The organism is Bacillus sp. EKM208B (assembly GCF_011800725.1).
Lineage (GTDB): Bacteria > Bacillota > Bacilli > Bacillales > Bacillaceae > Bacillus > Bacillus velezensis.
This window is the reverse complement of sequence record NZ_JAANHO010000011.1, coordinates 57,672-115,342: the sequence shown is the minus strand read 5'-3', so window position 1 is coordinate 115,342 and position 57,671 is coordinate 57,672. Positions and strand designations below refer to the sequence as shown.

General features: G+C 43.9%; 58 protein-coding genes (1 of these 58 only partly in view). 38 read left to right on the top strand and 20 right to left on the bottom strand.

The features are described 5' to 3' along the window. Positions 1-125: 125 nt before the first annotated feature. The 4 genes from G9F75_RS17410 to G9F75_RS17395 all read left to right on the top strand — a co-directional run bounded on the left by G9F75_RS17410 (position 126) and on the right by G9F75_RS17395 (position 2,766). Positions 126-560, top strand: a complete 435-nt coding sequence (locus G9F75_RS17410) for a dUTP diphosphatase (protein ID WP_003154017.1) — start codon at positions 126-128, stop codon at positions 558-560. A gap of 309 nt (positions 561-869) precedes the next feature. Next, complete coding sequence (locus tag G9F75_RS17405; RefSeq protein WP_167409262.1) at positions 870-1,694, top strand: poly-gamma-glutamate hydrolase family protein; 825 nt, start codon at positions 870-872, stop codon at positions 1,692-1,694. Positions 1,695-1,799: 105 nt separating this feature from the next. Next, a complete protein-coding gene (locus G9F75_RS17400; RefSeq protein ID WP_014418013.1) occupies positions 1,800-1,949 on the top strand; it encodes a hypothetical protein in 150 nt (49 codons plus the stop codon). After that, the gene (locus G9F75_RS17395) at positions 1,936-2,766 is read left to right on the top strand and encodes a prohibitin family protein (protein ID WP_022553287.1); all 831 of its coding nucleotides are present in this window, start codon (positions 1,936-1,938) and stop codon (positions 2,764-2,766) included. The genes G9F75_RS17400 and G9F75_RS17395 overlap by 14 nt, the downstream gene beginning before the upstream one ends. Positions 2,767-2,793: 27 nt before the next feature. On the opposite strand, the gene G9F75_RS17390 is transcribed toward G9F75_RS17395, so the two are convergent. Then, complete coding sequence (locus G9F75_RS17390; protein WP_017417873.1) at positions 2,794-3,243, bottom strand: YndM family protein; 450 nt, start codon at positions 3,241-3,243, stop codon at positions 2,794-2,796. A gap of 153 nt (positions 3,244-3,396) precedes the next feature. Here G9F75_RS17390 and G9F75_RS17385 point away from each other — a divergent pair, with 153 nt between their 5' ends. Then, positions 3,397-3,825, top strand: a complete 429-nt coding sequence (locus G9F75_RS17385; protein WP_167409261.1) for a hypothetical protein — start codon at positions 3,397-3,399, stop codon at positions 3,823-3,825. 339 nt (positions 3,826-4,164) lie between these two features. On the opposite strand, the gene lexA is transcribed toward G9F75_RS17385, so the two are convergent. Beyond that, entirely contained in the window at positions 4,165-4,785 is a 621-nt protein-coding gene (gene lexA / locus G9F75_RS17380) for a transcriptional repressor LexA (RefSeq protein WP_007611720.1), read from the bottom strand. A 155-nt stretch (positions 4,786-4,940) separates the two neighbouring features. Between lexA and yneA the strand changes: the two genes are divergently transcribed. The 6 genes from yneA (at position 4,941) to G9F75_RS17350 (ending at position 9,292) form a co-directional block, all read left to right on the top strand. Continuing rightward, complete coding sequence (yneA, locus tag G9F75_RS17375) at positions 4,941-5,252, top strand: cell division suppressor protein YneA (protein ID WP_003154001.1); 312 nt, start codon at positions 4,941-4,943, stop codon at positions 5,250-5,252. Positions 5,253-5,267: 15 nt separating this feature from the next. Further along, entirely contained in the window at positions 5,268-5,918 is a 651-nt protein-coding gene (locus G9F75_RS17370; RefSeq protein WP_021493418.1) for a YneB family resolvase-like protein, read from the top strand. Positions 5,919-5,986: 68 nt separating this feature from the next. Then, complete coding sequence (locus G9F75_RS17365; protein ID WP_003153997.1) at positions 5,987-6,220, top strand: DUF896 domain-containing protein; 234 nt, start codon at positions 5,987-5,989, stop codon at positions 6,218-6,220. A 166-nt stretch (positions 6,221-6,386) separates the two neighbouring features. Next, a complete protein-coding gene (gene tkt, locus G9F75_RS17360; RefSeq protein ID WP_103526851.1) occupies positions 6,387-8,390 on the top strand; it encodes a transketolase in 2,004 nt (667 codons plus the stop codon). Between the two features lie 151 nt (positions 8,391-8,541). Continuing rightward, positions 8,542-8,988 carry a sporulation inhibitor of replication protein SirA gene (sirA, locus tag G9F75_RS17355; protein WP_021493417.1) on the top strand — a complete coding sequence of 149 codons (447 nt, stop codon included), beginning with the start codon at positions 8,542-8,544 and terminating at the stop codon, positions 8,986-8,988. 85 nt (positions 8,989-9,073) lie between these two features. After that, on the top strand, positions 9,074-9,292 hold the full coding sequence (locus G9F75_RS17350; RefSeq protein WP_003153994.1) for a YneF family protein: 219 nt from the start codon (positions 9,074-9,076) through the stop codon (positions 9,290-9,292). A 73-nt stretch (positions 9,293-9,365) separates the two neighbouring features. On the opposite strand, the gene G9F75_RS17345 is transcribed toward G9F75_RS17350, so the two are convergent. Continuing rightward, on the bottom strand, positions 9,366-9,539 hold the full coding sequence (locus G9F75_RS17345) for an aspartyl-phosphate phosphatase Spo0E family protein (RefSeq protein WP_012117647.1): 174 nt from the start codon (positions 9,537-9,539) through the stop codon (positions 9,366-9,368). 201 nt (positions 9,540-9,740) lie between these two features. On the opposite strand from G9F75_RS17345, the gene G9F75_RS17340 reads away from it, so the two are divergent. The 3 genes from G9F75_RS17340 to G9F75_RS17330 all read left to right on the top strand — a co-directional run bounded on the left by G9F75_RS17340 (position 9,741) and on the right by G9F75_RS17330 (position 11,466). After that, positions 9,741-10,448, top strand: a complete 708-nt coding sequence (locus tag G9F75_RS17340) for a cytochrome c biogenesis protein CcdA (RefSeq protein WP_088056486.1) — start codon at positions 9,741-9,743, stop codon at positions 10,446-10,448. Between the two features lie 84 nt (positions 10,449-10,532). Then, on the top strand, positions 10,533-10,895 hold the full coding sequence (locus G9F75_RS17335) for a response regulator (protein WP_007410327.1): 363 nt from the start codon (positions 10,533-10,535) through the stop codon (positions 10,893-10,895). A gap of 79 nt (positions 10,896-10,974) precedes the next feature. Beyond that, positions 10,975-11,466, top strand: a complete 492-nt coding sequence (locus tag G9F75_RS17330) for a CcdC family protein (protein WP_167409260.1) — start codon at positions 10,975-10,977, stop codon at positions 11,464-11,466. A gap of 27 nt (positions 11,467-11,493) precedes the next feature. On the opposite strand, the gene G9F75_RS17325 is transcribed toward G9F75_RS17330, so the two are convergent. The 4 genes from G9F75_RS17325 to sspO all read right to left on the bottom strand — a co-directional run bounded on the left by G9F75_RS17325 (position 11,494) and on the right by sspO (position 12,944). Continuing rightward, positions 11,494-11,922, bottom strand: coding sequence for a DUF2621 domain-containing protein (locus G9F75_RS17325; RefSeq protein WP_014418020.1), 429 nt, complete (start codon positions 11,920-11,922; stop codon positions 11,494-11,496). Positions 11,923-12,155: 233 nt separating this feature from the next. Continuing rightward, positions 12,156-12,527, bottom strand: a complete 372-nt coding sequence (locus G9F75_RS17320; protein ID WP_007410324.1) for an Hsp20/alpha crystallin family protein — start codon at positions 12,525-12,527, stop codon at positions 12,156-12,158. Between the two features lie 94 nt (positions 12,528-12,621). Next, positions 12,622-12,768 carry a small acid-soluble spore protein P gene (locus G9F75_RS17315; protein WP_003153984.1) on the bottom strand — a complete coding sequence of 49 codons (147 nt, stop codon included), beginning with the start codon at positions 12,766-12,768 and terminating at the stop codon, positions 12,622-12,624. Positions 12,769-12,797: 29 nt separating this feature from the next. Next, on the bottom strand, positions 12,798-12,944 hold the full coding sequence (gene sspO / locus G9F75_RS17310) for an acid-soluble spore protein SspO (protein ID WP_021493416.1): 147 nt from the start codon (positions 12,942-12,944) through the stop codon (positions 12,798-12,800). 231 nt (positions 12,945-13,175) lie between these two features. Between sspO and acnA the strand changes: the two genes are divergently transcribed. The 7 genes from acnA (at position 13,176) to G9F75_RS17275 (ending at position 17,972) form a co-directional block, all read left to right on the top strand. After that, entirely contained in the window at positions 13,176-15,902 is a 2,727-nt protein-coding gene (gene acnA, locus G9F75_RS17305; protein ID WP_017417878.1) for an aconitate hydratase AcnA, read from the top strand. 61 nt (positions 15,903-15,963) lie between these two features. After that, the gene (locus G9F75_RS17300; protein WP_014418022.1) at positions 15,964-16,473 is read left to right on the top strand and encodes a TlpA family protein disulfide reductase; all 510 of its coding nucleotides are present in this window, start codon (positions 15,964-15,966) and stop codon (positions 16,471-16,473) included. A 78-nt stretch (positions 16,474-16,551) separates the two neighbouring features. Next, positions 16,552-16,677, top strand: a complete 126-nt coding sequence (locus tag G9F75_RS17295) for an FbpB family small basic protein (RefSeq protein ID WP_012117651.1) — start codon at positions 16,552-16,554, stop codon at positions 16,675-16,677. A 63-nt stretch (positions 16,678-16,740) separates the two neighbouring features. Further along, positions 16,741-16,887, top strand: a complete 147-nt coding sequence (locus G9F75_RS17290; RefSeq protein WP_003153977.1) for an acid-soluble spore protein N — start codon at positions 16,741-16,743, stop codon at positions 16,885-16,887. A gap of 24 nt (positions 16,888-16,911) precedes the next feature. Then, a complete protein-coding gene (gene tlp / locus G9F75_RS17285; RefSeq protein WP_021493415.1) occupies positions 16,912-17,154 on the top strand; it encodes a small acid-soluble spore protein Tlp in 243 nt (80 codons plus the stop codon). 86 nt (positions 17,155-17,240) lie between these two features. Beyond that, positions 17,241-17,657, top strand: a complete 417-nt coding sequence (locus G9F75_RS17280; protein ID WP_003153973.1) for a YbgC/FadM family acyl-CoA thioesterase — start codon at positions 17,241-17,243, stop codon at positions 17,655-17,657. Positions 17,658-17,672: 15 nt separating this feature from the next. Next, complete coding sequence (locus tag G9F75_RS17275) at positions 17,673-17,972, top strand: hypothetical protein (RefSeq protein WP_007611759.1); 300 nt, start codon at positions 17,673-17,675, stop codon at positions 17,970-17,972. Between the two features lie 32 nt (positions 17,973-18,004). Here G9F75_RS17275 and G9F75_RS17270 read toward each other — a convergent pair whose 3' ends face one another. Together G9F75_RS17270 and plsY are read right to left on the bottom strand one after the other, a co-directional pair. Continuing rightward, positions 18,005-18,292, bottom strand: coding sequence for a HesB/YadR/YfhF family protein (locus G9F75_RS17270; RefSeq protein ID WP_007410318.1), 288 nt, complete (start codon positions 18,290-18,292; stop codon positions 18,005-18,007). 88 nt (positions 18,293-18,380) lie between these two features. Further along, positions 18,381-18,962 (bottom strand): glycerol-3-phosphate 1-O-acyltransferase PlsY, encoded by a 582-nt coding sequence (gene plsY, locus G9F75_RS17265; protein WP_014418024.1) that lies wholly within the window; start codon positions 18,960-18,962, stop codon positions 18,381-18,383. Positions 18,963-19,113: 151 nt separating this feature from the next. Here plsY and G9F75_RS17260 point away from each other — a divergent pair, with 151 nt between their 5' ends. The 3 genes from G9F75_RS17260 to parC all read left to right on the top strand — a co-directional run bounded on the left by G9F75_RS17260 (position 19,114) and on the right by parC (position 24,338). Beyond that, entirely contained in the window at positions 19,114-19,521 is a 408-nt protein-coding gene (locus tag G9F75_RS17260; protein ID WP_007410316.1) for a CoA-binding protein, read from the top strand. A 423-nt stretch (positions 19,522-19,944) separates the two neighbouring features. After that, the gene (gene parE / locus G9F75_RS17255; RefSeq protein ID WP_014305073.1) at positions 19,945-21,912 is read left to right on the top strand and encodes a DNA topoisomerase IV subunit B; all 1,968 of its coding nucleotides are present in this window, start codon (positions 19,945-19,947) and stop codon (positions 21,910-21,912) included. Positions 21,913-21,914: 2 nt separating this feature from the next. After that, positions 21,915-24,338: a DNA topoisomerase IV subunit A gene (gene parC / locus G9F75_RS17250; RefSeq protein ID WP_095060115.1), complete on the top strand. Its 2,424-nt coding sequence runs from the start codon at positions 21,915-21,917 to the stop codon at positions 24,336-24,338. A gap of 51 nt (positions 24,339-24,389) precedes the next feature. On the opposite strand, the gene G9F75_RS20185 is transcribed toward parC, so the two are convergent. Then, complete coding sequence (locus G9F75_RS20185; RefSeq protein ID WP_003153957.1) at positions 24,390-24,515, bottom strand: hypothetical protein; 126 nt, start codon at positions 24,513-24,515, stop codon at positions 24,390-24,392. 24 nt (positions 24,516-24,539) lie between these two features. Continuing rightward, positions 24,540-24,893 (bottom strand): hypothetical protein, encoded by a 354-nt coding sequence (locus tag G9F75_RS17245; protein WP_003153956.1) that lies wholly within the window; start codon positions 24,891-24,893, stop codon positions 24,540-24,542. Between the two features lie 377 nt (positions 24,894-25,270). Here G9F75_RS17245 and G9F75_RS17240 point away from each other — a divergent pair, with 377 nt between their 5' ends. From G9F75_RS17240 to G9F75_RS17180, 13 genes are all read left to right on the top strand, one after another. Beyond that, positions 25,271-26,689, top strand: coding sequence for an alanine/glycine:cation symporter family protein (locus G9F75_RS17240; protein WP_100261812.1), 1,419 nt, complete (start codon positions 25,271-25,273; stop codon positions 26,687-26,689). A 203-nt stretch (positions 26,690-26,892) separates the two neighbouring features. Beyond that, the gene (locus tag G9F75_RS17235; protein WP_022553282.1) at positions 26,893-27,849 is read left to right on the top strand and encodes a sugar kinase; all 957 of its coding nucleotides are present in this window, start codon (positions 26,893-26,895) and stop codon (positions 27,847-27,849) included. 29 nt (positions 27,850-27,878) lie between these two features. Then, positions 27,879-28,898, top strand: coding sequence for a zinc-binding alcohol dehydrogenase family protein (locus G9F75_RS17230; RefSeq protein ID WP_021493410.1), 1,020 nt, complete (start codon positions 27,879-27,881; stop codon positions 28,896-28,898). Positions 28,899-28,911: 13 nt separating this feature from the next. Continuing rightward, the gene (locus tag G9F75_RS17225) at positions 28,912-29,547 is read left to right on the top strand and encodes a bifunctional 2-keto-4-hydroxyglutarate aldolase/2-keto-3-deoxy-6-phosphogluconate aldolase (protein WP_012117658.1); all 636 of its coding nucleotides are present in this window, start codon (positions 28,912-28,914) and stop codon (positions 29,545-29,547) included. A 1-nt stretch (position 29,548) separates the two neighbouring features. After that, positions 29,549-30,625 (top strand): mannonate dehydratase, encoded by a 1,077-nt coding sequence (uxuA, locus tag G9F75_RS17220; RefSeq protein ID WP_014418029.1) that lies wholly within the window; start codon positions 29,549-29,551, stop codon positions 30,623-30,625. Beyond that, positions 30,622-31,458 (top strand): SDR family oxidoreductase, encoded by an 837-nt coding sequence (locus G9F75_RS17215; protein WP_061890632.1) that lies wholly within the window; start codon positions 30,622-30,624, stop codon positions 31,456-31,458. The genes uxuA and G9F75_RS17215 overlap by 4 nt, the downstream gene beginning before the upstream one ends. Before the next feature lie 83 nt (positions 31,459-31,541). After that, positions 31,542-32,543 (top strand): substrate-binding domain-containing protein, encoded by a 1,002-nt coding sequence (locus G9F75_RS17210; protein WP_061890633.1) that lies wholly within the window; start codon positions 31,542-31,544, stop codon positions 32,541-32,543. Between the two features lie 76 nt (positions 32,544-32,619). Next, positions 32,620-33,891 carry an MFS transporter gene (locus G9F75_RS17205; RefSeq protein ID WP_053285108.1) on the top strand — a complete coding sequence of 424 codons (1,272 nt, stop codon included), beginning with the start codon at positions 32,620-32,622 and terminating at the stop codon, positions 33,889-33,891. Between the two features lie 118 nt (positions 33,892-34,009). Then, complete coding sequence (locus G9F75_RS17200; RefSeq protein WP_022553278.1) at positions 34,010-34,825, top strand: hypothetical protein; 816 nt, start codon at positions 34,010-34,012, stop codon at positions 34,823-34,825. After that, positions 34,822-35,430, top strand: a complete 609-nt coding sequence (locus G9F75_RS17195) for a DUF4166 domain-containing protein (protein WP_095060125.1) — start codon at positions 34,822-34,824, stop codon at positions 35,428-35,430. Before G9F75_RS17200 ends, G9F75_RS17195 begins: the two co-directional genes overlap by 4 nt. After that, positions 35,424-37,052, top strand: a complete 1,629-nt coding sequence (locus G9F75_RS17190) for a YndJ family protein (RefSeq protein WP_160216875.1) — start codon at positions 35,424-35,426, stop codon at positions 37,050-37,052. The genes G9F75_RS17195 and G9F75_RS17190 overlap by 7 nt, the downstream gene beginning before the upstream one ends. Before the next feature lie 181 nt (positions 37,053-37,233). Further along, complete coding sequence (locus G9F75_RS17185) at positions 37,234-37,497, top strand: MFS transporter (protein WP_014418036.1); 264 nt, start codon at positions 37,234-37,236, stop codon at positions 37,495-37,497. Positions 37,498-37,637: 140 nt separating this feature from the next. Further along, positions 37,638-37,907 (top strand): hypothetical protein, encoded by a 270-nt coding sequence (locus G9F75_RS17180; protein ID WP_014418037.1) that lies wholly within the window; start codon positions 37,638-37,640, stop codon positions 37,905-37,907. Positions 37,908-38,203: 296 nt separating this feature from the next. Here the strand turns inward: G9F75_RS17180 and thsB are convergent, their stop codons facing one another. The 3 genes from thsB to G9F75_RS17165 all read right to left on the bottom strand — a co-directional run bounded on the left by thsB (position 38,204) and on the right by G9F75_RS17165 (position 41,461). Then, a complete protein-coding gene (gene thsB, locus G9F75_RS17175) occupies positions 38,204-38,776 on the bottom strand; it encodes a Thoeris anti-phage system ThsA activator ThsB (protein WP_014418038.1) in 573 nt (190 codons plus the stop codon). Continuing rightward, entirely contained in the window at positions 38,766-39,659 is an 894-nt protein-coding gene (gene thsA, locus G9F75_RS17170; RefSeq protein ID WP_014418039.1) for a Thoeris anti-phage system NAD(+) hydrolase ThsA, read from the bottom strand. Before thsA ends, thsB begins: the two co-directional genes overlap by 11 nt. A gap of 296 nt (positions 39,660-39,955) precedes the next feature. Continuing rightward, positions 39,956-41,461 carry a cellulase family glycosylhydrolase gene (locus G9F75_RS17165; RefSeq protein ID WP_167409259.1) on the bottom strand — a complete coding sequence of 502 codons (1,506 nt, stop codon included), beginning with the start codon at positions 41,459-41,461 and terminating at the stop codon, positions 39,956-39,958. 463 nt (positions 41,462-41,924) lie between these two features. On the opposite strand from G9F75_RS17165, the gene G9F75_RS17160 reads away from it, so the two are divergent. Next, a complete protein-coding gene (locus G9F75_RS17160) occupies positions 41,925-42,236 on the top strand; it encodes a magnetosome magnetite crystal formation protein family (protein WP_017417895.1) in 312 nt (103 codons plus the stop codon). A gap of 50 nt (positions 42,237-42,286) precedes the next feature. Here G9F75_RS17160 and G9F75_RS17155 read toward each other — a convergent pair whose 3' ends face one another. From G9F75_RS17155 to G9F75_RS17130, 6 genes are all read right to left on the bottom strand, one after another. Further along, positions 42,287-43,687: a sensor histidine kinase gene (locus G9F75_RS17155; RefSeq protein WP_154817700.1), complete on the bottom strand. Its 1,401-nt coding sequence runs from the start codon at positions 43,685-43,687 to the stop codon at positions 42,287-42,289. A 2-nt stretch (positions 43,688-43,689) separates the two neighbouring features. Continuing rightward, the gene (locus tag G9F75_RS17150; RefSeq protein WP_103526844.1) at positions 43,690-44,397 is read right to left on the bottom strand and encodes a response regulator transcription factor; all 708 of its coding nucleotides are present in this window, start codon (positions 44,395-44,397) and stop codon (positions 43,690-43,692) included. 143 nt (positions 44,398-44,540) lie between these two features. After that, positions 44,541-45,812: a glucuronoarabinoxylan endo-1,4-beta-xylanase XynC gene (xynC, locus tag G9F75_RS17145; RefSeq protein WP_022553272.1), complete on the bottom strand. Its 1,272-nt coding sequence runs from the start codon at positions 45,810-45,812 to the stop codon at positions 44,541-44,543. Between the two features lie 61 nt (positions 45,813-45,873). After that, positions 45,874-47,412: a glycoside hydrolase family 43 protein gene (locus G9F75_RS17140; RefSeq protein ID WP_061862631.1), complete on the bottom strand. Its 1,539-nt coding sequence runs from the start codon at positions 47,410-47,412 to the stop codon at positions 45,874-45,876. Between the two features lie 170 nt (positions 47,413-47,582). After that, entirely contained in the window at positions 47,583-55,442 is a 7,860-nt protein-coding gene (gene bamC / locus G9F75_RS17135) for a bacillomycin D non-ribosomal peptide synthetase BamC (RefSeq protein ID WP_167409258.1), read from the bottom strand. 83 nt (positions 55,443-55,525) lie between these two features. Beyond that, positions 55,526-57,671 carry the end of a non-ribosomal peptide synthase/polyketide synthase gene (locus G9F75_RS17130; protein ID WP_167409257.1) on the bottom strand. 13,973 nt of this gene lie beyond the right edge of the window, so only the last 2,146 of its 16,119 coding nucleotides appear in the window; its start codon lies off the right edge, out of view; the stop codon is at positions 55,526-55,528.

Genomic DNA, 57,671 nt, shown 5'->3' with positions numbered 1-57,671 from the left:
TTCGCCGTGCTTCCTCTTCGGCTGCATATACACCAAAATCAACATTCTTATCAGTTAAATGGTATAATGGGGCACGGATTGGTCATCAATACGACTGAAATAGGGAAGCAAAAGGAGCAGCGAACATGACTTTACAAATCAAAATTAAATATTCAGATGATACGCAAACGAGAATCAGTAAAATTGAACAGGGCGATTGGATTGATCTGCGGGCAGCTGAAGATATCACAATCAAAAAAGGTGAATTCAAACTTATCCCGCTTGGAGTTGCGATGGAACTGCCGGAAGGATATGAGGCCCATGTCGTACCGCGTTCAAGTACATATAAGCATTTCGGTATCATTCAGACAAATTCAATGGGAGTCATTGATGAATCATATAAAGGCGACAATGACTTTTGGTTTTTTCCTGCATTCGCACTTCGGGATACCGACATTTCCAAGGGGGAGCGGATCTGCCAATTCAGAATCATGAAGAAAATGCCTGAAGTGGAGCTGATCGAAGTAGACAAGCTCGGGAACAATGACCGCGGCGGACTGGGATCAACAGGCACGAAATAAAACGAAAAAAGACTGCTTAACAGCAGTCTTTTTTTTATGGAAACAGCAGTTACATTCAATTTGTTTCGGGGATTCTTGAATTGGGAAATCATACGTCACGTTCGAATTTGACTTCGAAATAAGCGGCCGCTCCGTAACCGTCTATGCCAGGAGCAAATATTTAAGCCTTCCGTCTCTTTGAACAGAAAGACTTTTTTAGGTTAAAGGATAGAAGTTGTTTTGATGTTTTTATTCTTCAAGATGAACGGAGGTTTTGTCCAACGTATATAATATTGTGACAAAAGTGTAAACAAAAGAAAGGATGATGTTATGGCAAAAAGGGTTATAAGAGTAGACCGTAAAGCAGCTGGCAAAGAGGCAGAGCAGAAGAAACCGTCCAAAGTCACCCTGTTCTGCCGTTCGCTTCAAAGGCTGAAGCATTTGTATTGTAACATAAACATACAAATGCCATCAATAACCAAAAAAGGAATTTTAGTTTTGATTTTACCGTTTTTGCTTCTGCCGTTCTTTCGGGCTAATGCCGCTTCAGATATTTACGGCAGTTTCGAGGAATTAAAGCTGAATGAAGATCCTTCCGATTTTTCCATTTCAACGCGAGAGCATAACCCTTCTGTCCTCATATTAGCTATACACGGCGGAGGCATAGAGCCGGGGACCAGTGAGTTAGCCAGAGAAATTGCCGAAAACCGGAGTTTATATTTATTTGAAGGGTTAAAATCAGCCGGTAATGCGGCTCTGCATTTGACAAGTTCGCATTTCGATGAACCTAAGGCCGTGCAAATGGTGAAAGAGCACTCTAATGTCATTTCATTGCACGGTTACGGCAGTGATGATAAAAAGATAAAAATCGGCGGTACAGACAGAGAACGGGCCGAACTTTTGACCGATGTGCTGAAACGGCACGGGTATCCTGCCGTTCTTCTCGGCATAAATGATAAATATGCAGGCGTCAGTCCGAACAACCTTGCCAATCAATCTTCATCCGGATTGAGTATTCAAATCGAAATGAGCACCGGCTTCAGAAAATCACTATTTGACACTTTTACGCTGAAAAGCAGAGCATCCACACAAAACGGGACCTTTTATCAATTCACAAAAACGATTTCTGATTTTATCAGTGACAATTATGAATAAGCACGCCTATTTTGCCGGCGGGGCTTTTTCTTTTGAAATTTATGAAACTTTAAGTTCTTAAGATCGTATACATAATTGACAGGATGAAAGAAAAGAGGTGGGCAAATGAAAGTGATGATCGGGTCTATCATTCTTCTTGTCATCATCGGATTCGGTTTATGGCTGATGCTTAGTCCAATCTTTAAACAAGTGGGAAGCAGAGCCAAAAAATTCAAAAAGTCATGGGAGGAAGAAGATCAGCATGAGCGAAAATAAGCGCGGAAACACAAAAAAAATTCTCGGCGGTGTGATTATAGGTGCAGCCCTTTTAATTGCGGGCGTTACAGCGTCACTATTCATTGAAAAAATACCGAACGGTTATGTCGGGGTTGTATACTCACCGAATGGCGGGGTAAAATCCGACACATTGGACCAAGGCTGGCACTTAGTCGGTTTATTTAATAAAGTAACGGAATATCCGGTGCGTATGCAGACAGTGAATAATGAAAATATAAAAGTGGCAACCTCAGACGGTAAAAATATAGAAATGGATATCGCTTACAACTATGTCGTGCAGCCTGATAAAGTAGTCGATCTGTTTAACAAATTCGGCGCGGTAAACGTTGAAACGATTGAAAATACATATTTAAAAACAAGGCTGTGGGATGCGGCGCGAAAATCAATCAGCAAATACTCGGTTATTGACACATACGGGCAAAAATCTGCAGAAGCCGCTGCCGATGTTCAAAAGAGATTTGCTGATGATATGAAGAGTCTTGGATTTTTAATTGATGATCTGACGCTTGGCGTACCGAAGCCGGATAAAGCCACACAGGAAGCCATCGATGCAAGGGTGAAATCTTCACAGGAACTTGAACGGACACAAACTGAAATTAAAATAGCCGAAGCCGAAGCGAAAAAGAAAAAAATTGAAGCGGAAGGGATCGCTGATTATAACGAAATCATAAAGAAATCAATGTCCGATGAAATGATCAAATATAAATGGATTGAAAAATGGGACGGAAAAACGCCGAAAGCGACAGGCACAGACTCACTGCTGCAGCTGCCGCTGGACGATCAGAAGCAAAAATAAAAAGTGAAGGAGGCGATTGCCTCCTTTTTATGTTTTTTCCTGAGGGTCTTTTTCCGGCACTAATTCTTCAGACGCCTCGGTTTGATAGCTCCATAGCGTGCTATCCGTCTCTGTTGTGTCCTGATAATCTTCGGGAAGTACATATTGCTGCAAATACCGGTGAAAAAATGCCTCGAAAACAGAAATGCAAAGTGCAGAGATAACCGATGCCGCGGCAGGCGAGACATTAAATCCGCCAATGTTCATAAGGAATATCCATAATACAATGAATGAAATTCCGAAATCAGCTGCAACGGCTGTGAAATTGCTTGTTCTCGGCAGAATCATGCAATCACCCGCAAAATAAGTAATTAAACTTAAGATCACTGTAATAAACAGAACGTTTAAAAAGGTTACTTGGTACATAAGATCCAGAACAATGTACAGTAAAGCAAGTGTGAGCGCCGTTTTAGAAGCGAAAGCAATTACGTGTTTCATTTGAACCACCTTCGTTATTTCGTTTAGTCTTCATTGTAAGCAATCCGCAAATTTTTAAACTGGTATATAGTGGTTATAAAGTATGCGTTTTAATAAAATGTGAATAGACATCACAGGATTCACAAGTTAAAATATGTAAAAAGGGGGATGCAAATGAAAAAATACTGGATATGTATTGCTGTTTTTTTATTATGTTTTAGCGGAATACACTCAGCTAAAGCGGCTACCACTGAATTCGGATCAAAAACAAGCTTCACTTTGGAAGGAAATGCAAAAGAGTTTCATATTGAAAATCCGGGGGCTGTAGCTGCCGACGATTACTTTTTAGGATATAAGTTCACCATAATGAACAACTCTTCGTGCGGTTTGAGCATGAAACTCCAGCGGATGGCGCTGAACGGAAATTTTTATACATTAAACTCTAAAAACTACAGCGGCAGCTGGTTAAACCTTAGTGCCCAGGATAAAAAATCAATTGATCCGTATCACAAATACAGAATTCTGGTTGAAAGTTCTTCAAACGTCTGTGGCCCCGCCTATATTAAAGGGTTATACGGTGTAGAATATTATCATTTTGATTGAAAATAGATACTCGCTAAAGGCAGCGGGTTTTTTTATATTTAAATATAACCTATTGTACTATGTACTAAATATTCATATATAAATTTTGATGCGCCCGCCCAAAAGAAAAGATAAACAAAAACAAATTCATCACGCACAAATATACAAAGTTGAAAAACGGATGAAAAGTTTCTCTAGGGAAACATTATTAGTTGACTTCAAAAGTGTGATGTCGGATAATAAGAATGTAAGTTTTTCCTCCTTAGCAGATTCGTTTCTTAAGCCAGGGCGAATCTGCTTTTTTTATGCAAAAAAACCCCTCTGTAAGGGGTTTTTTACGATAAATGAAGTTTAATAGAATTAATGTACGGCTCTGAATACGCCGATAACTTTCCCCAAAATGCTTACGTTTTGCAGGATAATCGGCTCCATCGTCGGATTTTCCGGCTGCAGCCGCACATAATTGTCTTCTTTATAGAAGCGCTTAACCGTCGCTTCATCATCTTCGGTCATAGCTACGACGATTTCTCCGTTATTGGCCGTGTTCTGCTGTTTGACGATGACGTAATCTTTGTCAAAAATGCCGGCGTCAATCATACTTTCTCCCATGATTTCTAACATAAAGACATGTTCGCCCGGAGGAACCATCCGGTCAGGAAGCGGAAAATACTCGTCGATATTTTCAACAGCCGTAATCGGAATACCCGCCGTCACTTTCCCGATGACCGGAACGTTTACGACCTGGCTTTTCGGAATTTGGACTTCTTCTTCATCCAATACCTCAATCGCTCTCGGTTTAGTAGGGTCCCGTCTGATCAGGCCTTTTGTCTCCAGCCGCGCCAAATGGCCGTGCACGGTTGAACTGGAAGCCAGTCCTACTGCTTCTCCTATCTCTCTTACAGAAGGCGGATATCCTTTCGTTTTTACCTCTTCTTTAATAAAACGCAGGATATCAAGCTGCCTTTTTGATAGCTTCGTCATATTTCGCACCTCAAAACGTCGATTTTAAGTAGATTATAGCATGATTTTCCTGACAGTACAAACATAGGTTCGAAAAAACGATTGACAGAAACGTTTGTTCGTATATACTGAAAGGTATAAAAAGCGAACAAACATTCTTATTGGAGGTTGTTTACATGGCGAAAGAATCTATTATATTTGTCGGACTGTTTACTGCGATTTTAAGTGCCGCTATTTTACTTGTCTCATGTGCGGGAAATGATCAGTCCCTCAGCCAATATGTTAAAATAAAGGTTCAGGACGGCGATACACTCTGGTCACTTGCGGATCATGTAGCAGAAAAGAAACACATTAATAAAGAAGATTTCATTGAGTGGGTGACGGAGAATAACCATCTCCAAACTGCTGATATAAAGCCCGGAGACGAACTTATTCTTCCGGTTAAGAAGAAGCATCCGGCCGTATATCAGCTGGCCATTGTCAATTAGAGAGGAAAGAGAGAAATGAAGGCGCTCATTTATGCCCGCGTAAGCACAAACAAAGAACAGCAGCAAACGTCATTAAAAAGACAGGAAGAGGAGCTCAGTGAGATCGCTGCTGCAAACGGCATGGAAGTCGTGAAAGTCATTTCTGAGAAAGCCAGCGGTTACGAAATGGACCGCGACGGAGTATTTGAAATGCTTGATGAAATTAAAAAATCACATATTGACGCGATATTGGTGCAGGACGAAACGAGATTGGGAAGAGGAAACGCCAAGATTGCGCTTTTGCATTGCATTTACAGGGAGAACGTAAAGATATATACGACGGCTCATAAAGGTGAACTGGAGCTTTCCGAAGCTGATACGATGGTACTTGAAATCGTCAGTATTGTTGAGGAATATCAAAGGAAAATTCACAATATGAAAATCCGGCGGGGAATGAAAAGAGCCGTGAAAAACGGCTACAAACCTGAACGGAATCTGAAAAACAGGCATGAAAACAGCGGAAAAGAAAAAAAAGAGGTTCCGGTTTCGGAAATTATCAGGCTGAGAGCCAACAAGCTTACCTTTGCAGAAATCGCAGCGACCTTAAGAGGATTCGGCTATGATGTGTCCAAAGCCACGGTTCACCGGCGGTTTCAGGAATATACCGCAGATACAGAAGGCAGCTGACGCGCATCAGTTGTAAAAAAGACTGCGTTTTAGTAGTATATAATCAACACGCACCAAAGGAGCTTATTATGATTTCTAAAGAAAAAATCGCAAGAATTAACGAATTGGCTCAAAAAGCTAAATCAAACACAATAACGGATGAGGAAAAAGCTGAACAGCAAAAGCTTCGCCAGGAATATTTGAAAGGATTCCGCTCCTCAATGAAAAATACGTTAAAGAGCGTAAAAGTGATTGATCCGGAAGGCAACGATGTCACCCCTGAAAAATTAAAAAGAGAACAACAGAAAAATAATCTTCATTAAACAGAAAGAATACGGCAATACGTATTCTTTTTTCGTATATACTAATATCAGGATGTGCTTTACGACAATTTTCAACAAGTTTATCTCAAATTTAAGCTGAAAGAGTTGAGAAAAAGTCAGCATCGCTTTATGATGAAAAGGTACAACAATAAGGAAGGGGATTATAATGGATACAATTGAAAAGAAATCAGTTGCCACCATTCGTACACTATCTATAGACGCAATTGAAAAAGCGAATTCCGGACATCCGGGCATGCCGATGGGAGCCGCTCCGATGGCATATACATTGTGGACGAAATTTATGAATGTAAATCCGCAGAATCCGGGCTGGTTTAACCGCGACCGCTTTGTTTTATCAGCAGGCCACGGTTCAATGCTTTTATACAGCATGCTGCATTTAAGCGGATATGACCTCAGCATTGAAGACTTGAAACAGTTCCGTCAATGGGGAAGCAAAACACCGGGACATCCGGAGTTCGGGCACACAGCCGGAGTAGACGCAACGACCGGGCCGCTTGGACAGGGTATTGCAATGGCAGTGGGAATGGCAATTGCAGAACGCCATCTGGCTGAGACATATAACCGTGATTCATTCAACGTAGTTGATCATTATACATACAGTATTTGCGGAGACGGCGATTTAATGGAAGGCATTTCTTCCGAAGCCGCTTCTCTTGCAGGCCATCTTGAATTAGGCCGCCTGATCGTATTATACGATTCTAATGACATTTCCTTAGACGGCGATTTAGATCGTTCTTTCTCTGAAAATGTAAAGCAGCGTTTTGAAGCAATGAAATGGGAAGTTCTTTATGTTGAGGACGGAAACAACATCGACGAATTGACGGCTGCAATTGAAAAAGCGCGCCAGAATGATAAAAAACCGACTTTGATTGAAGTGAAAACGACAATCGGTTTTGGTTCTCCAAACCGTGCGGGCACATCCGGCGTTCACGGCGCTCCGTTAGGACAAGAAGAGAGCAAGCTGACAAAAGAAGCGTATGCTTGGACGTTTGAAGAAGATTTTTATGTTCCGGAAGAAGTATACGGGCATTTCAATAAAGCTGTAAAAGAAGCCGGCTCGAAAAAAGAACAGGAATGGAATGAACTGTTCGCGGCTTATAAAGAAAAATATCCTGAGCTTGCTGAACAGCTGTCACTCGGCATGAAAGGCGAGCTTCCTAAAGACTGGGATCAGGAAGTTCCCGTTTATGAAAAAGGCAGCAGCCTTGCTTCCCGCGCATCTTCAGGTGAGGTGCTGAACGGGATCGCCAAGAAAATTCCTTTCTTTGTCGGGGGATCTGCTGACCTTGCGGGTTCAAATAAAACGACAATCAAAAATGGAGGAGACTTCACGGCCAAAGACTACGCCGGGAAAAACTTCTGGTTCGGTGTCCGTGAATTTGCGATGGGCGCTGCATTAAACGGAATGGCGCTTCACGGCGGCCTCCGCGTATTCGGCGGCACATTCTTTGTGTTCTCTGATTATTTAAGACCTGCCATTCGTCTGGCGTCATTGATGGGTCTTCCCGTCACTTATGTATTCACACATGACAGTATTGCCGTAGGAGAGGACGGGCCGACTCACGAACCGATTGAGCAGCTTGCTTCTTTACGCGCACTTCCTAACCTTTCTGTGATCAGACCTGCTGACGGAAATGAAACCGCAGCTGCATGGAAGGTTGCCGTTCAAAGCCAAGATCATCCGACAGCTCTTGTATTGACACGCCAAAACCTGCCGACGATTGATCAGCAGGCTGAAGAAGCGTATGCGGGCGTGGAAAAAGGGGCTTATATCGTTTCCAAAGCCCAAACGGAATCACCGGCCGCTCTTCTTTTAGCGACAGGTTCTGAAGTCGGACTTGCGATCGAAGCTCAAGCGAAACTGGCTGAAGAAAACATTCACGTATCTGTAGTCAGCATGCCGAGCTGGGACCGCTTTGAAAAACAATCGGCCGAGTACAAAAACAGCGTGCTTCCTCCGAATGTGACGAAACGTCTTGCGATCGAAATGGGTTCAAGCTTCGGATGGGGCAAATTTACCGGTCTTGAAGGAGACGTTCTCGCAATTGACCGTTTCGGTGCTTCAGCTCCGGGAGAAACAATTATGAAAGAATACGGGTTTACTGCAGAAAACGTGGTTGACCGCGTGAAAAAACTTTTAAACAAATAACGAGACAAAAGAGGATGAGTCAAATCATCCTCTTTTTCCTGTTTATGCGACAAAAATAGAAGGGGCGGCATAACAGTAATAGACAATTCTTTCTTTTCTCCTTTTGTATAATAGAAAGCAATAACGAAGCGCTGTAAAAGGGGATGAGGAAATGGAACGTCATTACTATACGCACCTGATAAAGGATGAGTTTGCGAACCACTACTTCGGGCGGGAAACGGCTATGTTTGAGTTGTTTCGAGACTATCATTGGACAGACCTGACACCCCAGAAATATCAAATGACAGAAAAGCAAGTTCAATATATAACGGAACCGATTCCGGTGATACATATGCATCAGCGTCTCCAGCTGCATTTAAACCGAATGAGTTACAGCCGTTTGGATTCCATTTACCGGCTTACACTGCCCGGAGAAAAGGGCCGCGCCACCTTCATGATGAAAGACAGTTTAATTGAGATTGCAGCTTCGGGAGATTATGAGGCGGAAACGATTTTCTTTGAGATTCTGCGTAAAATCAGCCCCTGTTTTCTTGCAATGGATTTCAAGACACGGCGCTACGGGTGGTTAAATCCGGTCAGAGAAAGAAATTTTGTCTAAAAACGAGGAAAAAGAGATGTAAATGTTGTATAATAGCCTTTGGTTTAGTACACTTTAAACTAGACAACATGAAGGAGGAAATAAAATGACTTTATGGGTTGGCATCCTAGTGGGCGTTGTCGCATTGCTCATAGGTGTTGCACTCGGGTTTTTTATTGCTCGTAAATATATGATGAGCTATTTGAAAAAGAATCCGCCTATTAATGAACAAATGTTACGCATGATGATGATGCAAATGGGAATGAAACCTTCTCAAAAGAAAATTAATCAAATGATGAAAGCCATGAATAATCAAGCGAAATAATACGTACAGATTATGATATAGAGATACATGGTTATAAAAATAAAAAACCCGGAGAGGGTTTTTTATTTTGGCGTCATGTTTCACCCCAACTGCCGGTGTGCAGTTCTTTTTGATATTGTATGAGAAGGTGGTCAAGCTCCTGGCTGAGTTCTATCGTAATGTTTGATGTCATTCCGTTTGTCATGACGATTTTAAGCAGCTCTGCCCGTTTTTTTTCAATTTCATTTAATAGATGCTCTCTAATCACAGGGATATATCCTTTCATACATAAATCTTTCACCTGAGTCGCTATTATTATATCCACATTTATACTGCTTTTCAAATAAGAAGGAGTATAATATCTCGATGTCAAATTAAATTATATAAGCTTTTTCTATAAAAAGTAATCCTTCTCGGGAAAGTGTTAAAAAAATGAAATGATTTTGTCATAACTCGAAGGGAGTGTGTCATCGTGAGTTTTAATTACTTTCTGACGTTTGGGGCCGGATTTCTGTCTTTCATTTCTCCATGCTGTCTGCCGTTGTACCCCGCCTTTTTATCTTACATAACTGGTGTCAGTATGGACGAAGTGAAAACAGAAAAAGTGATGCTGCAAAAGCGCGGCCTCGTGCATACACTTTGTTTTTTGCTTGGTTTCTCCGTGATTTTTATCGCATTGGGATATGGAACTTCGTTTATCGGCAGTTTTTTTACCCAATATCATGAAGCGATCCGCCAGTTTGGCGCCATCATGCTGATCCTTTTCGGGCTGATTACTGCCGGTGTGTTTCAGCCGAAATTCATGATGAAAGAGCGGCGCATTCACTTTAAGCGCCGTCCGGAGGGGTTTATCGGTTCGGTTCTGATCGGTCTTGCGTTTGCAGCTGGCTGGTCGCCGTGCAGCGGGCCCATTTTAGGAGCGGTATTTTCGCTGGCCAATACAAATCCTTCTTCAGCAGTGCCGTATATGTTTTTATATGTTCTCGGATTTGCGATTCCTTTTCTTGTTCTTTCATTTTTTATTACCAGGATGAATTGGATTCGCAAGCATCAGCTGCTTATCATGAAAATCGGCGGCATTCTTATGATTCTGATCGGGGTTATGCTGTTTTTTAACTGGATGAGCTACATTCTGATCGTTCTGTCAAATCTTTTCGGAGGATTTACGGGTCTGTAACGGATTAATAACTTTTGAACTATTATATACCCTTTTGTTTTTGGTACAATAAGACTAGTTAATGTTAAATATGTGGAGGGGAATATGACACGAGTTTTAGTTGTAGATGACGCCAAGTTCATGAGGGTGAAAATCAGAGAGATTCTGGAATCGGCGAATTACACAGTGGCCGGGGAAGCGGCTGACGGTGAGGAAGCTCTGGCAGTATATCAAAAAATCCGTCCCGACCTGGTGACTATGGATATTACCATGCCGGTCAAAAACGGTATACAGGCGCTGCAGGATATTTTAGCTTTTGACCCGAAAGCCCGGATCATCATGTGCACCGCCATGCGGCAGCAGCGGATCGTTCTGGAAGCGATTGAATTAGGCGCTAAAGACTTTATCGTTAAACCGTTTGAAGCATCTAAAGTGCTGGAGGCCGTAGGGCGGGTAACGGGAACGTAAACGTGTTCTCTTTTCAAATTGGTTTTTTTTATGTTTTTGGAGTATAGTATATAGTATCAAACTCCGTGCAAGCAAAGGAATGATAAAGATGATGATTATAATTTCATCCGTTATTGCAGCGGCCATGGCAATTTCCGTGATGATCGTCAGGATTAAATCCTCCGACAAGCCCGCTTCACCTAAAAAAATAATTCTCCCGCCGATTTTCATGAGTACGGGAGCGCTTATGTTCCTTTTTCCGATTTTCAGAGTGACGGGCGAAGAATTTTTGGAAGCCATTACGCTGGGCGTAATCTTCTCTATTTTTCTGATTAAAACATCTAAATTTGAGATTAAAAATAATGAAATCTATTTAAAACGGTCAAAAGCGTTTGTGTTTATCCTGATTGGTTTGCTGGTTATCAGAATCGCTATGAAAACCATTTTGAGCACGACGATTGATTACGGAGCTTTAAGCGGGATGTTTTGGATTCTTGCTTTCGGAATGATTGTCCCGTGGCGCATCGCGATGTTTTTGTCTTACCGCAAACTTTCGAATGAACTGAAGACCGCTGATATTCAGATGAATTAAAACCTTTCCGTCCGCCGGAAAGGTTTTTTATTTGAGCAGGGCTTGATAAGGAGTAAGATCAATCTGTTTTTCACGGAGATGCTTTTTTAAAAATTGATGATCACGCTTAGGAGTGGCCAGTATGTAACCCCTGATGATTAAATCACGGTTTATTTGTTCAGCTTCCTCCGCTAAGGAAAGTTCACCGATTTTTCCGGCGATTTTCGCTTTTGCTACATCCCGAAAGAGCTCCGGCACGGGGGCGACCAATTCATCCAAAAACGCCTTGTCACCCTCATTCCATAAGTGCTTGCTTTTTTCAATATAATAGTCCTGCCAATCCAGTTCTGACCGGCCGTCTTCTTTCGGCAAGCGTTTTAAAAATTTTCGAAACATAAAAAACCCGCCGATAGACAGCAATCCGATCATCACGATGACCCAAAATAAAATAAACCACATAAACCAGCCTTCCAGCATTGTTCTATCTCCTCCTTACTTTAACCATATTGTAAACGAAGACAGAATAGAAGAACACATGAAAAAAAGAATAGAAAAAATGATAGATGTCCAGTCATTCCGGTTGCTAGAACATATTCTATCGTATAGTGATTCTGCTATTTGGCCATGGGAGATTCACTTTGAGGGTATATGACTGATATGACCGGACAAAAAAGCCGCTTCCATTGAGGGATGAAAGCGGTTTTTTTATGTTATAGAGGAAATTGAAAGGAAAAAGAGGCAGGAGTCTCATTTGGCTCCTTGTTCATGGAGACGGTCAGAATATGGTTGGTGAAATCAGTGAAAATATGTTTGTCATTCAGATAAAAAGGAAGCATCATTTGTTTGTTTAACGTCCGTTCAAGCGTTTTAACAGAGAGCATAAACTCATTTCCCGAAAGAGTGACGGTTATCGCTTGCACCTGCTTCAGCGCCGTCAGGTCGGCTTCAATGATATATTGACGGCTTGTTTCATATAGATCGATCGGCAGCGTCTCGTCATACCAAGCATACGGGTCCTCGTAAAACTGCCGCAGCCATTCTTCCGTATCATCAAATTCTTCAGCGTTTTTTGAGTGATTCATGGAAGCATCCCTCCATATTAAAAAGCCTTGCTATAACGTATGCAGAAGCTTTGAATGGGTGAATGGCACAAAAAAACAGACACCGGGGTCTGTTTTACATATCGTGGCTTGTATTATGTTTTTGTCTTGTATGGTTGCGGTTTTTCACTTTTTTGCTTCCGCTCAGCGGTTCCGGCTGGCCGGGGTTATGGCCCTTCGGAGCATTTTTATGCATATCTTTACTCGTATTTTTATTTGTCATGTTAAAGCCTCCTTTTTAAGGTGTTCCGGCTATTGGTTTGTTTTTCTTTTTTTATTGTTCTGCCGTTCTTCTTCCGTCAGGACGAGCTGGTCATTTTCTATATAACCCGCGCCTTTGCCTTGGCTTTTCGCATCATTCATGCCGTTAATTACATGATTGGATTTCCGTTTTACCATGATCATCACCTCAACATTAATATGGCTCTTTACAGCCCGTTGTATGAGGCGGAAAATCGGACAAAATTTACCGAAAATCATACTGATAAGACGATCTTATTGTATTTAATAAAAACATTGATATTTACTTATGTATGATTTTATACTAAGATGAAATTGTGAGAAAATTGTGATGGAATGTGAACATTCATCTAAAGAACGATCTTGATCATTGAAGGGGGATTTTGGAGAATGACAAATCAGCAAAAAGTCGCAACACAAGACGTTTTCCAAGCAAGAAAAACATTTTCTTCAAATGGGAAAACATACAACTACTATTCATTAAAAGCATTGGAAGACGCAGGGGTCGGCAATGTTTCAAAACTTCCTTATTCTATTAAGGTTCTTTTGGAATCTGTTTTGCGTCAGGTAGACGGACGTGTCATTACAAAAGAACATGTTGAAAATTTAGCAAGATGGGGTACTGCTGAATTAAAAGATATCGATGTGCCGTTTAAACCGTCACGGGTTATTCTACAGGACTTTACCGGCGTTCCGGCCGTAGTTGACCTGGCATCTTTAAGAAAAGCCATGGCCTCTGTCGGCGGAGACCCTGATAAAATCAATCCTGAAATTCCGGTTGACTTGGTCATTGACCACTCCGTACAAGTCGACAAAGCCGGTACGGAAGACGCGTTAGCCATTAATATGGACTTAGAATTCGAAAGAAATGCAGAACGTTATAAATTTTTAAGCTGGGCAAAGAAAGCGTTTAACAATTATCAGGCTGTTCCGCCTGCAACAGGTATCGTTCACCAGGTAAACCTTGAGTTTTTGGCAAGTGTCGTTCATACGAAAGAGGAAGACGGAGAACTTGTGACATATCCTGATACATTGGTGGGAACAGATTCCCATACAACAATGATTAACGGAATCGGCGTCCTCGGCTGGGGTGTCGGCGGTATTGAGGCGGAAGCGGGAATGCTCGGCCAGCCTTCATATTTCCCTGTTCCTGAGGTCATCGGCGCGAAACTTGTCGGAAAATTGCCTAACGGAACGACGGCGACTGACTTGGCGCTGAAAGTCACTCAAGTGCTGCGCGAAAAAGGCGTAGTCAATAAATTTGTTGAATTCTTCGGTCCTGGTGTTGCTGAGCTTCCGCTTGCGGATCGTGCGACTATTGCCAATATGGCGCCGGAATACGGAGCGACTTGCGGATTCTTCCCGGTTGACGAGGAAGCACTTTCTTACCTGCGTCTGACCGGCCGTGAAGAAGAGCAGATCGATATTGTGGAAGCATACTGCCGCAACAATGGTTTATTCTATACGCCTGACGCGGAAGAGCCGATTTTTACAGACGTTGTGGAAATTGATCTGTCAAAAATCGAAGCGAACCTTTCAGGACCGAAACGTCCGCAGGATTTAATCCCGCTTTCCGTTATGCAGGAAACGTTTAAAAAACATCTTGTCAGCCCGGCCGGCAACCAAGGATTCGGAGCGGATGCTGCTGAAGAGAACAAAGAAATTTCATTTAAACTTAACAGCGGCGAAGATGCGGTTATGAAAACAGGGGCGATTGCAATCGCTGCTATTACAAGCTGTACGAATACATCAAACCCTTATGTATTAATCGGTGCCGGATTGGTAGCCAAAAAAGCGGTAGAATTAGGCTTGAAAGTGCCGAATTATGTTAAAACGTCACTTGCACCGGGGTCTAAGGTTGTTACTGGATACTTAGTCAACTCAGGCCTGCTTCCTTACATGAAGGAGCTCGGCTTTAACCTCGTAGGGTATGGCTGTACGACATGTATCGGGAACTCCGGCCCGCTTTCTCCAGAGATTGAAGAAGCGGTTGCTAAAAATGATCTCTTGATCACTTCTGTCTTGTCGGGTAACAGAAACTTTGAAGGCCGGATCCATCCGCTTGTCAAAGGAAACTACCTTGCGTCACCTCCGCTTGTTGTCGCATACGCATTAGCAGGCACTGTGAATATCAACCTGAAAACGGATCCGATCGGTGTCGGAAATGACGGACAAAATGTTTATTTCGATGACATCTGGCCGTCCATGGATGAAATCAATTCTCTCGTCAAACAGACTGTTACGCCGGAATTATTCCGCAAAGAGTATGAAACGGTATTTGACGACAACCAGCGCTGGAACGAAATCGAAACGACGGATGAAGCGCTGTATAAGTGGGATCAGGATTCCACTTACATTCAAAACCCGCCGTTCTTTGAGGAAATGTCTGTAGAGCCGGGAAAAGTTGAGCCTTTAAGAGGACTTCGCGTTGTCGGCAAATTCGGCGATTCCGTGACGACTGACCACATTTCTCCGGCCGGAGCGATCGGAAAAGACACACCGGCGGGCAAATACCTGCAGGAAAAAGGCGTTTCTCCTCGTGACTTTAACTCTTACGGCTCACGCCGCGGAAACCATGAAGTCATGATGAGAGGAACATTCGCCAATATCCGCATTAAAAACCAAATCGCACCGGGTACAGAAGGCGGATACACAACACATTGGCCTACCGGGAAAGTGACATCTATTTATGATGCCTGCATGCGGTATAAAGAAGATAAAACGGGTCTTGTCGTCCTGGCCGGAAAAGATTACGGAATGGGCTCTTCACGTGACTGGGCTGCAAAAGGAACAAACCTGCTCGGCATCAGAACAGTCATTGCCGAAAGCTTTGAAAGAATTCACAGAAGCAACCTCGTCTTCATGGGTGTGCTGCCGCTTCAGTTCAAACAGGGTGAAAACGCGGATACACTCGGCTTAACCGGTAAGGAAGTCATCGAGGTGGATGTTGATGAATCTGTACGTCCGCGCGACTTGCTGACTGTCAGAGCAATCAGTGAAGACGGTACGGTAAAAACATTTGAAGTTGTTGTCCGTTTTGACAGTGAAGTGGAAATTGATTACTATCGCCACGGCGGCATTTTACAAATGGTGCTTCGCGATAAAATGAAACAGTAGCAGAATGAACAAAGGAGAGAAAGCAGTCTGCTTTCTCTCTTTTTATGCGGGAGGCCTTGAGATGCTTGCGAAATGGCTGGGCGGAATATTACTTATCGGGTTGTTAGTGTATGCGGGCTGGAACATTTATTCTGTACAAAAAAGTCCGAAAGAAGGGACAGAAGAAGGGATGAAAGCCCCTGACTTTACACTTGATACATTGTCAGGAAAAAGCATCTCCCTTTCTGATTATAAAGGAAAAAAAGTGCTCCTCAATTTCTGGGCGACGTGGTGCAAGCCGTGCCGAATGGAAATGCCCGATATGCAGGAGCTGCAGAAAGAATATCCTGATATTGCGGTAGCAGCCGTTAATTTTACGTCCTCTGAAAAAAATATACAGGCTGTGAAATCATTTGCTGATCATTATCAGCTGACATTTCCTATTCTGATTGACAAAAGCGGAATTAACGGAGATTTCAACGTGCTTTCTTATCCGACAACATACATATTAGACGAAAAAGGAACCATTCAGCACATTCGCGTAGGCACGATGACAAAAAAAGAAATGAAAGAAAAACTGGATCTCAAATAGAGGTTCAGTTTTTTTATTGTGAAGGGCTTAGGTTTTGAAAAATTGGAAAAAATGAATGAAAACACGGAGGTGAGAAGATTGAAAAAAATGCGAAAACGTTCTTTTCATGAATTGGTTATGGAAAATAAACGTGAGCTGATGACCAATACGGAATATTTGAATCAGCTTGAAGAAAAGCTGGAGCAGCGGTTCAAACAAAAATAACCTTTAATTTGCAGTCATGTTTGCACCTCCTTTTGCAAAATATACTCTTAAGGAGGGATGAACATGGGCATAAACAAGAAAGACGGCCAGCCGCAATACGCTCCGAGCCACTTAGGGACAAAACCCGTTAAATATAAACGCAACAAAGGGGAAAAGTTTCATGACAAGTCAAACGGACATCCGATTGTCATGCAGACGAAAGGCGAATAACATCATCAAAGGAGAGCAGACATTATGACAAACAATTATCAAAAACCGAATCCGGATGACCGTTCCGATAACGTTGAAAAGCTGCAGGATATGGTGCAGAATACAATTGAAAATATAGAAGAAGCCAAAGAATCAATGGAATTTGCGACAGATGAGGAAAGACAGCGCATTCAAGAGAAGAATGCCAGACGCAATGAAAGCATTGAATCGTTCCGCAGTGAAATCCAGGATGAATCGGCTGCAAGAGAAAACGGCTATCAATCATAATAAAAACCAGGGAAACCTGGTTTTTTTCTCTTTCCGGCTCGTTGTGATAAAATGGGGCTAATCTGATAATAAGGGAGCAGAGAACGTTGCATGTGTCAAAAAAAGAAATAGAAGTGCGTTATGCGGAAACAGATCAAATGGGCATCGTCTATCATGCCAATTACTTAGTCTGGATGGAGGTCGGCAGAACGGCGCTGATTAAGGAACTCGGATTTCTTTACAAGGATATGGAAGATAGAGGTGTGCTGTCCCCTGTATTGGATATCAGCATTTCTTATAAAAAGCCGCTCCGCTACGGAGAAACGGCTGTCGTACATACTTGGATTGAAGAATATAACGGATTTAAAACCGTTTACGGCTACCACATCTATAATCCGGATCAAGAACTTGCCATCAAAGCGACATCCTCTCATATATGCGTTGATAAAGAGAGCTTCAAACCGATTCAGTTTCGCAAGGCTTTTCCTGATTGGCATGCCGCTTACGAAAAGGCAAAAAAATAAGGAGCGGCTGCACTTATGGCATTTGGAATTACGCGTAAGGAACTGGAAAGATGGAAGCGGGATGTATCGGAAGGGAAAATCGCTTTTTTAACGCATTACTGGCTGGACGACCGCTTTCCGGAGGCTAAGACCGTGACGAAGGCCGGTTCAAGCGATCTCAATAAACTGATCAGATGGGGAGCGGAGTACGGGCTGAAGCCGGAGTGGATTCACCATAAAAATGAATTTCCCCACTTTGACCTGCTCGGTGATACGCAAAGAAGCATATTAGAAAAAGAACGTCTGACTGATCATCTCAAAAGGTTCAGGCTGTAAAAAAAAAGAACGCATCCGCTGCGTTCTTTTTTTTACACATAATCAAATACCGGCTCTTCTGCCTGATCTGAATATGTGACTGACAAATCGTGATTATCAAAGTACCATAAGTCGCTTTCTTCAATAAAAAAGGTAATGCCTTCAACTTCCGTGCTGGTGCCGATGTTCATCGGCCGGTCTTTTAAAATGCCGAGAGAAAAGCCTTTCTGAACGTTGCTGCATCCCCCGTAACGGACAAAGAAACGGACGTGGTCGCCTGTTTCCAGATCGAGCTCTTCTTTGTACCAATCCAGCGCGCCTTTCGTTACTTTCATGTTCATCCGGAACACTCCCTTTTTGTTTCTCATATAAAGAAATTATCTCTATTATAAACGCATATGGCATTTTGATGTCAAAATTGAAGTTTCATCAAAACCATTTGATCTTCGGTTCTGTTTTGTTTATAATCCGTTTGATGTTTGCCCTGTGTCTGTAGATAACAAACGCGGTCAAGAGCGTCACTACGATTAATAAATAAGGGTCTTTTACAAACAGACAGTAAATAATCGTATAAATCCCTGTTAACATTGAAGACAGAGAAACAAATTTCGTAAGGAATAAAAATACGAAAAATACTGCAACCATCGTAACGAATAACAGCGGAGCATAAAACAGCAGGACGCCCCCTGATGTGGCTACGGCTTTGCCTCCCTTAAACTTTGCGAACACGGGGAATACATGGCCGATTACTGCTGCCACCCCTGCGAGAAGAGGATGAATGGGGACGTGCAGCAAATATGGGAGCGCCGCGGCCAAGGTGCCTTTTAAAATATCGGCTGCGATGACAACAGATCCCGCTTTAACGCCAAGCGTGCGAAAAGCATTTGTGGCGCCCAAATTGCCGCTTCCGTGTTCTCTAATATCGATCCCTTTCGCAAGTTTGCCTACGATTAAACCTGACGGGATGCTGCCTATTACATAGGCCAAAATAATCAATAAAGCAATCAACATCTACATTTCTCCTTTTCAATGTCCCTTCACTCTATTTTAACACGAGTTGTTACCGTCTGATGACAAGTTTTTTGAGAATTAAGCTGACAAAGCGCTTTTTTTGATTCCGGCGAAGCGGTCATGTACAATATATCAAAAGGAGATGGTAAAGATGCAAAATCCTTCAAAATCAGAGATTAAAGAAATTCTGGACCGGAGCAAACGGATCGCAGTCGTCGGGCTGTCAGACCGTCCCGACCGGACTTCTTACATGGTTTCCAAAGCGATGCAGGATGAAGGGTATGAAATTATTCCCGTCAATCCAACGATTGATGAGGCGCTTGGCGTTAAAGCCGTCGCTTCATTAAAAGACGTGGAGGGACCGATTGATATCGTGAATGTGTTCAGACGCTCTGAGCAGCTTCCCGGCGTTGCTGAAGAATTTTTACAGACGGACGCTCCCGTTTTTTGGGCGCAGCAGGGTCTTGCAAATGAAGAAGCGTATCGCATGATTACAGACAAAGGACGGACGGCTGTTATGGATTTATGTATAAAAGTCGCCCGCGCTGTTATAAAATAGGAACAAAAAAGGCAAAAATCCTTGGCAAATCAGGGGTTTTTGCTTTTTTATTGAAAGAATACTCTTTGCGTATGATGATGAAACAGATACAATAAAGCATGAACAGCTTTTTTAGAAACCCCTTTATACGGGGGTTTACAGTCTGTTTGCGATGGCCGGCATAAAGCTATATAATAGAAAGCGAACTCATGTTCTTATCCGCCGAAAAGGGCACCAAAAAGATGAAAAGCCGTTCGAATGTATGTCTTGCGGCCTAAAAAACGAGCCATTCGCTTAAATATGTTGCGAAATCAAGCATATTGGTTATAATTGTGAGTCCGAGGAGAATTGGACCGAAGCTTGCGCATACTGAAAAACAAAGACATGAAAACATTTAAAAAAGAGAATGATTAAGAGCAGGTTTTTTGAAAGGGGTTTGTACGTTTGGCTAGAAAACAGCAATTTGATTACAACGAAGATGCCATACAGGTGCTTGAAGGCCTGGAAGCCGTCAGAAAACGACCGGGAATGTACATCGGTTCGACGGACGCACGAGGCCTGCACCATCTGGTATATGAGATCGTCGACAATTCCGTCGATGAAGTTCTTGCCGGCTACGGAGATCATATTATCGTAACGATACATAAGGACAACAGCATCTCCGTACAGGACAGAGGACGCGGAATGCCGACCGGGATGCATAAGCTCGGAAAGCCGACGCCGGAAGTTATTTTCACCGTGCTGCATGCCGGGGGGAAATTCGGACAGGGCGGCTATAAAACAAGCGGCGGTCTGCATGGTGTCGGCGCATCTGTCGTAAACGCGTTATCGGAGTGGCTGACAGTTACTATTGAGCGTGACGGATATGTTTATAAACAGCGGTTTGAAAACGGCGGCAAGCCCGTGACTTCACTTGAAAAAATCGGAACCACCAAAAAAACGGGAACGCTTACCCATTTTAAACCTGATCCGTCAATGTTCAGCGCAACGGTTTATAATTTTGACACGCTGTCAGAACGTCTGCGCGAATCAGCTTTCTTGTTAAAAGGTTTGAAAATAGAATTAATTGATGAACGGAACGGCGTAAAAGAAGTATTTTATTATGAGAACGGAATTGAAGCATTTGTCGCTTATTTAAACGAGGAAAAAGACGCTTTATGCGAAGTGGTTTCCTTTGAAGGCGAGCATCACGACATTGAAGTCGATTTCGCGTTTCAGTTTAATGACGGGTATTCAGAAAATATGCTGTCATTCGTTAATAACGTCAGAACAAAGGACGGCGGCACCCACGAATCAGGAGCCAAAACGGCAATGACAAGAGCGTTTAACGAGTATGCGCGAAAGGTCGCCCTTTTAAAAGAGAAAGACAAGAACCTTGAAGGCGCCGATATCAGGGAAGGTTTGTCCGCAATCATTTCCGTGCGTATCCCGGAGGAACTGCTGCAATTTGAAGGCCAGACGAAAGGGAAGCTTGGCACAAGTGAGGCGAGATCAGCCGCGGATGCCGTCATTTCCGAGAATCTTGCTTATTTCTTGGAAGAAAACCGCGATACGGCGACCCTGCTTGTCAAAAAAGCGATTAAAGCAAGCCAGGCCCGTGAAGCGGCCCGTAAAGCGAGAGAAGAAGCGAGAAGCGGCAAAAAGCGAAAAAAATCAGAAGCGACGCTGAGCGGAAAACTCACACCGGCCGGTTCCAGAAATCCGGCGAAGAATGAATTGTATCTGGTGGAGGGAGACTCTGCGGGAGGTTCTGCAAAACAGGGAAGAGACCGGAAATTCCAAGCCGTGCTGCCCCTTCGCGGAAAGGTCATCAACACAGAGAAAGCAAAGCTTGCAGACATCTTCAAAAATGAAGAAATCAATACGATTATTCATGCGATCGGAGGCGGTGTCGGCGCAGATTTTGATATAGACGACATCAACTATGACAAGATCATCATCATGACGGACGCGGATACCGACGGCGCGCACATTCAAGTCTTGCTGTTAACGTTTTTCTACCGCTATATGAAACCTTTAATCGAGCACGGAAAAGTCTTCATCGCCCTTCCGCCTCTTTACAAAGTGAGCAAAGGGAGCGGTAAGAAAGAGATTATTGAATATGCCTGGTCCGACGAAGAAATGGACGGCGTTTTAAAGAAAGTCGGCAAAGGGTATACCATCCAGCGCTATAAAGGTCTGGGAGAAATGAACGCAGACCAGCTCTGGGAAACGACGATGAATCCCGAATCGCGAACTCTCGTCAGAGTCAAGATCGACGATGCTGCACGGGTAGAGCGCCGCGTAACGACATTAATGGGAGACAAAGTAGAACCGAGAAGAAAATGGATTGAAAAGAATGTTGCCTTCGGATTAGATGAGGAAAGCAATATTTTAGAAAATGAAAACTTGTCGGTCGCTGAGGAGGTTTAATAGTGGCACAGCCAGAATTATTTCATGATTTACCGTTAGAAGAAGTAATCGGCGACCGTTTCGGACGCTACAGTAAATACATTATTCAAGACAGGGCGCTGCCCGACGCTCGTGACGGTTTAAAGCCGGTGCAGCGGAGAATTTTATACGCCATGCACGCAGACGGAAATACATTCGATAAAAATTTCCGTAAAGCGGCGAAAACGGTCGGAAACGTTATCGGTAATTATCATCCGCACGGTGACAGCTCCGTTTATGAAGCGATGGTGCGGATGAGCCAGGATTGGAAAGTGCGGAATGTGCTGATTGAGATGCACGGCAACAATGGAAGCATTGACGGTGATCCGCCGGCTGCCATGCGTTATACGGAAGCGAGATTATCTTCTATCGCGTCAGAGCTTTTGCGTGATATTGATAAAAATACGGTTGAATTCGTTCCGAACTTTGATGACACTAGTAAAGAACCGGTTGTTTTGCCCGCCATGTTCCCTAACTTGCTTGTCAACGGATCAACCGGGATTTCAGCGGGCTATGCGACTGATATTCCCCCTCATCATCTGGGTGAGGTCATTGATGCCGTCATTAAACGGATTGAATCTCCGGATTGCACCGTCGATGACTTGATGCAGGTGATTAAAGGGCCTGACTTTCCGACAGGAGGCATTATTCAAGGAGTCGACGGCATTCGGAAGGCTTATGAAACCGGGAAAGGCAAAATTATTATCCGCGGCAAGGCTGAAGTGGAATCCGTAAGAGGCGGACGGGAGCAGATCGTCATTACAGAAATTCCGTTTGAAGTAAACAAAGCCAATCTCGTAAAGAAAATGGACGAATACCGCATAGACAAAAAAGTCGAAGGCATTTCTGAAGTCCGGGATGAAACTGACCGCACGGGGCTTCGGGTGGTCGTTGAGTTAAAGAAAGAAGCCGATGCAAAAGGCATCCTGAATTTCTTATATAAAAACACTGATCTGCAGACAACATATAACTTTAATATGGTCGCCATACATAACCGCCGGCCGATGCTGATGAGTCTTACAGCCATCCTGGATGCGTATATTTCCCACCAGAAGGAAGTAGTGACAAACCGCTCCGTCTTTGAATTGCAAAAAGCAAAAGAGCGGCATCACATCGTTGAAGGACTGATGAAGGCACTGTCTGTGTTAGATGAGGTCATAGCGGTCATCCGGGCAAGCAGCGACAAGAAAGATGCGAAACAAAACTTAATGTCTAAATTCGCATTTACGGAGCCGCAGGCCGAAGCGATCGTATCCTTGCAGCTGTATCGTCTGACAAACACGGATATTACGGCGCTAAAAGAGGAAGCGGAAGAGCTCAGCAAGAAAATTCAGGAGCTCGAAGCCATTTTAAGTCATGATAAAAAGCTGTTAAAAGTCATTACAAGCAGCCTGAAAAAATTGAAAAAGACCTATGCTGACAGCAGACGGTCTGTCATTGAAGAAAAGATTGAGGAAATTAAAATTAATCTTGAAGTCATGGTAGCCTCTGAGGACGTATATGTGACAGTCACAAAAGACGGCTATGTAAAACGAACAAGCCAGCGGTCATTTGCCGCTTCTAACGGCCAGGATTTCGGTATGAAGGATACTGACAGGCTGATTCACCAATTTGAAATGAACACAACGGATGTTCTCCTGCTCTTTACCAATAAGGGAAGCTATGTTTATTGTCCGGTTCACCAGCTTCCCGATATCAGGTGGAAAGACATGGGGCAGCACGTAACGAACATCATCACGATTGACCGTGATGAAACCATCGTGAAAGCTATACCGGTAAAAGAATTTGATCCATCTTCATATTTATTGTTTATGACGAAAAACGGCATGGTGAAAAGAACTGAAATGACGCATTACAAAGCGCAGCGTTACTCGAAAGCGCTTGTTGCCCTTAACCTTAAAGGGGACGACGAGCTGATTGATGTTCATGTCACAGACGGCGGCAGCCAGCTGTTTATCGCCACCCGCCTCGGGTACGGTTTATGGTTCGGTGAAGATGAAGTAAATGTAGTCGGTGCCCGTGCGGCCGGCGTAAAGGGCATAAATTTAAAAGACGGTGATACCGTCGTATCAGGACAAATCCTGCATGAAACAGATTCGCTTGTCCTCGTCACACAGCGGGGAGCAATCAAGCGGATGAACCTATCTGAATTCGAAAAAACATCCAGGGCGAAGCGCGGTGTCGTTATGCTGCGTGAGCTTAAAAAGAACCCGCATCGCGCAGTCGGCGTATTCGCGTGCGCTTTGGCCGACATGATCGCTGCGGAAACAGAAAAAGGCGAGAGAATCGAAATCGCCGTGAAGTCCTTGCGGGCGAATGACCGATACAGCAACGGTTCCTTCTTTACCGATGAAGATGAGACAGGGCCGGTAACAGATGTATGGCGTATCCCCGCGTCTGATGTTTAAGAGTAAAATTAAAATAAAAAAACCTCCGCTCATTGAGCGGAGGTTTACTATTTAGCTTTCATGGCTGCCGAATAAGTCAGTGATAGCGTGAATGACTTCGATTCCCTGCCATACAAATAAATTCAATGCAGTGAATGAAAACAACCCTAAAATCACCATTCGTAAGATAAACAACATGTTTAACAACCTCCTCATTTTATGTTACATAGATAGGCGATGTTGAACATGAAGCTCATCGAAATACGAGGACTGATAAAATTTAGCGATTAAAAAGCTTTTCTTTCGCTGTCTTCTCCGGGAAGCGGGGCGTCTCCTGTCTGATATCACGATCAGTGAGACAGAAGCGGCAAAAAGCGCCGTCAAGATATATGAGCCCGTCAGCGATTTTTTCTCATCATCAGCATTTTGGCCGGCCTTCATTTCGTGCATTTCCTGCTGGTCGGCTACCGCTTTAAAATGATGAGCAGTATCAAACGCATGGGGAATGGAGAGCAAATGAAAGCTTGCAATCGCTAAAAATAAAATAGAAGCTTTTAAAAACAAGATTTTTTTCAAATGTTCTCCCCCCCTTCATAAGTCTGAATATTTTTATTATAATACCCTAATTTAAATGTAAAGTAAACATATTTATTAAATTTAAAAAAATATTATCCTGGTTAAGTATATACCATTCCATCCATCTTTTCATCTCTTTTATCTTAAAGACCTATTTGTTATGATATGCACGCATTCCTTATGACGTGACAACATTTTTCGGGCTGTAAGATAAAAAACGGGGCATGACAGCAAAAGACGTGATGAAGAAACCGAAACATTTTCTTAAAAAAACTTCTCAACCACGGTCGTTGTGATATAATAATACTCGTTGTGTTAAAAGATCTAACATATGCAGCAAAAATGACAGTAAAAGATACGTAAAAGGGAGGTTAAACATGGAGGCTTTCATCAGTGAAATCATAAATGTTCCAAATGATTTTATTTGGAAGTATCTTGTTTATATTTTAGTCGGGATCGGATTGTACTTTACGTTCCGTTTTCGCTTTATTCAATTCCAATACTTTATTGAAATGTTTAGAATCGTCGGGGAGAAGCCGCAAGGAAATAAAGGAGTGTCTTCAATGCAGGCATTCTTTATCTCAGCCGCTTCTCGTGTCGGAACCGGAAACTTGACCGGCGTCGCGCTGGCGATTGCAACAGGCGGTCCCGGCGCAGTATTTTGGATGTGGATCGTAGCGATTGTCGGTATGGCTTCCAGCTTTGTGGAAAGCACCTTGGCGCAGCTGTATAAAGTGCGTTCCGGTGACGAATTCCGCGGCGGTCCGGCATATTACATGGCAAAGGGACTGGGCGCCCGCTGGCTCGGTATTTTATTCGCCGTATTGATTACCGTTTCTTTCGGACTTATCTTTAACGCCGTGCAGTCAAATACGATTTCTGTCGCGTTTGACGAAGCATTCCATGTGAATAAAACAGTTATCGCAATCATTTTAGCTGTATTAACGGCTTTCATTATATTCGGCGGTCTGAAACGTGTTGTTTCCGTCTCGCAATTAATCGTTCCGGTCATGGCGGGTATGTATATTCTGATCGCGCTGTATGTCGTGATTGTAAATATTACAGCGGTACCTGAGCTGTTTGTTACGATTGTGAAAAATGCGTTCGGTCTTGAACAGATCGTCGGCGGAAGCTTAGGAAGCATCATTATTATCGGTGCGCAGCGCGGCCTGTTTTCAAACGAAGCGGGTATGGGAAGCGCGCCGAATGCCGCAGCGGCTGCACATGTGTCGCATCCGGCTAAGCAGGGATTAATTCAGACCCTCGGTGTGTTTTTTGATACATTTATCGTTTGTACATCGACTGCCTTTATCATTTTATTGTACAGCTTTACGCCTAAAGGCGACGGCATCCAAGTGACACAAGCCGCACTGCAGCACCACCTCGGCGGATGGGCGCCGACATTTATTGCGATTGCGATGTTTTTATTCGCATTCAGTTCTGTCGTCGGCAACTATTACTATGGTGAAACGAATATTGAATTTATTAAAACAAGCAAAACATGGCTTAATATTTACCGCGTATTCGTCGTAGTGATGGTGGTATACGGATGTTTGGCTGACTTCCAGATCGTCTGGGACATGGCAAACTTGTTTATGGGACTCTTGGCTCTCATTAACTTAGTGGCAATCTTATTGCTGAGTAATGTAGCCTACAAGATCTATAAGGATTATGCCGCTCAGCGCAAAAAAGGTCTTGATCCCGTATTCAAAGCCGAGAATACTCCGGAGCTCAGGCATATTGAAACATGGGCGGAAGAAGAAGGTACAAGCCCCGAACGTAAGACTGCTAACTGAGGAAACATGCATACAATTTTCAAAAAACCCCTTACATTTTGTTGTGAGGGGTTTTTTTATGTGAAAAACCGGGTTATTTTTGCCGAAAACAGATTTTTTTGAATTTGTTGTATTTTTCTCTTGTGTGTGTAAGGGCTTTCATATAAAGTTTAACTAAACCGGTTTACCAAACCGATTTAGTCTTAAAGGAAAGGAGTATTAATGTGGCTTCTGATTATGGCATTTTTACGATCGGTGATGCGATGATCACCTTAAATCCCGCAAGCACAGGGCCTTTGCGTTTTGTTACCCATTTTGAACGAAAAGCAGGAGGAGCTGAACTGAATTTTGCGATTGCATGCGCCAGATTGAATCTGCACTCAAAGTGGGTCAGCAGGCTGGGGAAGGATGAGTTCGGCAGAGTGATTTATCAGTTTGCCAAAGGAGAAGGAATTGATGTGACTGACGTCTCCTATGTTGAAGGCTTTCCTACATCTTTAAATGTCAAAGAGATCAGAAATGACGGTTCAGGCAAGACGTTTTATTACCGTTTCAATTCACCAATTCTAACTCTTGCACCGGAAGATATAACAGAGAATATGTTTGCCGGCATTCACATCGTTCATCTTACCGGCGTGTTCCTCGCGCTTGATAAGAAAAACCTTGAAATTGCTGAAAGGGTGCTTTCCATCGCCAAAGCAAGGGGGATTCCCGTATCTTTTGATCCGAATATCAGGCTGAAGCTGTGGACGATTGAGGAGGCGCGTGCGGCATTTCATCAAATCTTTCCGCATACTGATATTCTTCTGGCGGGCCGGGACGAAATGAAACAGCTGACAGGTCTAAGGGAAAATGAGGCATTAGCCCGGTTTGCAGAGACCTATTCAATCAGTCAGCTTGTCATAAAAGACGGTGAAGCAGGTTCTGCGCTGTATCATGATCATAAGTGGGTTCACAAAGAGGCTTTCCCGGTTGCGCCTGTTGACACGGTAGGAGCGGGTGACGGCTTTAATGCCGGTTACCTGTACGGTTATCTGCATGGTTTTGAACCGGAAAAACGTCTGGAGCTTGCCAATGCGGTCGGTGCGCTCGTCACCACAGTTTCCGGTGACAATGAAGGGCTTCCCTATCTAGAAGAGGTTCTGTCATTTGTAAACAAAGAGACTGTGATTGAACGTTAGCAAGCACAACTTAAAAAGCGGGTGAGAAAATGAAAGCGGTTCTAGTACGGAAAGCTTTTGATCTGGTGGTGACGGAATGTGAGAAACCGTCTGTTGTCCACGCGGATGATGTTCTTGTCAAGGTGAAGCGGGTCGGAATTTGCGGATCAGATTTGCATATTTATCATGGGACAAATCCGTTAGCGTCCCTGCCGAGAGTAATCGGACATGAAGTCACAGGGGAAGTCGCAAAGACCGGTTCTCATGTCCGGCGTTTTAAGCCGGGTGACCGCGTAGTGATTGAACCGATATCTTATTGCGGAACATGCTATGCCTGCCGGAAAGGACGTCCGAACGTCTGCAAAGCGCTTTCGGTGTTCGGCGTTCATGAAGATGGCGGGATGCGGGAATATACCGTGCTTCCGGAAAAGCAGCTGCATGTCGTTTCGCCCGATCTGCCCTGGGAGGAAGCGGTCATGGCAGAACCATATACGATCGGCGCCCAGGCCGTTTGGAGAGGCAGAGTCGAGAAGGAAGATACCGTTTTGATTCAGGGGGCGGGGCCGATCGGAATCTGCATATTAAAAATGGCAAAGCTCAAAGGCGCTTCCGTCATGATAACCGACTTGAATGATGAACGCTTGGCATTCGCTGAAAAAAACGGTGCGGACGTTACCGTCAACGCGCAAAAAGAAGATCCCGTTTTGCGGGTGAACGAATGGACCAAAAATGAAGGCGCCAATGCCGTCATTGATGCCGTCTGTCTCCCCTCAACGTTTGAAACGTCCATTGACGCGGTTTCTCCGGCCGGTCATGTGGTTGTGCTTGGTTTTGATGAGAGGACTGCCGGCATTTCTCAGCTTCCGATCACAAAAAAGGAAGTCACGATAACCGGTTCAAGATTGCAGACGAATCAGTTTCCGTACATTACAGACTTACTGAATAAAGGCCTGTTAACGCACGGCGGTCTTATTACACATACATTTTCAGCAGATGACGTCCATCAAGCATTTCAGTTGATCGAACAGCACCCGGGCAAGGTGGGAAAAGCAATCATTACGTTTGATTAAAGGAGGAGCGAGAATGCTGCCTAAGTACGCTATTTACGAAAAACTTCTGCATGCACAAGTGGTGGCTGTCATAAGGGGACAAAACAGCCAAGAGGCGCTTGAGGTTTCAAAAGCGGCCATTTCAGGAGGTATCAGCGCCATTGAGCTTACATACACAACTCCTGAAGTGGAAGATGTCTTTAAGGAACTCCGGCATCAAGATATTCTTCTTGGAGCCGGCTCTGTAATGGATACAGAAACGGCGAGACACGCCATTTTATCAGGCGCCTCATTTATCGTCAGCTCTCATTTTGTAAAAGAGATAGCATCTCTATGCAACCAGTACAGCGTACCGTATCTTCCGGGATGCATGAGCGTGTCTGATATGGCTTTGGCGCTCGAAGCCGGATGTGATGTGGTAAAGCTGTTCCCCGCTAATTCGTTTGACCCTTCATTTATCAAGTCGGTCAACGGTCCTCTGCCGAATGTCCGCATTATGCCGACCGGGGGTATCTCATTAAACAGCATGAATGACTGGCTCTCTGCCGGAGCGGTCGCGGTGGGTGTGGGAAGCGACTTGACAAAAGCATATCAAAAGGGCGGCTATGAAGCTGCCGTATCCCTCAGCAAAGAATACGTCTGCCGAAAAAACGAATATACGGGGGTGTAACATGAATATCACGTTTCGCTGGTATGGCCAAGGTAATGATACGGTGACTCTTGAACATGTCAGACAAATTCCCGGGGTCAAAGGCATCGTCTGGGCTCTTCACCAGAAGCCCGCGGGCGAAGTATGGGAAAAGGAGGACATTGAAGCGGAAGTCAGAGTCATTCAATCCTATGGGTTTCATGCAGAGGTCGTGGAAAGCGTGAATGTTCATGAAGCCATTAAACTCGGTCATGAAGAACGCGGACAATATATTGAGCACTATAAACAGACCATTCGCAATCTGTCCGAATTCGGTGTGAAAGTCATCTGTTACAATTTCATGCCGATATTTGACTGGACGCGTACCGATATGTTCCGCGCGCTGGAGGATGGGTCAACCGCACTGTTTTTTGAAAAAGCGAAAGTGGAAAGTCTATCTCCGGAGGAACTGATCCGCACGGTTGAAGAATCTTCTGATTTGACGCTTCCCGGGTGGGAGCCGGAGAAAATGGCCCGGATCAAGGAACTGTTTGAGGCCTATCAAACGGTTGATGAAAAACAGCTTTGGGCCAATCTTGAGTTCTTTTTACATGAAATTCTTCCTGTAGCGGAGGAACACGGCATTCAAATGGCCATTCATCCGGATGATCCGCCCTGGTCAATTTTTGGCCTGCCCCGTATTATCACCGGTGAGAAAAGTTATGAAAAGCTGCGAGAGATTTCACATTCACCCGCCAACTGTATTACGTTATGCACGGGTTCGATGGGAGCGGATCCCGCCAATGATATGGTGAAGATCGCCAAACACTATGCGGGAGCTGCGCCGTTTGCCCATATACGAAATGTGAAAATCTGCGATAACGGTGATTTTACGGAAACTTCGCATCTTACCAGTGATGGGTCCATTGATATTACCGGTGTGGTAAAAGAATTGCACGGCCAAGACTATAAAGGATATGTACGGCCTGATCACGGCCGTCATATCTGGGGCGAACAATGCCGGCCGGGTTATGGTTTATATGATCGCGCCTTAGGAATTATGTACTTGAACGGACTGTGGGATGCGTTCTCGTCTCATGAGAAAGGGGTGAAGAGATGAGACCGATTCATGAATGTTTATCAGGAAGAACCGCTGTCATAACAGGCGGGAGCGGTGTTCTCTGTTCAGCAATGGCAAAGGAGCTTTCACGGCAGGGGATGAAAATTGCGATCGTCAGCCGGAATGCTGATAAAGCAGAGCGTGCGGCGGGCGAGATTGCTGACGCTGGAGGAACCGCGGTTTCTGTACCGGCTGATGTTTCAGCCCGTGATTCGCTCGAAAAGGCAAAAGATGAGATTATCAGCCGGTTCGGTTCTGTCAATCTTTTAATTAACGGAGCCGGGGGAAATCACCCTGATGCGATCACTGCCAGTGAGACGTATGAAGAGGATGAGCAGGGCACATCATTTTTTGATATGGACGAAACGGGGTTTTCCAGCGTATTTTCAACCAACTTTACCGGTGCATTTCTGGCATCGCAAGTGTTTGGAAAAGACCTTTTGAAGGCGGAATGTCCCGCGATTATTAATATTTCTTCTATGAGTGCGTATACACCGATGACAAAGGTGCCTGCCTACAGCGCGGCCAAGGCGGCGATTCAGAATTTTACGATGTGGATGGCTGTTCATTTCGCAAAAAAAGGGATGCGGGTGAATGCCATCGCTCCGGGTTTCTTTTTGACAGCGCAAAACCGTGAGTTGTTATTACAGGATGATGGAAGTCTGACAGACCGATCCAATAAGATTATGGCACATACACCGATGAAACGTTTCGGGAAACCGGAAGACCTTCTGGGAACGCTCCTGTGGCTTTCGGATGATTCATGCTCGGGCTTTGTCACCGGGGTCACCGTTCCCGTCGACGGAGGTTTTATGGCTTATTCCGGAGTGTGACAGAATCCATGTCCCTGTCAGATTGTAAACCATTTACTTCTGACTTATACTAGTGAAAAATGAAGACAGACGGGGATGAGTCTATGAAAACCATTACAATTTCTGATGTGGCGAAATATGCAAACGTATCTAAAAGCACCGTATCTCAATTTTTAAATCAGCGCTATGACTATATGAGCGAGAAAACGAAACAAAAAATAGAAGCGGCCATTCAAGAGCTGAACTATCAGCCGAATTTCGTCGCCCGCAGCTTAAAACAGAAATCAACATTTACAGTAGGTGTGGTGGTTGCTAATATTCTTCACACCTTTTCCACTCAGGTCATCAGGGCGGTGGAAGACTATTTTCATGAACAAGGATTTCATATTATTGTCTGCAATGCGGATGATAAACCGGAAAAAGAAAAGAAATATATTGAAATGCTGCGGGCCAAGCAGGTGGACGGAATTATTATTTTTCCGACGGGCGAAAATCTCTCTTTATATGAAAAGATGAAACGCGATACGTTTCCGGTCGTGTTTATGGACAGAACCATTGAAGAACTCGGGATTCCGACAGTGATGCTTGATAATCATCATGCAGCCGGTCTTGCCGTTGACCGGTTTATCGAAAGCGGCATAAAGAGAATCGCGATTATTACGACGTCCATTATTCGGGAAATCAGTCCGAGGGTAGAAAGGATTGAAGGGTATAAGAAGGCGCTTGACCGCCACGGAATGATAGTGCGGAACGAATATATCAAAACAGCCGATGCGGCTGATATTTCCAATGTTTTGTCAGAGCTGTTCTCACTTGAAGAGCCTCCGAAAGCGATATTGGCGGCAAACGATATCGTTCTTGTTGAGGTGCTGAAGTATATGAAGGAGCATGATATGACAATTCCGGATAAGGCAGCCGTCATCGGAATTGATGAAGTTCCTTTTGCGGGTTTTTTTACTCCTCCGATTACGACGATCGTTCAGCCTGCGGCAGAAATGGCGCGAAAAGCGGGAAGCCTTCTTCTTCGCCAGATACAAGAAAAAGATGGCGGTGAAAAACGGATTCACCGCTATAAACCGGCGCTGCTCGCAAGGCAATCCGGATAACCGGTTTCATTGCATAAACCGGTTTACTCCGGCAATTTTAATATCTGAATATTATGAAATAAGAGGGAGGGATTTTATGTTCTCAAAGGATAGATTCCCTATTATTCTTCTTTTATTTTCAGCCGGGGTGATTAACTATTTAGACCGCTCAGCGCTGTCTATTGCAGCGCCGTTCATACAGCAGGATCTCACATTGTCGGCAACCCAAATGGGGCTGATTTTCAGCAGTTTCTCTGTCGGATACGCTGTGTTTAACTTTCTCGGCGGTGTTGCATCTGACCGGTACGGGGCTAAATTGACATTGTGTACGGCGATGATCGTTTGGTCTCTTTTCAGCGGAGCGGTTGCGCTTGCTTTCGGATTTGTAAGTCTTTTGATTATCCGTGTTTTATTCGGTATGGGGGAGGGGCCGCTGTCGGCTGCCATAAGCAAAATGGTCAACAATTGGTTTCCTCCGTCTCAGCGCGCCACGGTCATCGGCCTGACAAACAGCGGAACGCCGCTCGGCGGAGCGATCTCCGGCCCGATTGTCGGGATGATTGCTGTGGCGTTCAGCTGGAAAGTTTCCTTTGTCCTGATCATGATCATCGGTTTAGTCTGGGCGCTCATCTGGTTTAAATTTGTCAAAGAACGGCCGGCGCCGACGGAAGACGCCCCGGCAATGAAAGCAGCGATTCAATCGCATGAGCAGCATATCCCGATGACCTTTTATTTGAAACAAAAAACGGTTCTCTTCACGGCTTTTGCCTTTTTCGCCTACAACTACATTTTATTTTTCTTCTTAACATGGTTTCCGAGCTATCTGGTGAAAGAACGCGGTTTAAGTGTTGAATTTATGAGCGTGGTGACTGTTATTCCCTGGATTCTTGGATTTATCGGTTTGGCGGCAGGCGGAATGATTTCTGATTATGTATTCAAAAAAACCGCCGGAAAAGGGGTTTTGTTCTCACGGAAAGTCATTCTTGTCACTTGTCTGTTCGCTTCCGCTGTACTGATCGGATTTGCCGGACTTGTTACCACTACCGTAAGTGCCGTTATTCTCGTTGCTTTATCAGTCTTCTTTTTATATATAACGGGCTCTATCTATTGGGCGGTCATTCATGATGTGGTTGATCAAAGGAATGTCGGGTCAGTCGGCGGCTTTATGCATTTTCTTGCAAACACGGCCGGTATTATCGGGCCTGCTTTAACCGGCTTTATCGCGGACAAAAGCGGATCATTCTCGGGGGCGTTTTTGCTTGCAGGCGGATTAGCCGTTTTGGCCTCGGCTGCGGTAATCCGTTTCGTGCGTCCGATTATCATTCAAACCGCTTCTGAAGATAAAAAAGACACGATACCTTATTCATAAGTCATCAAAGTCACTGAGGCTGTCCTGCCGATAACGGGATGGCCTTTTCGTTCTGCCGCTTGATCTGTTCCTATGATAATATAGGAATTGTTTACAAAAGAAGGGAAGAAGAGGGGGCATGAAACAGAAGCCGATATATGTCGAAATCTATATTGCATCTGATATAGAAACGCTTTGGGAATATACGCAAACCCCGCATCTTCATAAGGAATGGGATCTGCGTTTTTCTGACATTACATATCTTCATAGGCTGCCAGATGAACCGCAGAGATTTCTATATGAAACACGAATCGGTTTTGGGCTGAAGGTATGCGGCACGGGCGAATCAATAGGTGACATAAGGCCTCGCTCGTCAGAAAGAGTGTCTTCGCTCGCTTTTGCCTCTGATCATCCGCTGTCACTTATAAAAGAAGGCAGGGGCTACTGGAAGTATATAGAGCGGGATAACGGACAAACCGCATTTTTGACTCAATATCAATATGAAACGGCCCGCGGTCTGCCGGGAAGTTGGATAGACCGGTTTTTATTTCGTCCTCTGCTAAGCTGGGCTACCGCATGGAGCTTTGATGCGTTGCGGCTTTGGATAGAACAAAACAGACATCCGAAGATATCAGTCCGTTTCGGGTTTGTCTATGTCTGTATGTGTCTCGTATTCAGTATGTATTGGTTTTTTCAAGGCTTTCATGATGGCTGTGCCGATGCAGAGATCGTGAGGGGAGCGCTGGAGACAGGGTTAGGGGTATTATGGCTGCTTCCCATGCGGAGAAAGTGGCTGATTCACACCGGGCAGTCAGTCTTCTTTTGTGTAACGGCACTGCTATATTCCGGCGGCGGATTCGTGATCTCATTAGGAGTGCTTACGATAGCCGGCATGATTCTTAAGCTCAAGCTGCCGAGCGCCTGGCATACAAAGCGAAAGAGAGAAGTGAAATGACGGATTCAATGTATGAAAAAACGATTACTCATTATCAATCACTGCACCCGATGCTGCAGAAACGGTACAGATTTGACGGATCACGCACGTTTTGCGGAGAAGGCGTTATGTCAGAAATAAAGGGAGGTTCTTTTCTTGTCAGAATGCTTTTAAAGACAGGTGTTTTTTTCAGATGTTTTTTCTCAGAGAGGGGAAACGATATCCCTTTCACTATCGAAAACAAAAACAGGCAAAATGGCGTGGAATGGAATCGTACCTTTTTCTTTAAAGGCAAAACGCGTTTTTTTGATGCGGTCATGGAATATGATGAGCGGGAAAACAGAATTCTTGATTACTTCGGCAAACCTCACATCCTACTGTCTGAACTGCATTTAGAAGCGTCTTCAGAAGGAGGGCTTGTTATTACATCCGGAAGGCAGTGGCTCCTGATAGGCGGAAAGAAAATCCCGCTTCCGGCATGGCTGTGCGGCAGTTCAACCGTTTATGAGGCTTATGATGAGGAAATGAATTGCTTCAGCATAAAGGTTCATGTGAAAAATCGGATACTCGGCACGCTTTTCTCTTACCGGGGGACTTTCCGGGAAACAGAGGGAGAAACATGCTGAAGCGTCATCTCATGGTAAGCGTGATTTGCTTTTTGGGATTTGCGGCGGCTGAAGCTCCGCATATATCAGCTGCTGAGACGTTTGTTTTATTTTCCGTACTTTTTTTCGTTCCCGCTGTATTCGATTTTGCTTTTCGGCCGTCAAAGGCCTTAGAGAATGTGTTGTTACGGAGTTATCCTGTTGCCGCTATATGTGCGGCGCTTGCGCTTGTCACAGACTTCAGTTTTTTTGCCTTTGTGTGGCTCATTTATACGCTTGGGCTGGCACTGTATGCTGTCCGGCGGCTGATGAAAACAAATATTCACAGAACAGAAGAGATGTCTGTTATGGCAGGTTTCATTTATTTGGCGGGGGGCGGATTCTGGTTCTTCGCATATGTCCTTGAGATTCCCGTCATGAATTTCGGCCCGCTTATCGTTCTGCTGACGGCGGTGCACTTTCACTATTCCGCTTTTCTCATTCCGATCTTTAACGGATTGCTCGGCAGGATCATACGGGAGAAACGCGAACTTTACCGGTGGAGCACGGTCATTATTTTGATTTCGCCGATCCTTATTGCCTTGGGGATTACATTTTCAAAGACACTTGATGTGATTGCTGTCGCTCTGTATCTGGCGGGTCTGTATGTAAATGCATATCTCGTCTTTAAGGCGCCGTTTGTTACGAAAACAGGCAGGATCTTGATCAGGAGTTCTTCGGCTGTGTTAATGATCACAATTGCTTTTTCTTTGATATATTCGTACGGTGTCTACCGCGAGGAGGCAACGCTCACGATCAGCCAGATGATTTGGATTCACGGGGCCGTCAATGCATTCGGCGTTATCCTGCCGGCTTTGGCGGGGTGGAGGTTGGAAAATCCGAGACCGTTTGATGAGGGCAGTGATAGAACGTTCAGCCGTATTTACGGGAAGAGAACGATAGGCAAAGAATTTTTGACTGATATTCATGCAGCAAATGACATCCATTATACCGGCCTTCTGAATCAGATGAGAGAACTGCATTCTGAAGACTTTTCAATTGAAAAACTGGCGCCGGCCGTTATTTCCTTTTATGAAGAGACAATTGATTATGACATCATGGCAAAAGTGACGTGGAGCAGATGGTTTCGTCCGTTCGCGCGCGTGTACGAGCCGTTCAGCAGAAGAGCGGGGCAGATTCACCTGTCCATGAATCCGGATTGGTATATTATGCACAGTGATATCATAGGCGTTGACTCTGACAAAGACGGCAGAAAAAATGTCCGTGCGTGGATCAGAACAAATGAAAAGCAGAAAACCGTTTTTACTGCGCTGTATTCAGAGTACAGGGCAAAAGGGGAAGGATACATGAATATATCTCTCCCGCTGCCGTACGGCCAAATGACGGGCATTTTAAAACCTTATGCGCGTAAGCAGAATCTTGTTTTGACAAGCAGACGGCGAAAAAGCGGAGCGGGTGATGAAGGGATTTATCTGCAGACGAAATGGGGGGCGTGTCATCTTCCGCTGGCAGAGACATTTCTTATTTCAGCCCAGAGCGAAACAAGCCTGAAGGCCGTTCATCATATGTGGCTGTTCGGACTGAAATTTTTAACTGTGCATTATCGGATCACTCACGCTTCCGCAGGTAACCGAAGCAAATAACAAGCTGCAGAGCCGTCTGTTCATCAGGCGGCTTTTTCTCATCTGCATGGGTTATATTCACCATTTTATTTGCGAGCTATTTTGCGGCGGATGACACGAAAGGAGTCATCCGCTGGATCTCATTTATTCTCGTGTTAGCTCAGCTGTCAGGGATGGGCATGAGCGGTTATGTTGTCAGTGAATGAGGATGGGACGCAGCCTCGGTCTTGCCAGTCTTTGCCTGTCTTTCATGATTCGCGAAATGAAAACGACCGCAAAGATACCTGTTACATTGAGCGGTATGGTGAAGGCAGCCGGGCATATGTCCTTGCTGAAAATCTCGTTTTTATCCATTTTAGCCCATGACATGATTTTTACGAAAATGTTTGGCTTCACAACGGCATATGCGCTGCGTATAGGTGTCAGTGAGAAAGAAATCAGCTTGTTGTATGTGGGGATCGGATAAAATTCATGACAATATATGTTTAGTGAAAATAAGTATCCTATCTACAAAATATGACAAATTCCCTTTGTACAAGATGGTAAAATCAGATTACCTGCTAAGTGAGAAAGCAGCAGGCAATAAATCATAAGGGGGCAATATTAATGTTAAAAAGTAAAATTAAAAAAATAGCCGGTGCGGCTGTAATTGCTGGAGCATTATTAGTTTCTGTGTCGCCAGCAAAAGCAGAAACTCTTCCGGGATTGATCTGGGTCATGGACAAATATACTGACGCTTTTAAATTCGACATGTTTATTAAAAACGGAAATGAAAAATGGGTTTATGTTTACACAAGATTATCCGATGGCAAAGTTGATGTGGAAGAAGTAAAGTGTGAAACAATTTATAAAGATCGATGCTATGTAAAGCAGTAAGAAATAAATACAAATCGTAATACATCCTATTTTTTTAATTCTGTCTCACCAACTAAGTATACTTAAGATAACGAGACAGAATTTTCATTAAAGATTTAACTTCCTAGAATATATATTATGTAAACTAGATAAAATGAAATTCATATCCAATAATCTATCTTCATCATTTTAATACCAAAACCTCTACCTCCTCAATAAATTAAATTGGTCATAGAGGTTTTTGAATTAATGAGCTACCATGAGGACGAAACTGAAAATCTATTCTTTCTCTTTAAATTATATTCACCCATAATAGATTAACATGGATAAAAATAAACCGAACCTGCAGAAATCTTTGAATTAATCATAAAATCTTTGTTCTCTAAAGCTTTTTTAATTTGGTCTTTTTTATAAGGAATATGAATAGTTGGTACCTTTAGCATAGAGTCTTTAAAAACAGGGACTCGACTCCATAAATTCACCACTTCTGATCTGAAAACCTTTGTAGTGCAGTCGATGATGTCACTCTTTTCGGAAAGTTCAGGGTATACAACGATAACTGGTAGCCCCTTCACATTAATACCGTAATCAATTTCTTCTCGCAAAGCTTTGCTGTTTTCAGTATGCTTACTTAAAAAAAAGATTATATTTTTTGATTGATCTAATCTTTTTCTTAATCTTGGCTTTAATGTTTTCTCCCAATCACTACCGTCCCGTACATTGTATGTTTTATCGTGGGAGTCATTAAATGGGTAGTTATTATCTTTTCCTTTCCATGCTCTTAACATGTTATACGACACAAAATCCTTGGTTGCATTAGCCCCTAAACTACTTTCACTAAACGGTTCACTGACATAGAAAGCAGCATAATTTCCATTCCTATAACCCATTCTTCTCAAACTCCTTTAACTTATAAAAATTGATCTTCTTGTGATCATTTTTGTACAAAAGAATTGTAACTTTGGCTGGTTCTCTAAACTTTACTTTACTGATCTGAAATGTCCACAACATTATATGTAATAGTTCATTGACTCCAACATCAGAATCCACATGTCTTGTTATTCCAGAACCTAATAAGGGGATAAACACTTCTTTGCTTGCATGTAATGTATTGATTTCATTCCATACATTAAGCATGCAGCTTGCATATTCATTTAGTTTTAATTGGGCACGATTTTCCCTATCAAACTTCGAAAAAGCAACTAGAAAAAAATCCATATCTTTAAAGACTGATCCCAAGCTGTAACGTGTTGTTTTTCCTCCAAAAGGTCTTTCAACATTTTTTTCTTCAATTTTAAGTTTTACGTCATCTTTAATTTTCTGATCCAACTCAGTGATATCTTGATGTGAATAATAACGCTTTATATATTGACCATTTAATGTTTCGCGGGCGATTATTACGTCATCTACTTGAGTGTCAAAATACTCATTAAATGCAATGACTTTATAATTATTTCTTGGCACTTCAAAAATATCACCTTTTTTAATTTCAACTTCGGAACCATTGAGATTAAGAGTGATATTATTCATAAAAAGTAGTCTAATGAATTGAACAATTATTATGACTAGCGACAACCCTACTAATATAAGTAAAATAATTAATCTACAACGAGCATCCAAGTCTAGAAATGAAATGAATGTACTCACACTAGTTGGAATAGTCAGAATTATACTCAGAGCCCACCTTCTAAATGTCTTATCTCTTATTAATTCTTTAAACTTCCACATAAAACCTCCAATGTTAGTATTGCGATCACTACCTATTATATTCATATTTTCAATTTATTACAATGAAAATATGAATATAGAACCATGACATAAATCTTGTGTAATGATTATGTCTTATCTAATAATGAAGAGCGCCTTTGACTAGGCCCTCTTCAGTATTAGATTTAAATTGAACATCTGTTCAGTGAATCACATCTACTCCTTGGCTTTCTTGAGATTGCTAACAACATTTGTACAGGCCCATATACTGTTTCAGAGTTTCATCCGCCACGTAAACCTCCTTGTATTGCTGTTAAGATGATAAAAGCGGACATCGTTGCTGATGTCCGCCTAAAGCTTAACTAATTGGGTTCTGTTCCCCAAATCAGTTTTCCTTGATGATATAATGTGATTTTTTTCGTTGTTTTAAACGTATTTGATTGGAAAAAGGAATAATCGCCGCTTTGTGCATAATTGCTCCAGTCATCATTGTGAAGACGAAGCTGAATATTCCCTGTGCTTGCTCCCGGTGACAGCGTTCCTGTTTTAAACCCCAGTTCCAGATAGGTATCTGCACCTTGCTTAGGTTTATGCAGCGTCACAAATTTGTGGGTCAGATTGCCGCATCCAATCTGCGCGTAGTCACAGTCAAAGTCAAAGTTTTGGCCTTTGTTTTTCACGTTATACCAGTAACGGGCAGTGACATCTTTTAAATCCACCGTCGCATCGCCGTTATTTTTTATGTGAAGCTGCGGGCGGATTTGATTGCTGTTCACACGCCCATCCCCTGCTTTGTATTGTACAGAAATACCTTTTTCCTGTGTGGGGTTATCTTGTGCTGGCGTTTCAGGGCCGTCCTTCGTCGAACCTTTGGTACCGCGAATGTTTTCTCTTGCGAATGTTCCTGAAGCAGTTAAATCTGTCAGCGGCCAGCCGCCTGTTTTAGATGCTCCCGGCTTTAAAGCCGAGGATGATTCCTGCTTATCAGAAAGATTCCAGTTCACCCAGCTGATGTTCTTGCTGTCGAGATAATTCAGCCATTCCCGCGATTGGTCAAGGAATACACCGCCATTTCCAGACGCATCGCTTGTTCCCCATTCCGTCACGAAAATAGGCGCTCCTTTACTGAGTGCATAGTTTGCTTTATCCCGTAAAGATTGGCCGTGTGTGCCGGCATAAAAATGAAGCGCGTACATGACGTTTGCATCTTTTAGCTGATCATCTGCAGCATCATTCACATCCTGGCTCCATGTACCGGTTCCGACAATGATGATGTTGTCTGGATCATTTTTGCGGATAACGGAAATCACTTCTTCTGCATACGGTTTAATATCACGCTTCCAGTTCACGTCACCGTTTGGTTCGTTTGCAATTTCATAAATGACGTTTGGCGTGTTTCCGTAAAGACTTGACATCTCCTTGAAAAATTCTTTTGCCTTCTCTTTATTTTGGTTTGGGTTGCCGTCATTTAAGATATGCCAGTCAATGATGACATATATCCCAAGTTCTTTTGCCGCTTCAACCGCTTCTTTTACTTTATTTTTCACGGACGGGTTGTCAATATAACCGCCATCTGCCGTATACATTGCCGCGCGGAAAACGGTGATGCCCCAATCGTCTCTCAGCCATTTTAAGCTGTCTTTATTGACGAAATCGCCATACCATTGCAATCCATGTGAACTGATCCCTTTCAACTGTACCGCTTTACCGTCTCGGTTTACGAGTTGTGTACCTTTTATGCTAAGCTGACCATTCTTGGCTACTGGCGTTTTTGTCCCTGCTGCAGATGCCGGCGAAACCGGCAAGCCGCCCATTGTCAATACCGCAATCAATAAACACATAATAAAAATAGAAATTGACCGTTTCATATCTGATCTTTTCCTCCTTCGCATCATTTATGCTCTTCACTTCTTATGAGCTCGAACTCATTGTAAAAATCTTTCTCATGATTGTCTATCAACCTAATTTCTTGTTTTTGGCAGATGTAAAAGCCTGTCAATTTGCTCTATCTCTATTGAATAAGACATACCTGACACATATAGAACAAAGAAAACCGGACTGAACCGGGACTTTACACGTCATTTTTCAATCGAATCGGAAAATTAAATGTATTTCCACCGTAGACACGCTGAATGTGATGAGTCTCAATATGGCATTGAATCTTATGATTGCTGTAAGAAGACGAGCCCTTGCCCGTCCTTGTTAATGTAAGGTTGATGTAAGGTTCGGATTAATACGGGTTAAGGTTGGAGTTGTACAATAAGATTGTACTTCAGTGAGGGATTCAGCCAGAAGAATTCCCCCTTCAATAAATCATAGAGGTGAAAAGGTTTGAGAGAAAATAAAATTTTGTCTTCATTATGTTACTTCAGTATATTTTTTGCGCCGTTTCTGTTTCCGATTATCGTCTATTTCTTAGGACAGGACGATGTGAAATATCATGCGAAAAAATCTTTGTGGACGCATCTGATTCCTTATTTGATTTTTGGAATTGGCATCATCGCTTCAGGTTTACTTGGTATGAATGACATCAGGCACGCCGGGCCTTTCCTGCTTGCGACGTATGCTGTTACATTCCTTGTGGCGATCTATTTTTTCATTTGGAACATTGTCAAAGGAATCAAAGTATTTTCGGAGCAATAGGAAAAAACGGTTCTGTTATTAATCAGCAGAACCGTTTTTTTGTATAGTCATTATGATAATTGTATATCTATCGTTGTCCCTTCTCCCGCGGTGCTGTGAATGGTGATGTCCCCTCCGTGCTTTTGGATAATATCCTTTGCTATGGCCATTCCAAGACCAGAGCCTGCATGCGTCGTTCCTGTATTTGTCCCCCTGTAATAGCGATCAAACACTTTTTCCAGCTCCTCTTCTTCTATCCCTTTGCCATTGTCCTTAATTGTCACATGAGTCCGTTCTTTTTGTTCAAGCCGTACAACGATCTTCACATCAGGATCATTGTGAACGAGGGCATTTAAAATGAGATTCGTGACCGCTCTCCGAATCAATATCGCATCAAGATTCAGCATCAGCTTTTCCAGGTTCGTTTGAAGCTCAATGGACTTATCCGCATATCTAGAATCGTTTAACATATCAATTAACGTTTCCCGCAGCAGCGATACAAGGTTTACCCGCTCTGTATGTAACATCACATCGTTGTTTTTCAGCCTTGTCGTTAAATTTAAATCTTCCATCACATCTTTCATATAGAGGGATTTACTCTCAATGATCTGGGCGTACTCTCTGATCTGTTCGACTGTTAGATGATAATTTGGATCTTGGATGATTTCTGCATAGCCTTGAATAGATGCTAATGGTGTTTTAATGTCATGAGAAATATGACTGATCCACTCTTCACGCATTTGCTCTAATTTATCTTTTTCTTTTTTGCTTGAAGATAGTTGTTCCGATAAATGATTGACATTATAGAAGACATCTTTATAAATGCCTTTGGATTTCATTTTGATCGTATAATCTCCATTAGCTAACCGCTGGATTCCTTGAATGACACGGCCGAGCGGTTTTGTGAGCTGCCGGCTGAATAGATAGCCGATGAGTAACGCGATCAATGCATCTATTGATAATAATATGATGGTCCCTGCATTGAACTTCGTCACAAATTCCTTGGTATCATATGAGAGGACATATTTTCCGAGAGAGGGATTTTTAAACCCTATAAAGTAACTGTACTCCTTGCCGTTTACTTTTTTTCCGCCGGCGTAAATGGTTGATAATAATTGTTCATCCTTATATTTATGTAAATTTACAATTTCAATAGGCGTATATTTTTCCTTCAGTCCTTTAGGTTCTCTATCATGATAAACATCCTGTCCGTTTTCATCTAATATTTGAATCCATGCATTCTGCTCTTTTAAAGCTTTTTGGCCCTCTTTGTTTACTGTGATACCATTGTTCGATAACGTGACATATTGTCGGAATGATCTTGTGAAAGTTTCCGGTGTACTTTCTTCGTTATGTTGGCTGTTCGCCTGGAAAACGAGCCAAAACATAAAAATAAATAAATTAATGAAGACTGTAATGATGGTCACGATAATGACAGAGACCATATATCTGCCTGTTAATCGCCAATTCATCCTTACGCATCCTTTACAACAAATTTGTAGCCTAACCCTTTCACAGTGACGAGAAAGTCTGGTTTTGATGGGGTGTTTTCTATTTTCTCACGGAGCCTGCGTATATGAACCATCACCGTGTTGTCAGAACCGAAGAAATCTTCTCCCCATACAGCTTGATAGAGTGTTTCTTTACTGATCACCCGATTGGGATGCTGCAGAAAATAGGTCATAAGCATAAGTTCTTTAGGTGTTAACTCAATAGCCGCTTCATTTTTGGTGAGCTCAGCTTGTTGTTGGTTTAATTCAAATGGCCCTTTTTTTATTACGGTTCCGGTTTGAGAAGGCTGTAAGTAAGAGACCCGTCTCAGCTGCGCTTTGACCCGATATGCAACTTCCTTAGGGCTGAAGGGTTTTGTAATGTAGTCGTCCCCGCCGATGGCAAGTCCTACAATTTTATCCGTTTCCTCCCCCTTTGCAGACAAAAAGATAATAGGAACGTGTGAAATGTCTCTTATTTGCTTGCAGATATCATAGCCTTCACCGTCTGGCAGCATGATATCCAATATCACAAGATCGGGATTTTCTTGATGAAATTGAGCCAATCCGTCACGGGCAGTCGAAGCGGTCACTACGCGATCAATGCCTTCTCTTATTAATACGGTTTTGATCAGTTCCAAAATTTCTTTTTCATCGTCTATGATTAATACTTTGCTGTGAAGCCGTGACATATATTGATCACTCCTTGAAGTCATTGTCATTATTATACCCAATGTCCGTGTATCGTTAAAAAAATCAACACTTCTCTCCCACAGAAAATAAGCCAATTTTCTTTTTCGAGTAAGAAAATTGGCTTATTGCAATGCTGATGCCTTTAACGCTTTACAACAAATGTTGTCACGCTTTGAGCCGGAAGATGGGCCCAAAAATGATTGTCCGTTACTTTGAGATCCGTTCCAGGTTGAAGATTGCTGCTGCTGCTCGTGATCCATCTGGATACTTGCGAAGCAGTTCCATTCTGCAGTACAAAGTTTTGGTTGACCCCTGTGTTATTTTTATTAATGGCAACAATCACGACTTTATTGTCTCCTTTATAGGCTGACACGTAAACATTCGGTTCAGGATTTTTCGTTGCATCAATCCTTACATAGCCAGGGCGCACAAATTTTGAGAAATGAGCCATATTGTATCCGCGTTTGCTGATCATCCCATCTTCTTTCATAGGGCCGTATGATCTGCGGATGTACCACCACACATAAGCTTGAAAATCTCCCTCTACCATTGAATGATGAATATGCTCTGAAACACCTAAAGCTTCAGGCCAGCGATCCGCTGAATTGTTGTCACTATTCGGATAGTATACCTCCGTCATCCATAGCTCTTTCCCTCCTCCTTTTTGTTTGAAAAGAGGATAAGGGAATTGGCTGACCTGAGTGCCGTACAGGTGGGTTCCGAGGATATCCATATTCCTAAGCGCCTGCGGATCGTTCAAAATGGGGTCCGATATATTTTTCAGGTATTGAAATGATTCTGGCGCAATCACACGGGCATTAATCGAACCGGCATTCTCTCTCATGAAACGCAGGATTTCTTGGGGCGTCCACCATGTCCATTCGTGAGCGTAATCAGGTTCGTTTTGCATAGAAATCGCATACAGATTCACACCATTACTCTTCATGAAATTAACGAAATCGTTAAGGTGCTGCGCGTATGCGGCGTACTTATCGTATCTCAGCCGCTTAGCTGATGTGTCACCATTATGATTGAAAGTCTCAACCATATCGTTTGGCGGATTCCAAGGGGAAGCAAAAACGATTGCTCCATGTTTGATCGCACTCTTTGCAGTCTCCACTTCCTTGTACCAATTGTTTCTATTTTCATCTACATGAATTCTTAAGATCGAAAAACCTAACTGATTCTGTCCATTGCCAAAAGCGGTCTCCCGTTGGGCTGCAGTCAAGTCTCCAATCCAAGCCGGGTGGTTCATTCCTCCAAAACCGCGAATCACTTGTCTTTCTGCAGATATATTAACTGTTGCATCACTTGCTGCTGAAACTTCAGTAACTCCCGGTCCTAAGAGCATGACGGACAGCATTGTGAAACATACCAATAATACACAAATTGTTTTTTTTACGCTCGACATCATTTTTCCCTCTCCTTCATATGTCGTTTATGGACATAGAAAACGTACCTTTGTCTCCCTTTGCTTATCTTTGTGTAAACTGCCAGTAATCAACATTAAACAAGTTTCCTGTACCAGTTCCGGTAAATACAAAGAATACGTTGTGAACACCGGATGCGCCGCTTACCGCAGTTTCTATTTCTCTCCAGGATTGCGTTCCGCCTGTCGAAGGGACATTCAAGGTTCCGACAAGCTTACCGTTTGCACTGTCTAGCCGCACTTCTATTTTTCCGCCAAGAGCGGACGCTACATTTGCTTTGAACGTCTTGGCACCGCCTGACCCGAAGTCTGCATTTCCAACAGCAATCCAGTCTCCGTTATGAATGTTTGTGACATGTTGATTATTGACCGGCCCGCCGGGTGCTGAGGATGCCTCTGTCAAAATCCGTCCGTTCCAGGCAAACGTTTCCGCTTCTACCCGGTGATACGGATTCAAGTTGGATAGCTGTTTGACACCTGCAAAATTTGCCGCTACCTCTTGCAGGGAGCCATCTGGATTATGCACAAGCTTATTAATATGGGGAGAACGGTATCCTTTGCCGGCCCCGTAAAGAGCGGAGCTGACAGTTTGAGTATGATACACCACATACCACTCGTTTTTAAAATTGAAAACAGCATGGTGATTGTTCCCGCCGCCTCCGAAAAATGCTCCCGGATTTTTCAGAAAGTGCCCTCTATACGAAAAAGAATCCATAGGACTTGAGCTGGTCATATAGCCGATCTCACCTGGAGGTTTATCGGCCGGGTGAGCGCCCCCGAAATTGATACAATAGGAATAGTAATATTTTCCGTTATACTTATGCATTCCCGAATCTTCAAACATAAAAGGCGCATCAATGGTCGATGCACTTCCGGCAACACTGGTCATATCAGGCCCTAATTTCATGACTCTTGCTGTTTTAGGATTGGCCCATTGCCCCTGTGCGGGATTTGAACCGCCCGGAACGCCTCCGCCGGCATATAGGTAACCGGTACCGTCATCATCTACGAATACTGCCGGATCAAAAAGCCATACAACACCGGACATTCCTGGCGTATTTGGCGTTACCAGCGCTTTTCCGATCGGATCTGTCCATGGGCCGGTCGGGCTGTCTGCGGTGAGAACCCCGATACCTCCGCCGCCGTTTGCGAAATAAAGGAAAAATTTATCCTTACCATTGATCTTTTTCACCGCGGCTGACGGGGCCCATGATGCTCCTGCCCATTTGGCAATCCCCCGGCCGCCATTCGCCCCATTGGCACCCGCTGCGGGGATCGCTCCGTGATCTGTCCAGTTCACCATATCCGCTGAAGATATGACGGATATTTTATTCAAATTGGCAAATGAATTATCCTTAATCGTGCCGTCGCTATTATATTCATAGTCATCGCTTGACATATAGATATAGACTCTTCCGTTATAGGTCAGCGCAAACGGATCTGCGCCCAGATGATGGTCGATAAGCGGATTTGAATTCCCGGCATGTTTTGCAATTGGAGTGCTTACCGCATTCGCATATTCCCCAGGTAAACAGCTCAATAATAAAGCAAGAATCAATAAACATACGCTGCACTTTTTCATCAGCTTAACATCCTCCTGTTTCCGCATATTAGGTTTTTAAAAAATATGATAACAACAGGTCATGAAGAATGTGTAAAATGAATGATTTTTAGAGTGAAAACGCTGCAAATATCTGACCCTCTTTTATGAAAAATGCCGCCGATTGCAGTCAGCGGCATTTTGCTCTGGATCATTTACATTTTGTCAAACTTCGTGTCGCCGGCAAACGATCCTATTGACAGTTGTTCTTCAAGAACAAGTCCGTGATGATGCCGTTCTTCAATCCTTTTGATAATAGATCGAATTGCATCCGTATTTTCTTCGATATTGTGAGGGTCAAAGATCGTCACATGGTCTCCTTTTAATTTGTACTCAAGGTAATGCTGTGCGGTTGATTGCGTCCATCCTCTATCGGTCAACTCGCCGCATTGAAAATGATGAATGTTGGCGTTCACCGCGCCGGAATTGATCAGTTTATTGTGATATGTGAGATAGCTTCTGATTTTATCCTTAATGGAAGGAATGGTTAATAATTCTCTATAATAATCCGGAATGATATCCAGATTCCGATGAATGATCTCTTCGGTTTCCTCTTCCGAAAAATAATTCACCGAAACGGCTCTTTTAGAATCAAGCATCATAATGTCCGATACGATGCGTCCGCGCTTCTCCAAGGCTTTGGCGACCTCAAAAGCCAAATTCGACCCCGAGGAGTAACCAAGTAAAACAAAGGGCCCTTGTTCCTGAATGCCTATCATGCTTTCTGCATACCGGTCAACGATCTCTTGCTCGTAAGACGGCTCTTCTAGGAAATCAGCGGCATAGACGGTGCAGCGGCCGTCAAGTCTTTTCGCCATTTCATTATAGACCAGCCCGTACCCGATTAAAGGCGGGAAACAGAACACAGGGATTGAACCGTTCTGATTCATCTTGACGAATACGTTATCCGTCTTGGACTCGAAAACTGCCGCTTGAATGGCGCGTGCCATTGTTTCGATGGTAGGAAAATCGTATACGGCTTGATAATGCATTTTGATTCCCATACGGTCGTTGATTTGATGAATAACTTGCAATACTTTGAGCGAATGGCCGCCAACGTCAAAGAAGTTATCTTTAATTCCCGGGTCGCTGAGTGCTAAAATGTTCTTCCATATCTCGGCCAGCTGCTTTTCAATTAACGTTCCGGGCGCTTCGTATTCGGTTCCGGTGAGCCTATTTCCCTCAGGAGCCGGCAAAGCTTTTCGATCGATTTTTCCATTTGCGGTTATCGGCATCTTCTCCATTTGTACAAAGTAAGCCGGTATCATATAAGCGGGCAGTTTGTTCAGTAAATGACGCTTCAGCTGCGCCGTATTTAATGAATCGTCTCCTGACAAGTAGGCGCACAGCTGCTTTGAGCCCTCTTCTTCAATCGCGATGACGACCGATTCTTTGACAGATTCCAGTTGCAATAAAGCCGCTTCGACCTCGCCAATTTCAATCCGGTAGCCCCGGATTTTCACCTGATGATCAATTCTTCCCAAATACTCGATATTGCCGTCAGGCAGCCACCGGGCGACATCTCCCGTTTTGTACATTTTTTCGCCTGCGGCAAACGGGTGTTCAACAAATTTCTCAGCCGTTAATTCCGGGCGGTTCAAATATCCTCTGGCCAGTCCCTCTCCTGCCACATAGAGCTCGCCCGGTATGCCCATTACCTGAATGCGCTGATATTCGTCCAAAATATACGCTTGCAGAGTAGGAATAGGTTGTCCGATGTTGCTTCTGCCCTCGTCGATTTCCCGTTCCGTGATTTCTTTATATGTGACATGAACGGTGGTTTCGGTGATGCCGTACATATTGATTAATTGGGTTAAAGGATATTTAAGCTTCCAGTCTTTCAAGAAGGATGGATTTAACGCCTCTCCGCCAAATATGATTTTTCGGATGTTTAAATTGGATTCGGGATCTTCTCTCTCCTCCTGCATCAGTTGATAGAAATAACTCGGCGTTTGATTTAAAATGGTCACAGCTTCCGATTTTAACAATTGCAAATACCTTTCCGGGTTTTTTGCTATTTGTTTCGGAACAATCACTAATTTGCCCCCATACAGCAGCGCTCCGTACATTTCCCATACTGAAAAATCAAAGCAGAAGGAATGAAACAAAGTCCAAGTGTCCGATGCGTTAAAATCAAAAACATTTTTGTTGTTAAATAACAGACGAACCACGTTTTTATGTTCAATGAGCGTGCCTTTCGGATTCCCCGTTGTTCCTGATGTATAAATAACGTAGGCTAATTGATTTGGCATCACGTTCAGATTGAGATTAGATGCTTCGGCGCCGTATGATGACGGATCGTCAAGGAAGACAGTATGACTTTGATAATCGGTATCTTCCAGAAGATGATGCTGCAATAATAAGATAGAGACGTTAGAATCCTCAAGCATATAATGGATGCGTTCTTTCGGATAATCCGGATCGATCGGTACGTAAACGCCCCCGGCTTTCAAAATAGCAAGGATGCCTATCACCATCTCCGGTGAACGTTCCGCCATAATGCCGACAAGCTCCTCGGCCTGAAGTCCTTTGGCAACCAAGGTTCGGGCCAGCTGATTGGCGCGTTCATTTACTACCCGATACGTCAGCTTCTTATCTTCAAAAACAATCGCCACGTGCTCCGGCGTTCGCTCCGCTTGTTCTTCAAACAATTGATGAATCGTCTTTTCCTTTGGATACTCCGCCGCCGTATCGTTGAACTTGTCTATCAGGAGCGAACGTTCATCCGCTGTTACGATATCAAGGTCTTGTACGCGAATTTCCTGATCGTCCGCCATTTGCTTCATAATTTGCATGAAATGCGTCTGCATCCGTTCGACACTTGCTTGATCATAAACATCGCGATTGTATACAAAACGAATGTCAATTTCTCCATCCGGCATCACGATAAAAGTAAAATCGTAATGTGTATGTTCTTCCATATGAAAATCGAGAATGTCTAATGCGTTGTCATCCTGCTTCATATGTTCTATTTGTTTCTCAACCGGGTAATTCTCAAATACCATAATATGATTGATCAACTGCTGCTTTTGCTCAGTTTGAGCCTGAATGTCATACAGCGGAAATGTATCATATTTTTGAGAAGCCAGTGCCCGCTCCTGATTCATTTTCAATACTTGTGCAGCTGTCATTTCAGGCTGCGTATGAATACGTACGGGAATAGTATTGATAAATAAACCGACCATGGTTTCAATTCCCGGAATTTCTGCCGGTCTGCCGGATACGACCGTGCCGAAGACGACATCCTGACTCCCGTTGTATCTTTGCAGCAATAAGCCCCATGCGGTTTGTATCCATGTATTGACGGTGACTTGCTGGCGGCTTGCGGCCTGTTTGATTTCGTCTGTGAGCCGCTTTCCTAAACGAAACTCATGCTCACCTTTTTCGTATCCTTTCGCTTGGCCGGAAGATTGTTCTTGTAACAAAACAGTTTGCCCTTCATAACCTTCTAAATAGTTACGCCAATAGGCTGACGCCTGCTTGTGGTCTTGTTGATCCAGCCATTCGATATATCGGCTGTATGGAGTGACGGTTCCCCGCTTCGGCTGCCTTTGCTCGAGTATCGCATAATAGGTTTCAAACACTTCTTTCGTAACAAGAGGCAAACACCAGCCGTCCATTAAAATATGATGAAAGCTCCATATCAATCGCGCTTGGTCTTCCTCTGTCCGCAGGATCGATACGCGCATTAAAGCATCCCGGGTGAGATTGAATCCCCGCGCCTTATCTCTTCTTGCAAAATCGGCAATAAACTCGCTGCGCTGGTGACTGTTCATGCTGCGAATATCTTCAACGGCCGTTTCAATCGGCTTTTGCCGGAATACAATCTGTAAAGGCTGATCTTTCCATTCTGTATAAAAAAGAGTCCGAAGAATGTCATATTTTTCGGCAAGATGCGCCAAACTCATCCTGAATGCATCGATATCCAAGAATCCTTTCAGATCAAAAGCGGCTTGTTCAAAGTAAGCTTCGGAAGCCGAATCGATCAAGCTGTGGAACAACATTCCTTTCTGCATCGGGGTTAATGGGTATATATTTTCAATGTCACCGAGATGACTCGTTTGCTGCACAAATTGATCCAATTCACCGATCGTTATACCTTTTAACGAAATATCGCTTGGCGTCAGGTGAATTTGATCTTGAGCATCACAATGTGCGATGACTTGCTGCAGGCTGTTTTTTAAGAGATCGGCACAGGCTTCCATTGTTTCTCTCTGATATTGTTTGCCGCAATAGCTGATGGCCAGCGACAATCGGCCGTCTGAAATCATGCCGTTGATATCAAGTGTATAGGTCAAGGGACGGTTGTCACTGGCTGTTTTCCCGCTTGAGTAAGGGGATACCTCCATCTTGCCGTTCCGGACATCTTGATCAAATTGACCCAAATAATTGAAACGTATTTCCGGATGTCCGGTCCATTCATGTGCCTTCGGGTGATCGGATAAATATTTGATCAGGCCGTAACCTATTCCTTTTTGGGGGATCTGACGCAAATTTTCTTTCACTGTTTTAATCCGCTGCGGGATATCCTGATCAGCTTTGATTTGAAGCGAAACCGGATATAGGCTTGTGAACCATCCCACCGTACGCGAAATATCGAGATCCGGGATGATAGACTCTCTGCCGTGTCCTTCAAGATCAATGAGAATGTCTTCATGTCCGGTCCAACGATGAATAGCAATTCCCAGACCGGTCAGTAATAAATCATTCATATCGGTCGAATAAGCCCGGTGAGCGTTTTTTAATAAACGTTCGGTTTCCTCAACGGTCCATTGAACGATGACCGTTTCCCGGTCTTTGGCCAGACCGGTCTCCTGTTCATTGTCCTTTGGCAATGTATGCTGCGGATTATGTTTCTGTCTGAACCAGTATTGATTTTCCGCTTCGAATTCCTGACTTTCTGCATAACGATTCAACTGTTCAGCCCATAACAGGTAAGAGTCCGTTTTCTTCGGAAGCCGGATCGCTTCGCCGTTTTGGAGCTGCTCATAAGCTGCCGCTATATCCTCAAGTAAAATCCTCCACGATACGCCGTCGATGACCAGATGATGAACCGCAATCAGCAAATGATCTCCCTCTTGACACCGGAACAATCCCAGTTTCATGAGCGGTCCTTCGGCTAAATGAATGGATTGCTGAATCTCATTGGAAATGGTTTCTATCGTCTGGGACACATTTTTTTCTTCGCCTAATGAGATCACTTCAAGGTTGAACAGATCACCTTCTTCGATCCCCCGATTTCGGGCTTCATATCCATCTTCTGTCGGAACATAGACCATGCGCAAAGCATCGTGATGCTCTGTGATCTTCTTCATGACGTCCCGAAGCTTTGATTCATCCAGTCCCTCTTTCCAATAAAGCATAACCGCTTGATTATAATGGTGTAATTCCGGGTATTTCAGGTCAAAAAACCAATGCTGAATCGGTGTCAGCAGCGCCCGGCCTTTAATTTCTCCTTGTTCTGCGATTCGGGTTACCGGCTCTACGTATGGAACAAGCTCGGAGATCGTTGGGTATTTAAACAAGTGTTTGATTTCAAACTTATACCCGGCTTGGTATAATCTTGAGGACACTTGAATCGACTTAATGGAATCGCCCCCCAATTCGAAGAAATGATCTGAGATTCCGACCCGTTCTAAGCCTAAGACCGACTCCCACACCGCGGCCAGTATTTTTTCCAGTTCTGTTCGAGGAGCTTCATAGTTCATGCCTGTAAGATTCTCTCTTGGAGAAGGAAGGGATTTACGGTCTATTTTCCCGTTGAAAGTAAGCGGCATCTCTTCCAGCTGAACGAAATACGCAGGTATCATATAGGATGGAAGCTGCCGGGACAGCTCTTCACGGAGTTCGCCTGCAGTTAAAGCATGTTGTGCGGTATAATAGGCGCACAAGGATGTTTCCCCATCGATTTCCCGGGCGATAACGATGGCTTCTTTGATCGCCGGCAGCTGAAAAAAAGCGCCTTCGACTTCGCCGATTTCAATGCGGTAACCGCGGATTTTCACCTGGTGATCAATCCGGCCCAAATACTCGATATTGCCGTCCGGCAGCCATCTTGCCAAGTCTCCCGTCCGGTATATCCGTTCTCCTGCTGCAATCGGATGGTTTACAAACTTCTCGGCCGTCAGTTCGGGACGATTCAAGTAGCCCCTTGCAAGCCCATCGCCCGCTATACACAGTTCTCCCGCCACACCGGTCGGCTGCATATGTTCCAAATCAGCATGTAATATATACAATTGAATGTTGGAAATCGGTTTGCCTATCGGAATCGATGCATACGTTTCTTCCGTCTGGCAATCAAAGTATGATACATCAATTGTTGCCTCAGTCGGTCCGTACAAGTTGATGATTTGAGCCTGGCTCACCGACGTGATGATGCGTTTGAAGCCTGCGACATGTACAGGCTTCAAAGCCTCACCGCTTGCAAACACATGTCTTAATGATTCTAATTTTTGTTTCAACATCCCGCTTGGCTTCTGATCCATGGATTCCAAGAAGGCATGCAGCATCGCCGGTACAAAATGCATTGTGCTGACACCTTTTTGTGCAATTGTATCTAAAATCAGCTCGGGATTCTTTTCTCCTCCGCTTGGCAGCAGCACCAGTTTAGAACCTGCCATCGTCCACCAGAACAGTTCCCACACTGATACATCAAAGGTGATCGCAGTTTTTTGCAGAATTGCATCCCGCTCATCGAGAGGGTATTTTTCCTGCATCCACACCAGCCGATTGATGACCGACCGGTGCTCAACCATAACCCCTTTCGGCTTGCCCGTTGAACCCGATGTATAAATAACATAGGCCAGATGATCCGGACCAGCAGCCGGCTCTACATTCGACCCGTCTTCACAAAAGTTTTGCGGATCTTTCATATCCAGCACTTTTCCCGTAAAAGGTACTCTCTCTTGCGATTGATTCTGCACGAGTAACAACTTCGTATCCGAATCCTCCAATATGTATCGAACCCGTTCCTCGGGATAGCCCGGGTCAATCGGTACATACGCCCCGCCGGCTTTCAAGATCCCGAAGATCCCTACAATCATATCCAGGGAGCGTTCGGCCATAATCCCGACCGGCTGATCCGGCTGCACGCCTTCAGATTGCAGTGTCCGAGCGAGTTGATTCGCCCTTTCATTCAATTCACGGTACGTCAGACGGCTATCCTCGTAGACAACAGCCGTTTGATCAGGGGTACGTCCCGCTTGTTCCTCCAAAAATTGATGAATCGTTTTTTCTCTTGGATACTCTGCAGCCGTTTGATTATAGGCGATGAGTTGATTTGTCTCTGAGTCTGACAGAATATTAAGCTGTCGGATCATAAGGTCGGGTTGGAATAACAAGATCGAAAAAATCCGGTTTACATGTTCGATCACTTGCATCATATACTGGCGATCATAAGCTTGTTCATTATAAGTTAACTTTAAATGAATCGAATCATTTTCTATGGAAAACTGAAATAACGTATCAGCAGCAGCCGTTTCTATAAAACGAATGGGGTGAAGCTGATCTAGTGATACGATCGTGTGGATCATTGGCAAATGATTTGAATCGTAGTTCAGATTTAATGGACCGACCATTTTATCGAAAGGAACGTGCTGATGTAAGATGGCTCCGTTCAGCGTATGCTTGAATTCATTAAATATGGATTTAAACGTGCCATCCGCATTTATGTTTTGTTTGATTAACATGACTTGATCTAAACGAAGGTCTTCATCGGTTTCGTCTTCAAAGGTCGGAACACCTACAATAACGCCCTCTTCCCCCGTATATTTGTACAAAAGACACTCGATTCCGACCAGGAGAACCATATAAACGGCCATTGGCGATTTATTCGTCATCTTCATGATGCGCAGGGATACATCGGAGCTCAATGAACTGTGAATACGGTTGGGTGCACTCGACGCATCGTGCTCTATTGTTGAGTCCGACATTTGAAACGAAGGGATTGCACTGGGACGATCTTCCGCATCGAACATGCTGCTCCAGAACAACTCCTGTTGCTTAAATTCTGACATTAATATCCCTCCAGTAAGTTTTAGCCGGCTGATGGCTGTCCCCGTAAAAACACCATGCCGGGGACAGCCGGTACCGGCCGTTTTTAGAAATTCAATTCGATTTCGCTTGCAAAGTGTTCACTTTTGTTTACTTTCTCACTTAATTGAATTTCTTTTAAAGGAATCGATGGGTCTTTTATGATCGCCGACAGAATCATGGCGTAATCCTTGCTCAGCGTAGCGATGGTTTTCTGTTTGAACAGCTTCGTGCAGTACTCAAAGCTTCCTTGTATCTCGTGCGGATTCATCACGAAGGTCAGCTGCAAATCAAATTTGGCCGCCGTATTTGTTTGTTCATATGGTCTCACCGCGAGAGAGTCCAATTCGATATCCGTTTGTTCCGTATTTTGCAGAACAAACATCGTATCGAATAACGGATTACGGCTTAAGTCCCGTTTCACTCCCATTTTCTCAACTAATTCTTCAAAAGGATATTCTTGATTTTCATAAGCTTTCAGCATCGTTTCTTTTGTTTCCGTTACATAGTCCATAAAGGTCTTTTCTCCAGCCGGGGCCGTACGGATGGCCAGCGTATTCACAAACATCCCGATAATATGCTGTAAATCTTCATGCATTCTTCCCGCAATAGGCGTACCGACGACGATATCTTCCTGACCGCTGTATTTGGCCAGCAGTATGTTATAGGCTGACAGCAAGATCATGTAAGCGGTCGATCCGGTCAATTCTTCCATCTGTTTTATCCCCTGGACCACGGTCTCATCGAGAGCGAAATTGTATCGCTTGCCTTCAAATCTTCGAATTCGCGGTCTGGCAAAATCTTTCGGCAGCTCAAATGGCGGGAGTTCCTCATGAAATACGTTCAGCCAATAGTTCTCCTGCCTCTTGATGCGTTCCCTCTGCTCCGCCTGCTGCTGCCATACAGTGTAATCTTTGTATTGAATCCGGAGCGGGGTTAATTCTTTGCCGTCATACAATTGAATCAGTTCTTCAACAAAAATATTCATAGAAGCGCCGTCTGAAACGATATGATGCATGTCAAACATGAAAACATGTCTGTCCTGTTCTAATTCGATGAGTCCGGCCCGAAGCAATGGAGCCTGACTGAGATCGAAAGGCCGCACGAAATTGCGGAACAGCTCCTCGACCTGCTCATCAGCTGCTTTGTACCTTTCTATAGAGAAATCCGCCTGCGGCTTGATCACCTGCACCAGCTCTCCGCGGACCATTTCAAATCCGGTTTGTAGCGATTCATGGCGCTGGATCAGACTTTGGAACGCAGATTGTAAACGATTCATGTCGATCCTGCCTTCCAATGTCAAAATCCCCGGCATGTTGTAACTTAGTTCTCCGCCTTCAATTTGTGTAGACAGGTAAACCATCTTTTGTACAGAAGATACAGGATAAACATCTTTGGCTTCTGCAACAGGGATTTCATCCGGTCCGCTGGTTTCCGCGCCTGCAATGACCCTCGCCATTTCTTCAATCGTCGGGTATTGAAACACTTCTCTCAATGAAATGCTTTTGTCGAATTGCTTATGGATCTTGGTAACGAGCGTCATCCCCCGTAACGAATGCCCGCCGAGATCGAAAAAGTTATCTTTGACGCCGACTTGTTCTACCTTCAATACTTCTTTCCAGATGTGAACCAGCTGCTCTTCCGGTTTTGTCCTTGGAGCAACATAGTCAATCCCGGTCTGCAAGCCTGCTTCAGGCAGCGGTAACGCGCTGCGATTCACTTTTCCATTGGAGGTTAACGGCATTTGCTCCAGCTGCATCAAGTATGAAGGAACCATGTAGCCTGGTATTTGATCGGAGAGTTTTTCTTTAAGCTGATTGATCGGCAGTGACTTCTCCCCTGTATAATAGGCATACAAATCGCTTTGCCCCTCTGCATTTTCTCTGGCCAGGATCACCGCTTCTTGTACATGCTCGATGTTGAGAAGAGCGGCTTCCACCTCGCCAAGTTCGATCCGGTAACCGCGAATTTTGACCTGATGATCCTTTCTTCCGGCATATTCAATGTTTCCATCCGGCAGGTAACGGGCAAGATCGCCTGTTTTATACATCCGCTCTCCGATTACAAACGGATCGGCCACAAACTTTTCGCCCGTTAATTCAGGCAAGTTCAGATACCCTCGTCCTACTCCGTCTCCGGCGATGCACAGCTCACCCTTTACACCTATAGGCAGCATCCGATCATGGGAATCAACAATATACACACGGTTGTTG

Coding starts and splice junctions, on each gene's coding strand:
- tkt (WP_103526851.1), top strand. CDS start 6,387: ATGGATACAATTGAAAAGAAATCAGTTGCCACCATTCGTACACTATCT.
- bamC (WP_167409258.1), bottom strand. CDS start 55,442: ATGTCAGAATTTAAGCAACAGGAGTTGTTCTGGAGCAGCATGTTCGAT.
- G9F75_RS17185 (WP_014418036.1), top strand. CDS start 37,234: ATGAGGATGGGACGCAGCCTCGGTCTTGCCAGTCTTTGCCTGTCTTTC.
- plsY (WP_014418024.1), bottom strand. CDS start 18,962: ATGTTGATTGCTTTATTGATTATTTTGGCCTATGTAATAGGCAGCATC.
- G9F75_RS17350 (WP_003153994.1), top strand. CDS start 9,074: ATGACTTTATGGGTTGGCATCCTAGTGGGCGTTGTCGCATTGCTCATA.
- G9F75_RS17365 (WP_003153997.1), top strand. CDS start 5,987: ATGATTTCTAAAGAAAAAATCGCAAGAATTAACGAATTGGCTCAAAAA.
- G9F75_RS17300 (WP_014418022.1), top strand. CDS start 15,964: ATGCTTGCGAAATGGCTGGGCGGAATATTACTTATCGGGTTGTTAGTG.
- G9F75_RS17370 (WP_021493418.1), top strand. CDS start 5,268: ATGAAGGCGCTCATTTATGCCCGCGTAAGCACAAACAAAGAACAGCAG.
- thsA (WP_014418039.1), bottom strand. CDS start 39,659: ATGAATATAATAGGTAGTGATCGCAATACTAACATTGGAGGTTTTATG.
- G9F75_RS17325 (WP_014418020.1), bottom strand. CDS start 11,922: ATGCTGGAAGGCTGGTTTATGTGGTTTATTTTATTTTGGGTCATCGTG.
- xynC (WP_022553272.1), bottom strand. CDS start 45,812: ATGATGTCGAGCGTAAAAAAAACAATTTGTGTATTATTGGTATGTTTC.
- G9F75_RS17385 (WP_167409261.1), top strand. CDS start 3,397: ATGAAAAAATACTGGATATGTATTGCTGTTTTTTTATTATGTTTTAGC.
- uxuA (WP_014418029.1), top strand. CDS start 29,549: ATGAATATCACGTTTCGCTGGTATGGCCAAGGTAATGATACGGTGACT.
- G9F75_RS17240 (WP_100261812.1), top strand. CDS start 25,271: ATGGAGGCTTTCATCAGTGAAATCATAAATGTTCCAAATGATTTTATT.
- G9F75_RS17335 (WP_007410327.1), top strand. CDS start 10,533: ATGACACGAGTTTTAGTTGTAGATGACGCCAAGTTCATGAGGGTGAAA.
- G9F75_RS17260 (WP_007410316.1), top strand. CDS start 19,114: ATGCAAAATCCTTCAAAATCAGAGATTAAAGAAATTCTGGACCGGAGC.
- G9F75_RS17205 (WP_053285108.1), top strand. CDS start 32,620: ATGTTCTCAAAGGATAGATTCCCTATTATTCTTCTTTTATTTTCAGCC.
- G9F75_RS17390 (WP_017417873.1), bottom strand. CDS start 3,243: ATGAAACACGTAATTGCTTTCGCTTCTAAAACGGCGCTCACACTTGCT.
- G9F75_RS17290 (WP_003153977.1), top strand. CDS start 16,741: ATGGGCATAAACAAGAAAGACGGCCAGCCGCAATACGCTCCGAGCCAC.
- G9F75_RS17275 (WP_007611759.1), top strand. CDS start 17,673: ATGGCATTTGGAATTACGCGTAAGGAACTGGAAAGATGGAAGCGGGAT.
- G9F75_RS17190 (WP_160216875.1), top strand. CDS start 35,424: ATGCTGAAGCGTCATCTCATGGTAAGCGTGATTTGCTTTTTGGGATTT.
- G9F75_RS17395 (WP_022553287.1), top strand. CDS start 1,936: ATGAGCGAAAATAAGCGCGGAAACACAAAAAAAATTCTCGGCGGTGTG.
- G9F75_RS20185 (WP_003153957.1), bottom strand. CDS start 24,515: ATGTTGTTTATCTTACGAATGGTGATTTTAGGGTTGTTTTCATTCACT.
- thsB (WP_014418038.1), bottom strand. CDS start 38,776: ATGGGTTATAGGAATGGAAATTATGCTGCTTTCTATGTCAGTGAACCG.
- acnA (WP_017417878.1), top strand. CDS start 13,176: ATGACAAATCAGCAAAAAGTCGCAACACAAGACGTTTTCCAAGCAAGA.
- G9F75_RS17210 (WP_061890633.1), top strand. CDS start 31,542: ATGAAAACCATTACAATTTCTGATGTGGCGAAATATGCAAACGTATCT.
- G9F75_RS17225 (WP_012117658.1), top strand. CDS start 28,912: ATGCTGCCTAAGTACGCTATTTACGAAAAACTTCTGCATGCACAAGTG.
- G9F75_RS17330 (WP_167409260.1), top strand. CDS start 10,975: ATGATAAAGATGATGATTATAATTTCATCCGTTATTGCAGCGGCCATG.
- G9F75_RS17180 (WP_014418037.1), top strand. CDS start 37,638: ATGTTAAAAAGTAAAATTAAAAAAATAGCCGGTGCGGCTGTAATTGCT.
- G9F75_RS17195 (WP_095060125.1), top strand. CDS start 34,822: ATGACGGATTCAATGTATGAAAAAACGATTACTCATTATCAATCACTG.
- tlp (WP_021493415.1), top strand. CDS start 16,912: ATGACAAACAATTATCAAAAACCGAATCCGGATGACCGTTCCGATAAC.
- lexA (WP_007611720.1), bottom strand. CDS start 4,785: ATGACGAAGCTATCAAAAAGGCAGCTTGATATCCTGCGTTTTATTAAA.
- G9F75_RS17215 (WP_061890632.1), top strand. CDS start 30,622: ATGAGACCGATTCATGAATGTTTATCAGGAAGAACCGCTGTCATAACA.
- G9F75_RS17155 (WP_154817700.1), bottom strand. CDS start 43,687: ATGAATTGGCGATTAACAGGCAGATATATGGTCTCTGTCATTATCGTG.
- G9F75_RS17230 (WP_021493410.1), top strand. CDS start 27,879: ATGAAAGCGGTTCTAGTACGGAAAGCTTTTGATCTGGTGGTGACGGAA.
- G9F75_RS17165 (WP_167409259.1), bottom strand. CDS start 41,461: ATGAAACGGTCAATTTCTATTTTTATTATGTGTTTATTGATTGCGGTA.
- G9F75_RS17410 (WP_003154017.1), top strand. CDS start 126: ATGACTTTACAAATCAAAATTAAATATTCAGATGATACGCAAACGAGA.
- sspO (WP_021493416.1), bottom strand. CDS start 12,944: ATGGTAAAACGGAAATCCAATCATGTAATTAACGGCATGAATGATGCG.
- sirA (WP_021493417.1), top strand. CDS start 8,542: ATGGAACGTCATTACTATACGCACCTGATAAAGGATGAGTTTGCGAAC.
- G9F75_RS17320 (WP_007410324.1), bottom strand. CDS start 12,527: ATGAATCACTCAAAAAACGCTGAAGAATTTGATGATACGGAAGAATGG.
- G9F75_RS17150 (WP_103526844.1), bottom strand. CDS start 44,397: ATGTCACGGCTTCACAGCAAAGTATTAATCATAGACGATGAAAAAGAA.
- G9F75_RS17315 (WP_003153984.1), bottom strand. CDS start 12,768: ATGACAAATAAAAATACGAGTAAAGATATGCATAAAAATGCTCCGAAG.
- G9F75_RS17270 (WP_007410318.1), bottom strand. CDS start 18,292: ATGAACATGAAAGTAACGAAAGGCGCGCTGGATTGGTACAAAGAAGAG.
- G9F75_RS17405 (WP_167409262.1), top strand. CDS start 870: ATGGCAAAAAGGGTTATAAGAGTAGACCGTAAAGCAGCTGGCAAAGAG.
- G9F75_RS17200 (WP_022553278.1), top strand. CDS start 34,010: ATGAAACAGAAGCCGATATATGTCGAAATCTATATTGCATCTGATATA.
- G9F75_RS17400 (WP_014418013.1), top strand. CDS start 1,800: ATGAAAGTGATGATCGGGTCTATCATTCTTCTTGTCATCATCGGATTC.
- yneA (WP_003154001.1), top strand. CDS start 4,941: ATGGCGAAAGAATCTATTATATTTGTCGGACTGTTTACTGCGATTTTA.